This window comes from Actinomadura napierensis (genome assembly GCF_039529375.1).
Lineage (GTDB): Bacteria > Actinomycetota > Actinomycetes > Streptosporangiales > Streptosporangiaceae > Spirillospora > Spirillospora napierensis.
In genome coordinates this window covers 1-56,041 of the sequence record NZ_BAAAMR010000057.1, presented here as the reverse complement: position 1 = coordinate 56,041, position 56,041 = coordinate 1, and the positions used below count along the sequence as shown (strand labels likewise).

Sequence of the window (56,041 nt, the reverse complement as noted above, 5' to 3'; positions counted from 1 at the left end):
CTCCGGCGGCGCGTAGGGCCGCGACATCGCGTCCTTCCAGCACTTGTCGGCGGCGGCGCCCGCCTTGATGTCGGTCTCGACGGCGGCGGCGTCGAGGTCGTGGCAGCCCGCGCGGGTCAGCAGCGCGTGCACCTCCTTGGCGAGCGCCGCCGACCAGCCCGGGCGCCGGGACGTCTCGACGAGCACGCCGCCGAAGTCCAGCAGCAGCGCCCGCGGCCTGCGCATCGTCCGGTCGGAGAGGCGGTGGTCCGCGCTCACGAGGCGGCCCCGCTGACCGGTGCGGCGGCCTCGTCCCAGGCCGCGATCCGGATGCCGTCCTCGCCGAACAGGTGCAGGTGCTCGGGGCGCGCCCAGCAGCGCACCGCGTCGCCCGGCCCCGCGCCCGGGTCCTCGTGCGTGATCGCGAACAGCCGGGCGTCGTGCGCGCGCAGCCCGACGGTCCAGCTCGGTCCCGTCGGCAGGACGGTCTCGATGACGGCGTCCTCCGACCAGGCGGTGTCCGGTACCGCGCCGCCGGGCGGCGCCAGCCGCAGCACCTCGGGACGGACGCCGAAGCAGCCGACCGCGCCGAAGTCGCCGCGCTTCTCGGCGAACCGCTGCAGCGACGAGGCGAGCCCCGCCTGCTCGCCGGGCACCATGTTCATCGGCGGGCTCCCGACGAACTCGGCGACGAACCGGTTCGCGGGCCGCTCGTACATCTCCATCGGCGGCGCGACCTGCTGCAGCTCGCCGTCGCACATCACCGCGATGTGCGTGGCCATCGTCATGGCCTCCATCTGGTCGTGGGTGACGAACACGACGGTCGCGCCCGTCTCGTCGTGGATGCGCTTCAGCTCGGTGCGCATCTCCAGCCGCAGCCGCGCGTCCAGGTTCGACAGCGGCTCGTCCAGCAGCAGGACGTCGGGGTCGACGGCGAGCATGCGGGCGAGCGCGACGCGCTGCTGCTGCCCGCCGGACAGCTGCGAGGGGTAGCGGTCCGCGCACTCGGCCACCTGGACCTTCTCCAGGGCCTCCATCGCGCGGGCCTTGCGCCGCTCCGCCGGGACCTTGCGCATCCGCAGCCCGAACTCGGTGTTGCCGCGCACCGTGAGGTGCGGCCAGAGCGCGTAGTTCTGGAAGACGAGCCCCATGTCGCGCTTCTCCGGCGGGACGTAGACGCCCTTCTCCACCGAGTCGAGCACCCGCTTCCCCACGGTGATCTCACCGAGGGTCGGCTGCTCCAGCCCGGCGATCATCCGCAGCGTGGTCGTCTTCCCGCACCCGGACGGCCCGAGCAGGCAGGTGAACGAGCCGTCGGGGATGGTGAGGTCGAGGTCCTTCACCGCCGCGTGCCCGCTGACGTAGTTCTTGACCACTCCGCTGAGCGTGATGGTCGGCATTGATCAACCTCCGATGCCCGAGGCCAGGCTGCTCTTGGTGAGCCGCTGGGCCAGGTAGGTCATGGTGAACGAGACCAGCGCGATGACGAGCACGACGCCGTTGGCGAGCTGGGTGTAGCCGTAGTCGACCAGCCCGATCGACAGCGTGGTCAGCAGCTGGGTGCCCGAGGTGGTCAGCATGATCACGATGCTGAGCTCCTTCAGGCCGGAGATGAACGGCAGCACCACGCCGGTGACCAGCGCGCCGCGCTGGATCGGGATGATGATCCGCAGCATCCGGGTCGGCCACCGAGCGCCGCTGATCTGCGCCGCCTCCTCCGGTTCCCGGCCGAGCTGCATCATCGCCGCGATCCCCGACCGGGACGAGTACGGCAGGTGCGTGATCACCAGGACGAGGACGAGCAGCGTGATCGTCCCGTACAGGGCGGGGACCGGGCCGCGCCGCACCGCGAACAGCGACAGGCAGGCGGCGGCGAACGCGATGCCGGGCACGAGGTAGGGCAGGAACGACACCTGCCGCAGGAACGTCGAGACCCGGCTGCCGTCGCTGCGCACCACCACGTACCCGATCAGCAGGCCGAGCAGCCCGCAGACCAGGGACGCCAGGCCGACGATGCGCAGGCTGTTCCAGGCCGCCTCCCACAGCTCGCTGCCGCGCAGCACCCCGTGCGGGAACCCGACCGCGCCGGGGATGTCGGTGCCGAACCAGTACTTGAGCGTGAAGTTGTCCGCGCTGAACACGCCGGGCGTCTTGGTGATCGTGGACAGCAGCAGCGTCAGCACCGGGATGACGACGCTCGCCGCGAACACGGCCATGCCGATCGTGAAGGCCGGCCAGCGCCAGCCGCGCAGGTCGCCGCGCCGGTCCATGGCGCCCTTGCCGCCGACGGTGACGAACCGGCGCTGCTCGCGGACGAGCCGGGTGTCGATGAGCACCACCATCACGCCGACCAGGACGATCACGCCCGCGAGCGTGGACGCGACGCCCGTGCTGCGGTCGCGGATCGCGTGGTAGAGGCTGGTCGACAGCACGTTGTAGTCGCTGGGCAGCCCGAGGATGTACGGGGTGCCGAACGTGCCGAGGACGCGTCCGAGGACGAGCAGCACCGCCGACGACAGCGCCGGCATCATCAGCGGCAGCGTGATGCGGCGCATGACCGTCTTCCCGCCGGCGCCGAGGATGCGCGCCGAGTCCTCCAGCTGCGAGTCGATGCGGCGCAGCGCGTTACCGAACAGCAGCAGCACGAACGGGTAGTAGTGCAGGCCCAGCGTCACGATGATCGGCAACGGCCCGTACGCGAGCCAGTCGGGGGTGTGGATGCCGGCGCCCTGCAGGTAGCCGACCTGCCCGCCGGACCCCTCGTTCTTGAACAGCGTCAGCCACGCCAGCGCGAACGTCCAGGACGGCAGCATGTACGGCACGACGAGCGCGGCGGCCAGGAACTTGCGTCCCGGCACGTTCGTCCGCGTCACCAGCCACGCCATGGAGCCGCCGACCACCAGCGCGAACACGATGACGCCGACCGCGACGAACAGCGTGTGCCACAGCGGCTCCCAGAACAGCAGCTTGCTGACGGGCGAGCGGAACACCCGCCACAGGTAGTAGCTCGTCCAGGAGCCGGGGGCCTGGCCGGAGCGCTCCTCGTCCCCGTACTGGACGCGGCCCGCGTCGGAGATCACCGACACCAGCGGCGCGATGACCAGATACAGCAGGACGAGGCTCATCAGGATGCCGAGCAGCACGGTGGGATCGCGCAGCAGCACGCGGGCCCGGTAGAGCACGCGCCGGCCACGTGACGCCGGCCGTGCGGGGGCGGCGACCGCCATGGAAGGTTCCTCCGGGGTGAGGGGCCCGGCGGGCCGCCGCTCGCGGCCCGCCGGACAGGGGAATTAGTGGTGGTTCAGACGCCAGAAGTCCTTGATGTCCTGGCGCGCGCGGAAGTCGGCGATCAGCCGGCTCGCCGAGAACTGGTACAGCTGCGTGTTCCAGTCGCCGAGCCCGGGCGGGTTGTTCTTGCTGACGCCGACCTCGTCGTTACCGGACACCCCGCCGGCGTGGGCCTCCAGGTCGAAGCCCTCCTTCTCCATCGCGAAGTGCACGAAGAGCTTGGCGGCGTTCGGGTGCTTGGAGCCGGTCGCGATCGTGGCGAACTTGGGGTAGGCGAACCCGACCCACGGGTTCAGGCCCTCGCAGACCTTCATCTGGTAGCCCTTCTCCTCCACGTCGCGGAACTTGGCGATGGAGAGCAGGCCGATGCGCTGCTGGGTCTGGTTGGGCGCGGCGACCCCGGCCGCGACGTCCTCGTCCTCGGTGGTCAGCACCGGTGAGTTCTGCGCGAACCGCTTCACCCACTCGTGCGCCGGGTCGTCCTCCGACGGCTTGAGCTTGCCCTTGCCGAGCTGCTCGTAGGCGGCGGTGAGCTTGTCGCCGCCCTGCTGGGACATCTGCGTGAACCACTGGGTGAAGACCTCCTTGCCCAGCGGGTCCTGCAGCATCACCTTGCCCTTCCACTTGGGGTCGGTGAGGTCCCAGATGTTCTTCACCGGGCAGCCCTGCGGGCTCAGCTTCGGGCTGTAGGCGAACACGTACGCCTTGGAGATCATCATCAGCGGGTTGCGGTTCGCCTCGCCGATGTGGGACGCGAGGTCCGGCGGGATCCACGTCTTGACGATCTGCTGCGGGAGCAGCTGGCCGACCAGCATCGGGCCGTCCTCGAACAGGCTGACGTCGATCGTGACGTTCTTGGCCTGCGCCTCCCGGGTCATCTTCTCGGCGGTGTCGGCGGCCTTGGACTTCATGCCCTCGGCCTTGATGCCGTACTTCTTGGTGAACGCCTCCGCCATGTCCTTGACGTCGCCGCTGCCGTCGTAGGCGAGCACGCTGCCCTCCTTCTTGGCGGCGGCGACGAGCGCGTCCAGGTCGAACGACGCGGCGTCCTCCACGGTCACCGACGGCAGCGGCGTCCCCTTGGCGCCGGCCTCCCCGCTGGTGGACGGCGCGCAGGCGCTGAGCAGCGCGGTGACGACGGCGACCGCCGCCGCGGCACCGGCCCGGGCACGGCGCCCGGTGGGAATGGTGCGGATCATGTGAGCTCTCTCCTCGGTGTGCATCCGCGGGCCCCCGAGCCTGCGGCTCTCTCATGCGGTGACGCGGGGTCGTTCATGAAGCGGGGTCAGTGACTGCGTTTCAACATCGCGTCGGACAGGGCGTCCGCCGCCTCGCCGAGGCGCCGGCCGACCGCGTCCAGCCGGGCGAGCAGCTCCCGCCCGCGCAGGACGTCGATGCCGAGCGGGCCGGCGAACAGGCGGGCCAACTCGGCCTGCCTGGTCTCCCGGACCCGGTTGCGGGCCTTGCGCGCGCCCAGTGCCGCGATGGTGACGGCGGCGGGCTCGGCGAGGACCTTCCGGACGGCGCCGTCGAGGGCGGTCAGCCCGTCGAGCACCGCGTCCAGCGGAGCGAGGGTGAAGTCGAGTTCCGGCGGGCCGAACAGGTCGGCCTCCCGGACGAAGTCGCGCAGGTTGTCGAGGATGTCGTCGACGGACCGGGAGAGCCGGAACAGGTCCTCCCGGTCGATGGGGGTGGCCAGCACGTCGCCGAGCATCGCGGCGAGCGCGGCGCGCTCGGCGTCGCCCGCGTGCTCGATCTCGGCCATCCGGGCGCGCGCGCCGGCCGGGGCGAGGCGTCCGGCGGCCATCTCCCGGGCCAGCTCGGCGCCGTCGCGGACGGCGCGGATCTGCCGCCCGACCTGGTCGATCACCCGGTTCCCGGACCGGCCGCGCAGGTCGTCCCAGACGAGCCGGAAGCGGCGCGCGGGCCGCACGGCGGCGCTCACAGCGCCCTCGCCGCGAGGCCGCCGAGCCCGCCGGCGGCGAACGCCAGCGGCAGCGTGAACACCCACGCCGCGCCGATGCCGAGGACGTTCTGCCAGCGCACCCGGGACGCGCCCTCGCTGGCGGCGACGCCGACGACCCCGGCGGTCACCGACTGGGTCATGCTGACCGGCGCGCCCGCGAACGAGCTGGCCGTCACCGACGCGGCTGCCGCGGCCTCCGTGGACACCACGTGCAGCGGCCGGGCCAGGACCAGGCCGCGCCCGAGCCGCTCGCCGACGCGGTGCACCGCGCTGAGCGCGCCGGCGCAGAACACCACGGCGATCAGCAGCAGCATCAGCGGCGCGGGGTTGACGGGCCCGACCGCGCCGAGCCGCCGCGTCGCCACGACCTGGCGGGCGACGCTGACGACGGCGAGCATCTTCTGCCCGTCGTTGGCGGCGTAGGCGGCGCACTGGGCGCCGTAGGCGAGGACGTGGGCGGTGCGGACGGCGCGCGGCATGCCGGTGAAGGAGGGGACGCGCCGCGAGACGAGCCCGAGGCCGTAGCCGACGGCCGTCCCGACGAGCGGCGCCGCCGCGCCGATGAGCAGGACGGTCGCGAGGCCGCCCCAGGACACGTGCAGGCCCATGCCGAAGCAGGCGCCGCCGATGCCGCCGAGGATCGCCAGCGTCAGGCTGGTCGGCAGCCCCTTGCGGGACAGCAGCCCGACGACGGTGAGCGCGACGGTGATCCCGAGCAGGAACGCCACCGCGCCGCGCGGGTCGCCGAGGTCGGCGAGCCGCTCGGTGAAGGTGCGGGCGACGGCCGTCCCGACGAGCTGCGGGACCACGACGAGCGGCACCAGCACGAGCAGCATCAGCAGCGGCGCGGACGAGCGGGGGTAGCGGCCGCTCAGCCCGAGCAGCGCGGCGCCGTCGTTGACCCCGGTCACCCAGACGAAGGCCAGCGCGACGGCGGCGAACGCGACGGCCCAGATCATCGCAGCTCCGCGGGCCGGACGCGGCGTTCCTCGTGCAGCGACAGCGTGGCGGCCTCGGCGATGAGCAGCGCCTCCAGGGCCTCGTCGACGGTGCACGGGCTGTCCGCGTGCCCCCGCGCCACGTCTAGGAACGTTCCAATCTCGGCCGCGTAGGCGGGCTCGAACCGGTCCCAGAAGTTGCCCCACGCGTCCCCGGACGGCCAGTCGACGCCCGGCTCGGCCGACCGCAGCGCGGCCCGCTCGTCCAGCCCGACCACCCACGTCCCGGCGGTGCCGGACAGCTCCATCCGGACGTCGTAGCCCGCGCCGTTGTAGCGCGAGCCCTGCATCGTCGCGACGGTGCCGTCGTCCATCACCAGGACGGCCGCGCTGGTGTCGACGTCGCGGGCCGCCGCGAAGTAGTCGTCGCCCCGGTTGGCGCCGACCGCCGTGACCGACTCGACCTCGCGGCCGGTGACCCAGCGCAGGATGTCGAAGTCGTGGATGTGGCAGTCCCGGAAGATCCCGCCGGACGAGCGGACGTACTCGGCGGGCGGCGGCGCCGGGTCGGCGGTGACCAGGTGCACGCGGTGCAGGTCGCCGAGCCGGCCGTCCAGCACCGCCTGGCGGGCGGCGGCGTACCCGGCGTCGAAGCGGCGCTGGAAGCCGATGTGCACCGGCACGCCGGTCTTGGCGACGCGGTCCCGGACCTCCAGCGTCGTGCGCAGGTCGGGCGCGACGGGCTTTTCGCAGAACGCCGGCACGCCGGCCTCGCAGGCCCGGACGAGCAGGTCGGCGTGGGTCGAGGTGGGCGTCGCGATGAGCACCGCGTCCGGGCCGGCGGCGAGCACCGCGTCCGGGTCGGCGGCGCGGGCGCCGAGCGGGCCGGCGAGGGCCTCGGCCCGGCGCGCGTCGGCGTCGCCGATGACCAGCTCCTCCACCAGCGGGTGACCGCTCAGGAACCGGGCGTGCCAGGCCCCGATCCGTCCCGCGCCCAACAGTCCGACCCGCATGGTGTGCCTCCAATGGCCCGGTCGAGGAAGGACGACGTCACGTGTCGTTCAGAGGGCGTTCACCCTCTGTTCACCTGTTCGTCATCCATGTGTGGCTTGGGGCACATTTGTATCCGCAGCGCGGGAGCCAGTCAATACTTTGTTCTTACATATGGACGTACTGACTTGAGGTCATGACCCGCGCAATGGTCCGCTCCGGAGGGCTCCGGGGCGTCCCGCCCGGACCGCCACCAGGATCTTGACTGCGGTTGCGGAGAGGGTTACCGTCCGCGACGGGTTCACACGCCGACCCAGGCGGTGCGGAGGCCACGCGATGAAGCATGCGATCCGGCCGACCGGCGGAAACGTGGTGGGCATCGTCCCACCGGCACGTCCTCCGGCAACAGACGGGCAGGGGCCCCGCGACGTCCGCGGCGACGCGGCGCCGAGCCGCGCGGGCATGCTGGGCGAGGTGCGCAGGCACCTCGCCGGGGGCGGCGGCGCGCTGCTGGTCGGCCCCACCGGGATCGGGAAGTCCACGCTGGTCTCCGCGCTCGCCGACGAGTACGCCGCGGCCGGGCACCGGGTGTTCGCCTGCTGCCCCGCCGAGACCGAGCGGCACCTGCCGTTCCTCGGGCTCATCGACCTGGTCGCGCAGGGCGCCGACGAGGTCGTCGAGCGGCTGCCGGAGCCGGAGCGCCGCGCCCTGCGGTCCGCGCTGCTGCTGCACGACGTCCCGATCGGCGAGCGCGACCTGCTGTGCCTGCGGCTGGCCGTGCTGCACACGCTGCGGCTGCTGTGCGCCGACCGGCCCGGCCTCGTCCTGGTCGACGACGCGCAGTGGCTGGACAAGCCGACCGGGGAGCTGCTCGCCTTCGTCGCCCGGCGGGCCGGGCGGCTCGCGCCGCCGCTGCGGATGGTCGCCTCCGTCCGGGCGTCGTTCGGCGACCCGCGCGGCACCGGCGGGCAGTGGCGGGAGGCGGCCGGGCTGTGCCCGGCACCCGTGCTGACGGTGAAGGTGCCGCCGATGTCGGCGGCGGAGCTCGCGGCTTTACTCGCCGACCGGTTCGGCCGGTCCTGGCCACGCGCGCAGCTCGCGCGCATCCACCGGGTGAGCGGCGGGAACCCGTTCTTCGCCGTGGAGCTCGCGCGCAGCGTCGTCGAGAGCGGCGCGTGGGAAGAGGGCGGCCACCGGAGCGGCGCATGGGAGAAGGGCGGGCCCCGGGGCGGCGCGCTGCCGATCCCGCAGAGCCTGTCGGTGCTGATCCAGAAGCGGGTGAGCGCGCTGCCCCGCGGCACCCGCGAGACGCTGCTGATGGCGAGCGCGGCGAGCCGCCCGTCGGTCGAGCTGCTGCGCCGGGCGGGCGGCGCCGACCTCGCTGAGGCCGAGCGGCACGGCATCGTGGACGTGACCGCCGACGGCCAGATCCGGTTCACCCACCCGCTGCTGTCGGCCGTCATCTACGCCGAGGCGGAGGCCGCCGAGCGGAAGGCGGCGCACGCGGCGCTGTCGCAGGCCGTCCGCGATCCGGTCGAGCGGGCCCTGCACCTGGCGAAGCTGACGTCCGGGCGGGACCGGCGGATCGCCGGGACGCTGGAGGACGCCGCCGCCGTGGCGCGCCGCCGCGGCGGCCTGTCCACCGCGGCCCACCTGGGCGAGCTGGCCGCCGAGCACACCCCCGAGTCCGAGCGGGACGCCGAGGTCGGCCGGCGGCTGCGCGCCGCCGAGGACGCCGTCGCGGCGGGCGACTACGCGCTGGCCAGGCGGCTGGCCCATCTCGTCCTGGAGACCACGGCACGGCCGGCGGACCGGGTGCACGCGTGGATGGTCGTGATGGACTCCTCCGGCCAGGCGCTCGCCGAGGTGGAGGAGGTCTTCCCCCGGGCGATGGAGGACGCGCAGGGCGAGCCGGCGCTGCTCGCGCCGCTGCACTACCGGCTGAGCTGGCGGGCCTGGATGGTGCTCGGCTCGGCGGAGGCCGCGCTGGAGCACGCCCGCCGCTCCGCCGAGCTGGCCGCCCTCGCCGGGGACCGGGTGACGGAGCTGCTCGCGCTGACCAAGCAGGCGAACATCGAGTTCTTCCTCGGCCGGCCGGACGCCGAGCAGACGCTGCGCCGCGCGCTCGCCGACCCGCAGGAGCCGCAGGTGATGTGGCACCACAACGGGCCCATCTACCTCAAGCACCGGCACCACCTGCTGCACGACCGGCTGGAGGAGGCCCGCGCCGAGCTGCGCACGCTGATCTACGGCGTCCGCCAGCGCGGCGTCGTCGAGAGCCTGTGCCTCAGCCAGTTCTGCATGAGCCAGGTGGAGATCCACCGGGGCCGCTGCCGGCAGGCGCTCAGCCTGGCCCGGCAGAGCCTGGACCTGGCCGAGGACAGCGGGCTCAGCCAGGGTCCGTCCTGGTACGCGCTGGCGCTGGCGGAGGCCGCCGGCGGCGACCTCGACCGGGCGCTGGCCGCGGCGGAGCAGGCGCTCCAGCACAGCGAGAGCGACGGCGACCTGCTGTTCCTGCCGCGCGCGCTGCACGCCGAGGCGCAGGTGCGGCTCCAGTTCGGCGACGCCGCCGGCGCGGTGCGGATCCTGGACCGGGTCCGGCGGATGGAGAACGGGCAGGGCCTGGGCGATCCGGCGGTGCGCCGCTGGCACGCCGACCTCGCCGACGCGCTCGCCGGCGTCGGCCGCACACGGGAGGCGGCGGACGTGCTGGCCGAGGCGCGGGCGCAGGCGTCCCGGCTCGGGCGGCGCGGCGTGCTGGCCGTGCTGGAACGGTCGTCCGCGCTGGTCCGCGCGGCCGAGGGCGACCTCGGCGCGGGGCTGGACGGGCTCGTCCGCGCGGCCGAGCAGTTGCAGGCGCTCCCGTACCGGCTGGAGGAGGGCCGCGCCTGGCTGGAGCTGGGGGCGCTGCGCGCCCGCATGGGCGATGCGGGCGAGGCGCGCGCCGACCTGCTGCGCGCCCGCACGGTCTTCGCCCGGGCGCAGGCGCGCCCCTGGCTGAACCGGGTCCAGGCCGAGCTGCGGGCCCTCGACGACGGCGGGCCGGGCCGCGGCGAGTCCGGCGGGCGGCGCGCCGGCGCGGACCCGCTGGACGTCCTCACCGACATCGAGCGCAAAGTCGCCGTCCTGGTCGCCGAGGGCGCGACCAACCGGGAGATCGCGTCCCGGCTCTTCCTCAGCGTCAAGACCGTCGAGGCCGCCCTCACCCGGACGTTCCGCAAGCTGGGCGTCCGCTCCCGGGTGGACGTCGCGCGGGTCGCGGTGTCCGGCCGCTGACCTGCGACTTCCTCTCCTCTTTCGGGCCCGCTCCGGCGCCGTGCCGGGGGCATAGGGATATCCCTACGCGTGCGCCGTGAGGCTTCTGCAAACCCCCGTGTGTCCACAGACTCGCGCTTGTCCGTGATGCCCGTCTTGACGGAAATCGCACGGAAGGGAGCGCGCGCCCGACGGCGTCCGGACGTCCACCCCCGTCACCACGGGTTACCCGCTTCAGTGGTGAAAGGACGACCACCCCCATGTCCCAACGGACCATCGCGATCGTCTCATCGGCGGCCGCGCTGATCGCCCTCACCGGCGTCGCTGCCGCACCCGAGGCCGCCGCCGCCCCGCAGGCCAAGCCCGACCCCAAGGCTCAGCCCACCGGACCCGATTCCTTCTCCAAGGCCGGCTTCACGCTGAACCCCGCACCGCCCACGCGCGACAAGGCCGTCAAGAACGCGACGAAGGCCCTCGACGCCCACGGCAAGCGCGCGCACCGCGCGAGCGGGCAGAAGTTCAAGGTCCGGACGGTCGCCGTCAGCCGCGACGGCGCCGCCGACGTCCGCTTCGACCGGACCTACAAGGGACTCCCCGTCTACGGCGGGGACCTCATCGTCCACCTCGAACCGAACGGCTCCTACAAGACGCTGGAGACCGCGTCCGGAACCTCCGGCGCGATCCGCACCACGCCCGCCGTCAGTTCCCGCAACGCCGCCGCGCTCGCCCGCAAGCAGCTCAAGGGCACGGTGTCGGCGGTCTCCACGCCCAAGCTCGCGATCAGGATGGAAGGCCGCTCCGCCACGCTGGTCTGGGAGACCGTCGTGTCCGGCGTCAAGGCCGACCAGACGCCCAGCAAGCTGCACGTCATGGTCGACGCGCGCAAGGGCAGGGTCGTCCAGAGCAGCGACGAGATCGACACCATCGCTCCCGCCGGCACCCGGGCCGCCGCTCCCGCCGCGCCGACGACCGCGCTCACGACCGGCACCGGCCACGGCATCTACGTCGGGACGGTCAACCTCGACCTGACGCAGTCCGGCAGCACGTGGCAGATGAAGGACCCGTCGCACGGCAACGGGTACACCACCAACCTGAACCACGCCACGTCCGGCACCGGCACCATCTTCAGCAACACCACCGGCACGTTCGGCAACGGCTCCAACAGCGACCCCGCCTCCGCCGGCGTCGACGCCCACTACGGCGCCGCGATGACCTACGACTACTACAAGAACGTCCAGGGCCGCAGCGGCATCTTCGGTGACGGACGCGGCGTCCCGTCCCGCACCCACTACGGCAACGCCTACGTCAACGCGTTCTGGGACGGCACCCAGATGACCTACGGCGACGGCCAGGGCAACGCCCGGCCGCTGGTCGAGCTCGACGTCGCCGGCCACGAGATGAGCCACGGCGTCAGCGGCGCCCTCACCGGCTGGGAGGAGAACGGCGAGACCGGCGGGATGAACGAGGGCACCAGCGACATCTTCGGGACGATGGTGGAGTTCTACGCCGACAACCCGAACGACAAGCCCGACTACACCATGGGCGAGCTGATCAACATCAACGGCGACAACCAGCCGCTGCGCTGGATGTACCACCCGTCGCTCGACGGCAACTCGCCCGACTGCTACTCCAGCAGCAACGGCAGCCTGGACCCGCACTACTCGCTCGGCCCGCTCGCCCACTGGTTCTTCCTCGCCGCCGTCGGCAGCGGGGACCACGGGTACGGCAACAGCCCGACCTGCAACAACTCCACGGTCACGGGCATCGGCAACGACAAGGCCGGCAAGATCTGGTACAAGGCGCTGGCCTCGTACGCCAACAGCAACGAGAACTACGCGCAGGCCCGCACCGACTCGCTGAAGGCCGCGGCCGACCTGTACGGCACGCACTGCACCGAGTACAACACCGTCAACGCCGCGTGGGCGGCGGTCAGCGTCACCGGCTCCGACCCCGTCCCGGGCACCTGCCCCGGCCAGGGCGGCGGCCCCTCGGTCACCAGCCCCGGCGACCAGACCGGCACCGTCGGCCAGCCGGTCAGCGTGCAGGTCAAGGCCAGCGACCCCAACGGGCAGACGCTGTCCTACAGCGCGACCGGGCTGCCGGCCGGGCTGTCGATCAACGCGAGCAGCGGCGTGATCTCCGGCACCCCGACCACGGCGGGCACCAGCACCGTCACGGTCACCGCCAAGAACACCTCCGGCCAGACCGGCACGGCCACCTTCACCTGGACGGTCAACCCGCCCGGTGGCGGCAGCTGCTCCGCTCCCGGTGACAAGGTGTCCAACGGCGGGTTCGAGAGCGGCACCTCGCCCTGGACCACCACGTCCGGCGTCGTGTCCGCCAACGGCAGCGGCGAGAGCGCCCACTCCGGGACGCACTTCGCCTGGCTCAACGGCTACGGCCAGTCCCACACCGACTCGGCCACCCAGTCGGTGACGATCCCGGCCAACTGCAAGGCGACGCTCACGTTCTACCTGCACATCGACACCGACGAGTCGCCTGGCACCGCCTACGACAAGCTCACCGTCAAGGCCGGCGGCACCACCGTCGCGTCCTACTCCAACCTCGACGCCAACTCGGGCTACGCCCAGAAGAGCATCGACCTGTCCGCCTACGCGGGCAAGACCGTCACGCTCTCCTTCTCCGGCACGGAGGACGCCTACCTCCAGACCAGCTTCGTCATCGACGACGTGGCCGTGAACGCCGGCTGACGCCCCCTTCCCCGACCTGTCGCCGGTCCCCACCGCTGGGGGGCCGGCGACAGCCATGAGCAAGGAGCACCATGAACACCAGACTCCTGGCCGCCGCCGCCACCGCCGTGGCGACAGCGGCGGGCGGCCTCGTCGCGGCGGTCGCGCCCGCACAGGCCACCACGACCGACTGCTCCTCGGCCCAGGTCGTCTCGAACGGCGGGTTCGAGAGCGGCACCTCGCCGTGGACGACCTCGTCCGGCGTCGTATCCGCCAACGGCAGCGGCGAGAGCGCCCACTCCGGGACGCATTTCGCCTGGCTGGACGGCTACGGCTCGTCCCACACCGACACCGCGTCCCAGTCGGTGACGCTGCCCGCCGGCTGCAAGGCGACCCTGTCGTTCTACCTGCATGTCGACACCGACGAATCTCCGGGCACCGCCTACGACAAGCTCACCGCGAAGATGGGCGGCGACACCGTCGCCACCTACTCCAACCTCGACGCCAACTCCGGCTACGTGAAGAAGAGCTTCGACGCGTCGGCCTACGCGGGCAAGACCGTCACGCTGTCCTTCACCGGCGTCGAGGACTCCGGCGCCCAGACCAGCTTCGTTCTGGACGACGTCGCCCTCGACATCGCCGGCGGCGGCACGACGCCGCCACCCACCGGCGACGGCACGCGCACGCCCGACGCGCAGTCCTACACCGTCAACCTCACCAGCGACTCGTCCGGCGCGAACTGGCAGGGCCACGAGTCGGTCGCCTTCACCAACACCGACTCGGCCCCGCTATCGGAGGTCTACCTACGGCTGTGGGACAACGCCCACGGCAACTGCCCGTCCACCCCGATCACCGTCACCAACGTGACCGGCGGCACCGCCTCGTCCCTCACGGTCGACTGCACCGCCATGAAGATCACCCTGCCGAACCCGCTGCCGCAGGGGCAGAGCGCCACCGTCGCGTTCGACCTGGGCATCGCCGTCCCGTCCGGCGCCGACCGGTTCGGCCACGACGGGGCGTACAACTTCCTCGGCAACGCGCTGCCCGTCCTGGCCGTCCACGACGGCGACGGCTGGCACCTCGATCCGTACACCGACAACGGCGAGTCGTTCTACGGCCTGGCGAGCGACTACAAGGTGACGCTCGACCACCCCAGCTCCCTCGCCGTCCCCGCCACCGGCACCTCCGTCGACACCCCCGGCTCGTCCGGCCGGACGGTCACCACCGCGACCGCGACCCACGTCCGCGAGTTCGCCTGGGGCGCCGGCCCGTTCTCCAAGATCTCCGCCACCTCGCCGAACGGCGTCAAGGTGAACATGTACTGGGTGAGCGGCATCAGCCAGTCCAGCGCCCAGCAGATGCTGTCGCTCGCCACCGACGCGATCGACGCCCACTCCGGCCGCTTCGGCGCCTACCCGTACGGCGAGGTCGACGCCGTCCTCGACAACAACTTCTGGTTCGGCGGCATGGAGTACCCCGGCTTCGTCCTCGACCTCGTCAGCGACGTCGCCCTCCCCCATGAACTCGCCCACCAGTGGTGGTACGGCATCGTCGGCGACGACGAGTACAACCACCCCTGGCTGGACGAGGCGTTCGCCGACTACTCCACCGACCTCTACCGGGGCATCAGCGGCGCGGGCTGCTGGAACAGCGTCTCCTGGGCCTCCTCCGCAGAGAAGATCACCAACTCGATGGCCTACTGGGACGCGCACTCGTCCCGGTACTCCACCGTCGTCTACACCTACGGCAAGTGCGCCCTGCACGACCTGCAACGCCTGATCGGTGACTCCGCCATGGCGAACCTCCTCAAGACCTACGCCTCGAGCCACTGGTACGGCATCTCCACCACCGCCGAATTCAAAAAGGCCGCCCAGGCCGCCACCACGACCGACCTCACCTCGTTCTGGACCCAACACCGCATAGAAGGCTGACCCACCGACGAGGCGCACGGCGGGCCATGCCCCCGTGCGCCTCGTCACCGTCACTTGCACCCGTCCTTGGCATGCGCCTGCGCGGTGCACGAGGTCGTCCCGTGGCCCCGGTACTCGTGCTGCACCGGCGCCACAGGCGGATGCGCCTCCCGGTGCGCCGCCCACGCACCCCCCAGAAGCACGACGCCCAGCAGACCCTGCGTCACGGCGCTCACCCACCCGCGCCGCCCCCTGCCGAACCCCAGAAGCACCACGGCGACCGCCACACCGACGCCCGCGCACACCAGCGTCACGACCACGGCCTGATCCCACGCCGCCCCGTACGGGCTCTCATCGTCGTAGCCGCGCGCCCAGCCGTCCATGCCCGCCGAGAGCCACGCCCATCCGATCACCGGCACTTGAAGGACGATCAGCGAGACCGACACCAGCACGTCCGTCCCCCAGCCCGGCCCGCGCCGGAGCACGCCGCCACCGGCCGGTGTTCCCTGCGAAGCAGCCATACCGCCCAGTCTCGGCCGCCCCGCCCCCGCCCCCGCCCCACATGAGTACGACTACTCATTCACCGAGCCGACCAGCGCAGCTGACGCCCGGTCAGAGCGCGATGAGGCCCGCCATTGTCGGCTCGAACCCGCAGGCGTCCACGTAGAACGCCCGCAGGTCGTCCTCGAAGTCGACGTGCAACCACTCGCACCGCGCCGCCCGGGCGCCCCGGACAGCCGCGGCGACCAATCCGGCGCCGATCCCGAAACGGCGCAGGTCTCCCCTGACCACGGTGTCCAGGACGAAGGCATGAACCCCGCCGTCCCACGCGATGCTGACGAAGCCGACGAGTTCGCCTTCGCGCCGGGCACAGACCCAGCCGAGGCTGTGCCGGTGGACCTGCGCCAGCCAGTCGATGTCCAGGCCCCGATGACCGAAGCCCTCCGCGTGCAGCGCGTTGACGGCTGCGTTCTCGATCTCGCCCCGCCATTCATATGTAATCGCCATGAGGCGAGCGTAGGAATCGCGCCACCGGCGGGCCGGCCGCCTTCGGCCTTTCTGCCGGTCGGCGGCCCAATTCGTCTGGCGCAAGACCCACTTCGCTGCTTGAGTAAGACCCCCCCCCGTCGGGACGTGACGATCTGAGGAGTTCAAGGCATGACGACAGATGCCCTCGCCGAACCGGTTCCGGAGCCAGTCGGACGCGGGCAGCGAGTCCTTGATCTCCTGGACAAGGCCATCGACATCCAGAGCCCGCTGGTGCGCAAGAACATCGCCCGGGCCCGCCAGCGGAACCCCGATGCGACACCGGCACAGGTGATCCGCAATCTGGAGCGGATGTACGTCAGCACCCTGACCGGGTCGGGCGCCGCAGTCGGAGGAACCGCCGCCGCACCCGGCGTCGGCACGGGAGTCGCACTGGCGCTGACGGCGGGCGAGACCTTCTCATCTCTCGAGCTGAGCGTCCTCTTCGCGCTCTCGATCGCCGAGGTCCACGGTGTCCCCATCGACGAGATCGAGCGCCGCCGGACGATCGTCATGGGGATCATGCTCGGCGGGTCCGGCTCCGCCACCATCTCCAAGATCGCCGAGCGCACGGGGCAGCACTGGGGGCGTCAGGTCGTCGCCAAGGTGCCCGCCGAGACGTTGCGCCAGATCAACAAGGTCTTGGGGAGGCACTTCATCACGAAGTACGGGACCAAGCAGGGGATCATCGTTCTCGGCCGAGTGGCACCGTTCGGTATCGGCGCTGTGATCGGTGGTGGCGCCAACGCCGCCATGGCCGCTCTGACCGTGAAGGCCAGTCGTCGCGCTTTCGGCCCACCCCCGGAGTCATGGCCAGCCCAGACGGACAACATTCCGGCGACATCCGAGGCAGTCGCCGAGGAGCGCTAGTGTCCTGAGCACAGAGCGGTCGTGCGTCGCCCTTATCCGGCCGATCTGTCTGATGCCGAGTGGGACCTGATCGCCGGGTTGGTCCCGGCGGCCAAGCCGAGTGGCCGACCACCGGCGCACTCGCAGTAATAGATCATCAACGCGCTGATGTATTGGCTGCGGACGGGTTGCGCTGGGCGGCGGATCGAGGGCCGTGGGGACGGGTACTGGCCCACCCACGCGAATGCGATCGCGGTCTGCTCGGCCTTTGGCGGGGCCGGGAAGGTACCCGGGGTTCAATCGGCATCTGCGGGCTGACCAGGGCTACCGCGGCCAGGACCTCCGCCGGGGTAGCCGACCTGAAGGCAGAGGCAGGCTCCCCCTGCCTCTCCCTGCCGCGCCAACCCACAACACATCCACGTCCGCGTACTTGACCAACAAGTGTCCACAAAACAATTAATAAACTCGACCGCGCCAACCCGAGGTGTACCTAGCTATACCTATCCCCAGAGCAACATAATACGACCCCTTCCAAGTCGCGATCGTCGGCTACGCAGGGTATGCTTTACCTATGCAATCAGTGACGGTCGACTTTGAGGCGGCGTCCACCGCGCAATTGGTGGACGCGGTGTCGGCGATCGCCGCTGAACTCGCCCGGCGTGAAGCTCCGGAATCGGCGGCCGCGTGCCTGGAACTCACCGAGGCTCTGGCGGTCGCCTGCGATATTCAGGAAAGTGCACTGGCCGGTTTCATCCGCCGGGTTGATGTGACCGGGGAGCAGAAGCGGTGGGGGTTTCCGTCGACGCGGGCGTGGCTGCGGTCGCGGTTGGGGATGCGGGAGAACCGCACCACCGAACGCCTCATCCTCGCCCGGCAGCGGGATCGCCTCCCGCAGGTCGTCGAACGCCTCGCCGCCGGGGAGCTGTCGTACGGGTACGCCGCCACGGTCGCGCAGAGCGTGGCGCGGCTGGAGGACACCGACTGCGCTCAAGCCGAGACGACCCTGTTGCGTTTGGTCGATCAAGGCTTCTCGGCGGCGAAGGTGGGGGTGTTCGGGCGCCGTATCTGCGATGTGATCGCCGAGCGGGACGGCACCGAGGCTGCTCCTGGTGAGGACGTCAAGCGCGGGTACGCCAAGTCGTGGATCACCAGCACCGGTTCGTTGGACGGCGGCCGCTACATCAAGGGATGGCTGAACCCCGAGGACGCCGCCATCTGGGACGGAACCCTCGCCCCGCTGGCCAAGCCGGCCGGACCTGATGACCACCGCGATGTGGGAGAGCGGACAGCGGCGGCACTGTCGAGTGTGCTGTCGGGTGGGCACAAGGCCACCAAGGTCACCGTCATCTGCGACCTGGAGACTCTCACCGGTGGCAATGCTCCGGCCCGCCTCACCGACGGCACCCCGATCCCGGCTCCGCAGGCTCGCCGCATCGCGCTATCGGCCGGAGTGTCACCCCTGATCCTCGGACGCGGACACACGCCCCTGTACCTCGGCTACCGGGAACGGTTCGCCAGCGCCGCCCAACGGCAGGTACTCGAGACGCTGTACCCCACCTGCGCGGTCCGAGAGTGCGAGATCCCGGGGACGCTGTGCGAAGTCGACCACGTCAACGGCTGGGCCCTCGGCAACAGCCCCACCGACATCGACCAACTCGCCCTCACCTGCGGATGGCACAACCGCTTCAAACACACCACCCCACACCAGATCGGGATCACCAAAGACCCCGACGGGCAGTACATCTACCGGCTACTGCCACCACCGGGCGTCCGATCAAGAACCCGGACGGGTAGCGGGCCACCGGGCACGATCGGTCCACCCGACGCGGCCGACAACCGGGCCGCATAACCGCACCCCTACAACGCCGCTGCATCCCTCGACCGGTTCGCCCGAACCCATCCCGGATCTCGAGCGCACCCGGTGACCGCCGTTCGGCTCCTTCGAGTCCCGAACCCCGATGCCGCTCTCAACCCCTGGCGCATGTCGTCCCAGCTCAACGCAGTGCTGGTCGTCCGCTCCGCCGCTGTGGGTGCTCTTTGCGCCACTGCACGCTCATGCCTCGTGCTTGATCCGAGCGACGAGGCGCGTGAACTGCACGGATGTGAGGGTGAGGTGGCCGCCGTCCGGGTCCTTCGAGTCCCGAACCCCAATGCCGCCCCCTGGCGCAAGTCGTCCCAGCTCAACGCACTGTTCGTCGTTCGCGCCGCCGCTGTAGGAACTCTTGCGCCACTGGACAGTCATGTGTACCTCTCCAAGTACTGCCTGATGATCTCGCGAGAGGCTTCCTCGGAGGCAGCCTTCACGCCGATACGGTCGAACGTAATCGAAAGCTCCCGAACCTCGCCAGGCGTTTCGATCAAGCGACCGCCGTTCATCGCACCCGAGTATCCGACGTCCCGGTCCTCAAGGCCGATGATCTGCATCGAACCATCAACGCCCATGTACTCGCCCGACGTGAAGGGGACGATGCGGATGCTCACGTGCGGGAGGTCGGACAGCGCGAGGAGGTGCTCCAGCTGCTTCCTCATGACCTCCTTCCCTCCTGCTGGGCGCATCAGGACGGCCTCGTCGAGCACCGTCCAGCTGAGCAGCGCATCCCCCTTCTTCCAATAGGCCTGCTTCTTCGCGGTGCGGCGAGCCATGCTGGCATCGAGGTCCTTGAATTTGCTCGCCCTGACATACGCCCAGGTGTAGTCGTCCGTCTGGAACGCGAGGGGGATGACCTGGCCGTGGTAGCTCTTGATCGAGACGGCTTCCTCCTCGTACCTCTCGATCTGCTTTCCCCAGTCGGGGTCGTGGGCCATTCGGGCGAACCAGAGCAGAACCTGGAATAGGACGCCCGTTCCGTACGCATTGTCCAGCTTGCGCATTTGGTCGTCCTGGGGCCGTCGCCTTCCCGCCTCCATGTTGGAAACAGACGACCGGGCGAGCCCCATGATCTCCCCACACTGGGTGAGCGACAGCCCTTCCCGCTCGCGGAAGAACCGCATGCAGAAGGCCAGGAAGAACCACATAGAGATCTTGGGGTTGAGAGGCTTGCGGACCTTCGGCATCGCTTCTCCCTGTTTTCACTATGGGTGACTACAGGCAAACCATAAGTCAAGGGAGTGACCCTTGCCACAGGAAATCGGAAACCAAGGCAAGGACGGGGACGATGGTGATGACGGAGACGGGGGATTTGATCATTCCCCTGCTGGGGGCGCCGGCCACGGTGGGGCTCGCGCGCACTCTGGCGGACGCCTGGATACGCAAATGGGACTATTTTCATATTCTCGACGATGCACTTCTCATCGTCTCCGAACTCATCACGAACGCCGTCCACGAGACGCCCGCCCAGGAGATCCGCTTTCAGCTCAGCCGGGACGGGCACGGGATCATCATCGCCGTCTGGGACTCCGGCATCGGCACTCCTCATGCCAAGCCGCTGCGGCGGCTCACGCTCGAAGACCTCGATCTGTCCGAGGAGGCGTTCGACGACAACGGAGGCTGGGGGCTGCACATCGTCCAGGCGCTTTCGGTGCGGTGCGGTGCCACGGGGGACCCGGGCGGGGGCAAGTGGATCTGGGCTCGGATGGTCCCCTGACTTCCCCGTAGAGCGGCGCCCGGACGGGCGCCGCTCCTTCGGTGGGGGGTTGACGTGCGTTCGAGGGCGTGGGATAACGCTGTTACTATGGAAAAACAGCGTTATTGAGGACGGTATGGCTTCGAGTCCGTACGAGTTGGCCCAGCGGCAGGGGGACGCGGCGATCCGCACGTCGTTGCTGGACGCCGCCAGCCGGTTGCTGGCGGCCGAGGGGCCGGGGGCGCTGGCGCTGCGGCGGATCGCGGCCGAGGTCGGCTGCTCCACGACCGTCCTGTACCGGATGTTCGAGGGCAAGGCCGGGCTGGTCGAGGCGCTGTACGTGGAGGCCTTCCAGCGCTTCCGGCGGCGGCTGGCCGCGGTGCCGGAGCGGTCCGATCCGCTGGAGCACCTCGTCGAACTGGGACGCGCCTACCGCGAATACGCCCTGGCCGAACGCAACTACTACCGGCTGATGTTCGGCGAGCCCGTCCCGGGGTTCCGGCCGAGCGACGAGGCCCTGGTGCAGGCGGCGGCGACCTTCACCATCCTCGAGGACGCCGTTGCCGCGTTGGACGCCGCCGGGCTGCTCGCCGGCGGCGAACCGCGCCATGTCGCCGCGTCGCTGTGGGCCGCCATCCACGGCGTGGTCAGCCTCGAAATGGCCGGCCATCTGCCCGCCGACGCGGACGAGGTCTTCGAGGCCACGCTCGCCGCCATGGGAACCGGCCTGTTCCGGACCCCCTCGACCCGAGAGAAACGAGGCTGCTGATGTCCAACACGTTCCTGGAAGGGGTCCACACCCCCGTCACCGAGGAGACCACCGCCCACGACGTGCCCGTCACCGGACGCGTCCCCGCCGAGCTCAACGGCCGCTACCTGCGGATCGGCCCCAACCCGCTCGGGCTGGAGGACCCGGAGTCCTACCACTGGTTCATGGGGGACGGCATGGTCCACGGGGTGCGGCTGCGCGACGGCCGTGCGGAGTGGTACCGCAACCGCTGGGTGCGGTCCCGGCGGGTGGCCACCGAACTCGGCGAACCGTGGCCGGACGGTCCGGCCCTCGACGGCTTCGACATGGCCCCGAACACCAACGTGATCGGCCACGCCGGCCGCACGTTCGCGCTGATCGAGGGCGGGTTCCGGCCGTACGAGCTGAGCCACGACCTCGGCACCGTCGGCCCCTGCGACTTCGGCGGCACCCTCAAGGGCGGCTACACCGCGCACACCAAGAAGGACCCGGCCACCGGCGAGCTGCACGCCATCGCCTACTACTTCGGCTGGGAGCACCTCCAGTACACGGTGCTGAGCGCCTCCGGGGTCGTCACCCGCTCGGTGGAGATCCCGGTCTCCGACAGCCCGATGGTGCACGACCTGGCCCTCACGGAGAAGTACGTCATCGTCTACGACCTGCCCGTCACCTTCTCCATGCAGCTGGCCGCGGACGGCGCCGGCCTGCCGTACGCGTGGAACGACGCGCACCCGGCGCGGATCGGGCTGCTGCCGCGCACCGGCGACGCGTCCGAGGTGCGGTGGATCGGCATCGAGCCCTGCTGGGTCTTCCACACCATGAACGCCTACGACGACGGCGACCGGATCGTGCTGGACCTGGCGAAGTTCCCCAGCTTCCTGCGGGACGGCCGCCTGGAGGGCAACCCGCCGCCCGTCCTGGACCGCTGGACCATCGACCCGGCCGCCGGGACGCTCGTGCAGCAGACCCTCGACGACCGCTCCCAGGAGTTCCCCCGCGTGGACGAGCGGCTGACGTCCCTGCCGCACCGCTACGGCTACACCGTCACCTCGGAGTCGTCCCCCGGCGATCTCGTCGGCGAGGGGCTCCTCAAGCGCGACTACCGGACGGGACGCACCGACACCCGGCTCTTCCCGGCGGGCTCGGCGGTCGGCGAGGCCGTCTTCGTCCCGTCCGCGCCCGACGCCGCCGAGGACGACGGCTACCTGATGGCGCTGGCCTACGACACCGAGCGCGCCGCCACCGACCTCGTCATCATCTCCGCGCAGGACTTCACCGGCGACCCGGTCGCCGTCGTCCACCTCCCCGTCCGCGTTCCGTCCGGCTTCCACGGCAACTGGCTCCCCGACAACTGACCCCCCGGTTCGGCGGCTTAGCGCAGGTCACCCGAGTTTCTCGGCCAGCGCGACGATGACGTCCTGGGGGCCGCGAACGTAGCAGAGCAGGTAGACGTCCTCGTACCGCACGATCTCGCCGACGAGTTCGGCGCCGTGGGGGCGGAGGCGGGCGACGGTGCCCTCGATGTCGTCGACCTCGAACATGATGCTGCGGATGCCGAGCGTGTTCGACGGTGCGGGGTCCGGTTCGGCGCTGATCGCCGCCGGCGAGTGGAACTTCGTCAGCTCGAGCCTGCCGTGGTCGTCCGGGGTCCGCATCATCGCGATCTCGGCGCGGAGGTCGTCGAACCCGTTGACCCGCTCCGCCGCGCGGCCCTCGATCGGGGCCCTGCCCTCCAGTTCCATGCCGAGTTCGGTGAAGAAGGCGACGGCGGCCTCGAGGTCGGCGACGACGATGCTGACATGGTCCATCTGAAGTGTCATGATCCCTGCCCTCAGGACTCGGACGCCTGGCGTGCGGCCTGCTGCTGGAACAGTTCCTCGACGGCGCTCGGGAGGGTCGTCTCGAAGTCGATCAGCTTCGCCCAGGTCGGGGTGACGACGATGCGGACCATGCCCTCGTGGTAGAGCGAACGCACCCCGGCCTCCCACTCGACCCGCTGCTCGGGCGTCATCTGGTAGGTGGTGTTCATTTCGAGGTACTCGTCCGGGATGCCGTCGGTGACGTCGAGCTCGGCGAGGCCGCGGATGAGCAGGATCTTGGGCGGGTGTACCTCGGTGTCGATCGTCAGGGCGACCGCCGGGTTCCGGGTGAGGTGGGCGAGCTTCGGGGCGTTCCTCGCGGTGCACATGACGATCTCGGTGCCGTTCCAGCTGAACCCGATGGGAACGTTGCGGGGCGTGCCGTCCTCGGCGACGTACGCCAGGCGGGCGATGTCGCGGGCCAGCATCTCCTGGCTCAGCGGACGGTTCAGGATCTCGGTGGTCTCGTTCGGCGTGGTCATGTCGTGTCTCCTGTCAGCTCTGGACCGGAAGGTCGTAGAAGCGGCGGGCACTGGAGCCGATGCGGCTCAGGTCGGTGCCGTAGATGTGCAGCGAGACGGCGATCTCGTCGCCGATGTTGCGGACGCGGTGGATGTCGCCGGGCGGGGCGAAGCCGCTGACCTCACCGGTCAGGTTCGGGTTGCTGCCGGCCTCGATCAGGGACGTGCCGTCGTCGGAGAGGGTATAGAGATCCTCGTACTCCACGCCGGTCAGGACGCCGAAGACGCACCAGGTCACGTGGTCGTGGATGCGGGTCAGCGCGCCGGGCTGCCAGGCGATCGCCACCATCGAGAACGAGCCGTCCGGCTCCACGTGCAGGCGGTGGCTGCGGTACGTGCCGCGCTCGCCGCCGAACAGGTCCGCGGGAAGCAGGCCGGGCGAAGGCATGTGCTCGCGGAGCGCGTCCCCCACGTACGAGGCGGTCTCGCGCCAGCCGGCGTTGCGGGCGACCGCGCCGCGTACGGCGGTGACGAGTTCGTCCAGATCTGCGGCTGGGCGCGCGGTTAGGGTGTTCATGGTGTCCTCCCCTGTCGGGTGCCTCCAGCGTCGTCCCGGCAGGCGGGTGCGGGCATCCGTGCTGACCGCAGAACACCACGGACGCTGCCACGGAAAGGGGCCCAGGGTGGCGGAGCGGATCTCCGGGCGGGAGGCCGAGGTGCTGGCCGCACTGGGTGCGCGGCTGTCCAACGCCCAGATCGCGAACCGGCTGCACATCTCCGTGCGCACGGTGGAGAGCCACGTGTCGTCGCTGCTGCGCAAGTACGGCATGGCCGACCGGTGGGCGCTGGCCGAGCTGGCCCGCGCCGGGGAGCGGGAGCCGGGCCGGGTGGCCGGACTGCCGGTGTCCGGGACGACGTTCGTGGGCCGTGCGGCCGAGCGCGCCGCCGTCCTGGCCGCGGTCGGGCAGGCCCGGCTGGTGACGCTGCTGGGGCCGGGCGGGGTGGGCAAGACCCGGCTGGCCGCGGTGGCGGCCGAGGAGGCCGTGGCGCTGTTCCCGTCCGGCGGGGCGTTCGTGGACCTGGTGCCGGTGCGCGACGGGTTCGTGGCCCGCGCGGTCGCGACCGCGCTCGGGGTGACCGAGGGCTCGCACCAGCCGCTGGAGGAGGCGGTCGCGGCACGGCTGGGCGCCGGGCGGTCGCTGCTCGTGCTGGACAACTGCGAGCACGTGATCGACGAGGCCGCCGAGTTCGCCGAGCAGATATTGGCCGCCTGCCCGGGCACCCGCGTGCTGGTGACCAGCCGGGAACGCCTCGGCGTACCGGGCGAGCGCAGCGTGCCGATCGCTCCGCTGCCGCTGGGCTCGGACGCCGAGCGGCTGTTCCACGACCGGGCGATGGCCGCCGACCCCCAGTTCGTGGCCGAGCCCGCGGTGGTCGCGGAACTGTGCGCGCGGCTGGACGGCATGCCGCTGGCGATCGAGCTGGCCGCGGCCCGGGGCACGTCGCTCGGCCCCACGGGACTGCTCACGGCGCTCGACGACGCGCTGCGGCTACTGTCCGGCGTGCGCGGCGGCGACGAGCGGCACCGATCGCTGCGCGCGGTCCTGTCGTGGAGCTACGACCTGCTCGACGACGAGGAACAGACGCTGTTCCGGCGGCTCGGGGTGTTCGTCGGGGCCTTCGACATGGACGGCGCGGCCGCCGTCGGCGGGGACCGCGCGGGTGTCGCGGACCTGCTCGGCCGGCTGGTCGACAAGAGCCTCGTGGTGCACGTGCGCGGGCGGGTCAGCCGCTGGCGCCTGCTGGAGACCGTACGCGCGTTCGCGCTGGCGCAGATGACGGCCGCGGGCGAGGAGGACAAGACCCGGGCGCACCACCTTCGCTGGGCCGCCGGCGCGGCGTCCGCCACGGAGGGCAGGATCGGCGATCCCACCTGGCGCGAGGACTTCGACGCCATGGCCGCGGACCTGCGCGTCGCGCTCGCCGCGGCCGGCGGCCCGGGCGAGGTGACGCACCGGCTGGCGAGCGCGCTGGCGCACCTGACCTACGCCCGCCGCCACCTGCTGGAGTCCTATGCCCACCACCGGACCGCCGCCGCGGTCGCGACGAGCGCCGCGGCGGCAGCGCGCGACCTGCGCGCGGGCGCCGGGTGCGCGCACGTCGGCACCACCTCCAACCAGCACGTGTACGACCTGCTCCTGGAGGCGGCCGAACAGGCGGCACGGGCCGGCGACGACCGCGGCCGGGCGATCGACCTGGCCCGCGCGGTCGAGACGGCCTGCCGGTACCCCGAGGCGTTCGAGACCCCCGTCCCGTACGAGCACCTGCGCGGCTTCCTCGCCGACGCGGTCGCCGCCGCACCCGCCGGCGACCCCGAGGTCACGGCGCACCTGGCGCTGGCCCGCGCGTGGCTGGCCGGCCCGGGCAAGGGCGCGCCGGACCCGGAGCTGGCATCGGCCGCCCTCGCCGCCACCGGGGCGACCGCGGACCCGGTCCTGGTCAGCTCCGGCCTGTGCGCGGCCGGGACCGCGGCCGTGCACGCCGGACGGCTGCGCGAGGCCGACCGCATCACCCGCGAACGCCTGGCGCTGCTGCCGTCCATGGACCGCGACGACCCGTACTGCGCACCGGAGATCTGCAACACCTACGGCCGCGCCTGCATCTACGCGATCATGACCGGCGACCTGCCCGGCGCGATGGCCGCCGCCCGCGCCGGCATCGGCGACGACCTGCTGCGCGACACCCACATCACGGCCAGCCGCCTCGTCCAGCCCCTCGTGCTGACCGGCCGCTTCCACGACGCGATCGAACACGCCGAACGGATGCTCGACCAGTGGGAACGCGCCGGACGTCCCGCCCCGCTCTGGATGCTGCCGGCCGTGAGCCTGACGATGCTGGCCTGCGCGATGCTCGATGAGCCGGGGCCGGTGGCGCTGTGGCGGGAGCGTGCCGCGGAAATGGCCGGCGGCACGCTCGGCACTGCACCGGTCGCGGCGTTCGTCGAGGCCCGCCTCGCCCTTCACGACGAGCGGTACGACACCGCCGAACTCCTCGTACGCACGGCCTTCACCGTCAAGGCGCCGCTGGACCCGTACATGGCGTACGCGCGGGCGGCGGGCGCGGAACTGGCCGCGGCGGCACGCCTGCCCGACGCGGCGGACCTGCTGGCGGCGGCCGCCCCGCTCGCCGAAGAGAACACCTGGGCCGCGGCCTGCCTCGCCCGCGCCCGCGGGCGCCTCCACGACGACCGCGCCGAACTCGCCCGCGCCCTCGCGGCGTTCGAGCGCCTGGACGCGCAGGCCGAACGCGACCACACCCGAGCCTTGCTGGCACAGCTCTAGCGGCCGTCGATCAGCGTGCTGATCTCCTGGGCGAGGGGCTCGGCCAGGGGGTGGGCGGTGTAGCCGGCGGCGGCCCAGTCCCTGATGCCGTCGGCGACGAGCATCTGGGCGACGCGCGCGGTCCGCGCGACGTCCGCCTCCGCCGGGAGCCTGCCGTCGCGGTGCGCCTGCTGGAAGGGGTCGAGGAAGAGGAAGGCGAGGTCGGCGTCGGTCGCACCCCCGGCGAGGGCGCGCCGTTCGGAGCGGTAGGTCTCGATGACGGCTTCGAAGACCAGCTCCGGCGGGTAGCGGCGCATGTTGCGCTCCAGGACCTCGATGACGGCCTTGATCATGTCGGCGAGCGCGTAGGGGCGGGACGCGACGGCCTGCGCTGCGAGGTGCGCGTCGCGCATGGTGAACACCTCCATCTCCATGAGCACGTCTTCCTTGCGCGCGAAGTACACGTAGAACAGCGCCTTGGAGACGCCGGCGGCCTTGCAGATGTCGGTGACGGTGGTCTCGGCGAAGCCCTTGGTACGCCACAGGGCAAGCGCGCCCTGGACGATCGCGTCCCGGCTGGCGTGGGAACGCGCGCGCACCGGGACGGCCCTTTCCTGACTGTGGTCATCTTTCGAGCCGTGGGAAACGGGCGTCATAGCAGGGATCTTAGCGCATCGAGATTATTGACTACCGTCAGGAAGCCGGGCATGCTCCAGCTACGGCAGGCCCGCCTCCCTCTAGAGGAGAACCTGCTTTCCGGCTGAAGAGGAGAGGAAGCCTATGCAGGTCCTCACCGCGAAAGAGGAGTCGTCCTTCTCGGCTCTGCGGGCCCAGCAGGTGATCCTGTGGTCCGCGCCCGTGCTCGCGCTCGTCCTGCTGGTGCTGTTCGCCGCGTTCCCCGGCTTCTTCCCGCCCATGTCGCCGGACATGAGCGCGGCCGAGGTCGGGGCGTTCTACCGGGACCACACCGCGCTGATCCAGTTCAGCATGGTCGGCTTCAACCTGTTCGGCATCCTGATCGTCCCGTTCTTCGTGCTGATCATGGTGCAGATGCAGCGGATGCGCAGCGAGAGCCACATCTACGCCTTCTCCTACCTCACCGCCGTCGTGGCCGGGGCGACCCTGTTCGCGCTGTCGGACGTCCTCTTCGCCGTGGCCGCCTTCCGGCCCGACCGGGGAGACGACCTGATCCAGGTGCTCAACGACCTGGCCTGGATCTTCTTCATCGCACCGATCGGCATGCTGGTCGCCCAGTTCGTACTGCTCGCCCTGGCCGTCTACGCCGACGACCGCGGGGCGCCCATCTTCCCGCGATGGGTGGGGCACTACGCGCTGCTGACCGCGCTGGCCATGGCGCCCTCGGCGGGTGCGGCGGTGTACCGCGAGGGTCCCCTGGCATGGGACGGCCTGGTGTCGTTCTGGCTGCGCAACGGCGCCTTCGCGCTCTTCGCCGTGGTGATGTTCTTCGTCCTGCGCGCCGCCCTGCGCCATCAGGCCGAGCAGGAGGGGGCGCCGTCGTGACGGACACAGACGCCGCTCCCACCGAAGAGGGGGCCGACGAGCCTGCGAAGCCGAAGCGCGCGGGCAAGCGGGAGGTCTGGCTGGTCTACTGGGCGTTCACCGTCTTCTACACGGCCCTGTCGGTCGGGATATGCCTGCTGGGGCGCGCCACACCACCGCCCCGCCCCGACGTCACCGGGCTGCAGGCCGCGGCCTGGTTCGACAAGCACCACCTGGGCATCCAGGTCGGCTTCGTGTTCCTGCTGGTGATCGCCGGAGGCGCCGCGATCTCCAACGGCATCATCGGCTACTTCATGAAGCGGATGTCATCCGGCAAGATGCTCGCCTACACCTACATCGCCACCATGGGCGTCGGCGCCGTCCCGGGATTCCAGGTGCTGCTGGTCTGCTGGCTCACCGCGACGTTCCGCCCCGACCGCTCTCCCGACATCCTGTATCTGCTCTACGACCTGGGCATGCTGTCGTACAACGGGTCTCTCGGCTGCTTCACGGCCGCTTACACCGTCCTGGCCATCGCCGTCTTCTACGACAAGAACCGCATCTTCCCGAAATGGTTCGCCTACGTCACCGTCTGGCAGATCGTCACCGAGATCCTGGCCAGCCAGATGTGGCTGCACCATTCCGGCGCCTTCGCCTGGAACGGCATGATCACCCTCTACATCGCCATCGTCATCTTCGGCCTGTGGATCGCCTGCCTGCTGGTCCTCCTGCGCAAGGCCGCCGGCCGCGAGACCGCGCACACCCCCGCCCTCTACGGGGCGGAGGGCACCCGATGACCGCTCCCGGCACGACGACGCGAACTCAACCGCCGGCCCGTGAACGACGCCTGCCCGGCGATGTCGACATGTGGGTAATGGTTCTGGGCGACCTGTTCTTCTTCGGCTGCTACTTCGTCACCTACATGGTCTTCCGCGCCATGTCGACCGACGAGTTCACCGCTTCCCAACGGCACCTGAACGTCGATATCGGCGTCATCAACACCGTCGTCCTGCTCACCAGTTCGCTGTTCGCCGCCCTCGCCGTGCTCGCCGTCCGGGAAGGGGCGTTGCGGCACGCCCAGCGGCTGCTTCTGGCCACCGGCGCGTGCGGTGTCCTCTTCACCCTGATCAAGGTCTACGAGTGGCAGGCCGAGATCAGCCGGGGCCACACGATCCATGACGAGTTCTTCAGCTTCTACTTCGTTCTCACCGGCGTCCACCTCGTCCACCTGGCCCTCGGCCTGCTCGTCCTAGGCGTCGCGGTCCGCGAGCTGCGCAACCCCCGCAGGCGACGGCCCACGATCGTCGAGCAGAGCGTCCTGTTCTGGCACATGGTCGACCTGCTGTGGGTCGTCATCTTCGCCCTCCTCTACCTGATGAGGTGACCCGCGTGAGCGCACCCGACGACCGGCTCCTGAGGAAGGACAAGCGGACCGTCTTCATCGCCTGGGCCGCCCTGACGGCCGCGACCGTCCTCGCCTGGCTCCTCACCCCCGGCGAATCCCAGACCGCGACGACGCTGGGCAACGAACTCGTCGCCGCCATCGTCGTGCTCGGCCTCGTCAAATGCCGCCTGATCATCCGCTGCTTCATGGAGGTCCGCCACGCTCCGCGCTGGCTCCGGGCCGCGACGGACGGGTGGCTCGCCGTCCTCTGGCTGACCCTGCTGGTCATCTACCTCGTCTGACCTGTCTCCGGCTTGCCGGGTCGCCGCCGCGGGTCAGTCGTGCTCGCCGCGGTAGGCGGCGATGACGTCCGCGGCGGGGCCGTCCATGCGGACGCGGCCGTGGTCGAGCCAGATCGCCCGGTCGCAGGTCTCCTCGACGGTGCCGAGGCTGTGGCTGACCAGGACGACCGTGGCGGCCTGGTCGCGCATCTCCTTCAGCCGGTCCTCGCTGCGCCGCCGGAACCGGGCGTCGCCGGTGGCGAGCGCCTCGTCGATCATCAGGATCTCGCTGGCCTGCGCGGTGGCGATGGCGAACCGGAGCCGCTGCGCCATGCCCGTCGAGTACGTCCTCATCGGCATGTCGATGAACTTGCCGAGCCCGGAGAACTCCACGACGTCGTCGTACTTCTCGCGCACCTCGCGCAGCGGCATGCCCATCGCCAGGCAGCCGAGGACGATGTTCCGCTCGCCGGTCAGGTCGTTCATCAGCGCCGCGTTCACGCCGAGCAGGACGGGCTGCCCGCAGGTGAACACCTGGCCCCGGTCGCTCGGCAGCAGCCCGGCGATGCTGCGCAGCAGGGTCGTCTTGCCGGAGCCGTTCGAGCCGACCACGCCGACCGACTCGCCGCGGCGCAGGACGAACGAAACGCCGCGCAGAGCGTGCACCTCGCGCGGCCGCGGCCGGCCGCGGCGCAGCAGCCGGCGGGCTCCCCGGGAGCCGGTCTCGGCACCGAGCACCCGGTAGCTGACGTGCAGCCGGTCGACGACGACCATGGGATCGGTGCCGGGCCGCGCCGCGCCCTCGCCCGTCCCGGGGCCGTCCCGGGGCGGCGGGTCGGGATCTGACGGCATGGCGGGTCCTTTCCGCTCGCTCGGCACGGAACCGTCAGCGGCGAACCTCGGCCGGGGCTCGCCCGCGCAGGTCCTTCCCGCAGGCCGCACGGGTACTCATCGTGCGGCGGCGCGACCGCGCAATACGGCGAGCAGGACGAGCGCGGCGGCCTGGATCGCGGCGACCACGGCGACCAGCAAGGTGACCGACTGGTCATAGAGGGCGCCGGTGAGCGCTCCGCCCGCCAGCGCCGCGACGCCGAGCACACCGGCGAAGATCCCGTAGGCGGTGGCCCTGCGCCGGGACGGGACGAGGTCCGCGACGACCGCGCGCAGCGTGGACTCCTGGATCCCGACGGCCATGCCCCAGACCAGGGCGCCCGCGACCGCCAGTGCCACCGAGTTCGTGAACGCCAGAGCGGGGACGGCCGCCGAAAGCACGGGCAGGACGACGAGCGCGCGCGGGCCGACGCGGTCGTAGAGCCAGCCGGTGGCGAGCGCGGAGACGGCATCGGCGGCCATCGCCCCGGCGTACAGGACCGGCACGAGGTCGGCGGCCAGCAGATGACGGCGGACGAGGTGGAACGACAGGACCCCGAACGTCGCGAACCCCGTCATGGTGACGGCGGTGAAAGCCGCGTACACGAAGTAGGAGCGCGGCAGCGGCGGCGCGGCGTCCTGACCTCGCGGCCCGGCGTCCACGGCCGGTGGCGTGGGCTCGTACTCCGCCGGATTCGGCACGCGCGCGCGGAGCCAGAACAGCAGGGCCAGGGCGGCGACACCGGGGACGGCCAGCACGCCGAGCGCGGGCCCGTAGCCGCCAGCGGTGACCGCGAGGACGCCCGCCACCGTCAGCGGGCCGATCAGGGCGCCGATCTGGTCCATCGCCTCGTGGACGGCGAACCCGCGGCCCCGGCCGGTGGTGGCGGTGGCGTGGGAGAGCAGGGTGTCCTTGGCCGGGGACCGGACGGCCTTGCCGACCCGTTCGGCGACCACCAGCGCGCACGCGACCCACAGCACGCCGGTCAGCCCGAGCACGGGCACGGACACGGCGGTCAGGGCGTAGCCGGCGATGGTCAGCGCCCAGAACCGGCGGGTGCGGTCGGCGAGCGGGCCGGACACCAGCCGCAGGCCGAGCGCGGCGGCCTCGCCCGCCCCGGTGACGAGGCCCACCACCGTCGCCGACGCGCCGAGCGAGGCCAGCAGCGGCCCGGTGATCGACCGCGCCCCCTCGTAGACGAAGTCCATGAGCAGGGACACCACGCCGAACACGACGATGAAGCGCCACGGCGATAGCGCAGCGCCGCGGTCCCGGGTGGTCATCGGCGCCCGCCGGCTGCTCGCATAGGGGTCCTTCCGTCGCGCCGTGTGGACGTCCAGTGTGCGCGACGGCCCCGTCTCAGACGCGGAAGGCGCGCATCTGGAGGGCGAGGGTGGCGTAGTAGCCGACGAGGGTGGTGACCTCGAAGACGGTCTCGCGGTCGAGCGGCGGGACGCAGGCGGCCCACGTCGCGTCGTCCACGTCGCCCGCGGCGAGGGCCCGGGCAAGGCGCAGGACGGCCGCCTCGACGGGGTCGTCGAGGTCCAGCGGGGCGCCGGCGGCGATCGCGGCCAGCTCCGCCTCGGTGAGCCCGGCGGCCCGTCCGACGGCCTCGTGGGCGGTGCGTTCGAAAGCGCTGTCCCAGTGGGCGGCGACCACGAGGATCGCCATCTCGCGGGACCGTCCGCTGAGAGCGCCTTCGTAGCGGACGGCCGCGCCGAGCCGCTGCAGGGCGTCGCCGAGGGCGGGACGCAGCAGGAACTCGTTGAACGGCCCCTGCAAGACGCCGTCGTCCGAGACCAGGGCGAACAGGCGCGGACCCTTGGCGCGCGGCCCCTCGGTGATGGAGCGGTACAGCGCGAGGCGGTCGCCGTCGAGTTCGCCGGGCGTGAAAGCGTGCTGACGGGTCGTCGGGTCGGTCGTCATTGCGTCCTCAATCTGGTGGTGATGTCGGCGGCCGTGGCGCGGAGACGGTCGAGGATGTCCCGGCGCAGGTCGTCCAGGGGACGGCGCAGCGCGGACACGGCGACGTTCACCGCGGCCACCGGCGTGTCGCCGGAGCCGAACACGGGGGCCGACACCGACCGCAGTCCCTGCGCGAGCTCCTGGTCCTGGACGGCGTACCCGTCGCGGCGGATCTCCTCCAGCTGAGCGCGGAGTTCCGCCATGCCGGTGACGGCGTTGGGGCCGGCGCCGGGCGCGAAGGAGGGGGCGGTGATGCGGCGGTCCAGCTCGTCCGGCGGCAGGTGGGCGAGCAGGAGCTTGCCCATGGACGTGTAGGTGGCGGGCAGCGTCGAGCCGACGTGCACGTTGGCGGTGACGAGGTCGGCGTTGCGGAGCCGCGCGAGGTACAGGACGCGGTCCTCGACCAGGACGCCGAGGTTGACGGTCTCGCCGGTGGCGTCGGCGAGCAGCCGCAGCGGCCGGTCGCTGAGCTGCACCAAGCCGGAGCCGCGCATCGCCGCCGAGCCGAGGGTGAGCACCTTGACGCCGGGCTGCACGGTCCCGTCGTGCCGCCGCTCCAGGTAGCCGAGGTCTTCGAGGGTGCAGACGATCCGGAACGCGGTCGGCATCGGGATGCCGGTCAGCGCGCAGATGTCGCTGGTGCGCAGGGACAGCGTCGCGCCGTCGAACAGGCTCAGCACCTGCAGGCCCTTGGCCAGCGCGGCGATGTGGTACCGCGACCGGTCCGGCCCGGCGCCCGCGCCCTCGGGGCTCACGGCCCGCCGCCGGGGGCCCGCCTTGACGCCATGACCGGCGTCACACCATACTCGTGCTTAGTGAAAGTAGCTTTCATACAGTGAAAGCTAGCTCGGGAAGGCGAGGAACCGCAAGTGGCAGACGGGACGATTCGACCGGCGCCGGACACCGGCACCGCGTGGCTGGGCCTGCAGGGCGCCCGGGTGCTGGTGCTCGGCGTGGGCGGGATCGGCGCCGAGTGCGCCCGCGGCTACCTCGGCGCCGGCGCGGTCGTCACGGTGGTCGACCGGGACGAGGACCGGCTGGACGCGCTGGAGCCCGGCCCGGACGGGACCAAGGCGCACACCCTCGCCGCCGACCTCACCGAGAAGGGCGCGGGCCGGGCGGTCGTCGAGCAGGCCGTCGAGACGATGGGCGGCCTCGACGTCCTGCTGCACTGCGTCGGGATCAACGACCGGCGCCCGGTGCTGGAGTTCACCGAGGACGACTGGGACCGGATCCTGCGCACGAACCTGTCCACCGCGTTCGGCGCCGCGCAGGCCGCCGGGCGGCACATGGTGGAGGCGGGCGGCGGCCGCATCGTCCTCCTGTCGTCGGTGTCGGGGCTCCTGGCGCACCAGAAGCACGGGCCGTACGCGGCGTCCAAGGGCGGCATGAACCAGATGATGCGGGTCATGGCCGCCGAATGGGCCCGGCACGGCGTCACCGTGAACGCGATCGCGCCCGGCTACGTCGAGACGCCGCTGACCGCCGCGTACCTGGAGCAGCCGGGCGTCCGAGAGGATCTCGTACGGCTCGTGCCGGCGGGCCGCCTCGGCACCCCCGCCGAGGTCGTCGGCCCGATCCTGTTCCTGTCCTCACCGCACGCGGCGTTCATGACCGGACACGTCATGTACGTCGACGGCGGACGCACGCTCGTCTGACAAGGGAGAACCAGATGGCTCAGAAGATCTTCCCGCGGTTCGAGGGGAAGACGGTGCTGGTCACGGGGGCCGGCACCGGCTTCGGCGCCGAGATCGCCGTGCGCGCCGCGCAGGAGGGCGCCCGCGTCGGGGTGCACTACAACTCCTCCAAGCAGGGCGCCGAGCGCACCGCGGAGCGGGTCCGCGAGGCGGGCGCCGAGGCGTTCGTCGTGCAGGCCGACATCGGCTCGTGGGACGCGATCCGCGCCCTGGCCGACGAGGTGTTCCAGATCGCCGGCGAGCTGGACGTGCTGGTGAACAACGTCGGCGACGTCGCGACCGAGCAGATGTCGTGGAAGGAGCTGACGCAGGAGTCCCTCGACCGCGTCATCGACGTCGACGTCAAGGGCACGCTGCTGATGACCCACGAGTTCGGCGCGCGGATGCTGGAGCAGGGCCACGGCTCGATCGTGAACATCGGCTCGACCGTGGTGGTGCGCGGCAGCGCCCGCGCCCCGCAGTACGCCGCCGCCAAGTACGGGCTGCTCGGCATCACCAAGTCGTACGCGGCGGCGTTCGCGCCGGCCGTCCGCGTCAACACGTTCGCGCCCGGGTTCATGGAGACCGGCGCGACGCTGGAGCGCGAGGACTGGAAGTCGGGCCGCCGCGAGAAGCTGATCTCGCAGACCCCGATGGGCCAGATCCCGCCGCCCGAGGTCGTCGCGGGCACCGCGCTGTTCCTGGCGACCGAGGACGCCTCGCACATCACCGGCGCCTACATGCTCGCCGACGGCGGGTTCAACATGGTCGGGGCCTAAGGCCATGGCGGGGCAGCGCGAGGAGAACGCCGTGGCCGGGAGCGTCCGGGAGGCCTCGGGGGTTCAGGAGGCTCAGCGGCCGAGGGTGGCCGCCCGCGACCTCACCCTCGCCTACGGCGACACGACGGCGGCGACGGACCTGACGTTCGACGTGCGGCCGGGCGAGTTCGTCAGCCTGATCGGGCCGTCCGGGTGCGGGAAGAGCTCGGCCCTGCGCGCGGTGGGCGGCCTGCTCGCCCCGGTGTCCGGGGAACTGCTGGTGGACGGCACGCCGGTCGACGGCCCGCGTCCCCGGGACGTGGCGTTCGTCTTCCAGGACCTCGCGCTGTACCCGTGGCGCAGCGCCGTGCGCAACGTGGAGATCGCGCTCCAGTTCGCCGGGGTCGGCCGCGCGGAGCGGCGGGCGCGGGCGATGGACGCGCTGCGCGCGGTCGGGCTCGGCGACGTCCCGCACCGGTTCCCGCACCAGCTGTCGGGCGGGATGCGCCAGCGAGTCGCGATCGCGCGGGCGCTGGTGTCGGACGCGTCGATCCTGCTGCTGGACGAGCCGTTCGCGGCGCTGGACGAGCTGTCCCGACTCAAGATCGGCGAGCAGCTCGTCACGCTCCTGGAGGAGCACGGCAAGACGGTGCTGTTCGTGACGCACAGCCTCTCGGAGGCGGCGTACCTGTCGGACCGGATCATCGTGATGACGCCGCGCCCGGCGACCATCAAGGAGGTCATCGAGGTCCCGCTGCCGCGTCCGCGCGAGCCGCAGGTGCTGCGCACGCCGGAGTTCCACGCGCTCACCGACCGGCTGTCGGCGCTGCTGCTGGAGGACGACGCCGGGGACGTCCGGTGATCGCCCCGCGCCGCCTGCTCGTCTACGCGGGGACGGTCGCCGCCGTCCTCGCGGTGTGGGCGCTGCTCGCCGGGACGGGAGCGGTCGCGCCGCTGCTGCTGCCGCCGATCGGCGACGTGTGGCAGGCGCTCTCCGACCTGGCCTCCGAGCCGTCCAAGCTGCTGGAGCCGGTCGGCACCACGCTGGAGGAGACGGCGATCGCGTTCGGGATCGCGGCCGTGATCGCGCTGCCGATCGGCGTGCTCGTCGGCTCGTCGCCGCTGCTGCGCCGCGCCTACGAACCCGTCCTGACCGGCCTGAACGCGCTGCCGCTGGTGATCCTCTACCCGGTGCTGGCGGCGACGCTCGGGGTCGGCTCGCACTCCAAGATCGCCCTCGGCACGCTGTACGCGTTCTTCCCCATCGCGATCGCGGCGGCCCGCGCGACCGCGACCGTCGACGGCCGGCTCATCACCGCCGCGCAGACCATGGGCGCGTCCCGCGCGCAGTGGCTGACCGGCGTCGTCCTGCCGGCGGTGCTCGGCCCGGTGCTCGCCGCGATGCGGGTGTCGCTGGGCCTCGCGCTCGTCACCGTCATCGCGTCGGAGTTCATCGCCGGCGCCGCCGGCATCGGCTACCAGCTCGGCACCGCCAGCCAGAGCCTCGACAGTCCCGGCCTGTTCGCCTGGATCGTCGTCGCCTGCCTGGTCACGGTCGCCGTCAACCTCCTGTTCTCGCTCACCACCCACGTGCTGCAGAAAGGCGTCACCCGATGAAGGTCACCGCAAGGATCGCCGCGGTCGCGGCGCTGTGCGCCGCCGCGCTCACCGCGTGCGGTGGCGGCGGCTCGTCCGGTCCGTCCACCTCGATCAAGCTGGGGCTCGTCCAGGCGCAGGACTTCGTGCACGCGATGCCCGCGCGGGTCGCCGTCCAGCAGGGCTTCTTCAAGGACGCCGGGCTGGACGTCAAGGTCATCGACTTCAGCGCCGGGTCCGACCTCACCAAGGCGATGACCGGCGGGTCCGTCGACGTCGGCGCCGCGACCGGGCTGGACGCGGTGTCGGGCGCCGCGAAGAAGCTCGACACCCAGGCGTTCTACGGGGTCATGGGGCAGAGCCCGATGGCGCTGATCGTCCCGGAGAAGTCCAGCATCACCGGCTTCTCGGGCATCGCGGGCAAGAAGCTCGGCATCTCCAAGGCCGGCTCGCTCACCGACTACATCACCCGCGCGACCGCCGAAGCCTCCAGCGTGGACTTCGAGAAGGTCAAGGAGGTCCCGCTCGGCGACCCCGCCGCGACGATGTCGGCGATGAAGCGCGGCGACGTCGACGGCTTCGTCCTGCCGGTCAACTTCGGGTTCCTGCTCCAGGCCAAGCACGAGGGCAAGATCGCACAGAAGGCGTCGGACGTCCTCGGCCCGAACTCGCAGTTCGCGGTGCTGATGGCGAAGAAGTCCACCATCTCGGGCAACAAGGCGAACCTGAAGAAGCTCGCCGGCGCCTACACCAAGGCGCTGACCTGGATGAAGGCCAACAAGCAGCCCACCGTGGACCTCGCGGTGTCCAAGCTCGGCATGCCGAAGCCGATCGCCGAGCAGACCTACGACGCGCTGGTCGGCGGCTTCACCCCGGACGGCGCCATCAGCGCCGCGGGCATGGCCGGCTACGCCAAGGCGCTGCCGAAGCTCGGCATCGCGACGTCGTCGCCGGCGCAGGACGCCTACCTCAGCACCGAGATCGTCCCGGCGAAGTGACATGACGGCCATCACCGGAACCTCCCCCGCGGCCGCGCGGCGCACGGCGCGGCCGCGGGAGGCGGCGGCGGTCCAGCTCGTCCGCTGGGGCACCGTGGCCGCGCTGGTCGCGGTGTGGGAGGCGCTGACCCGGCTGACGGACGCGGGCGGCGACTACCTCACCTCGCCCAGCCGGATCGTCGCCGACGGCCTGCCGAAGGTGTTGGAAGGCGACTCGCTGACCCTGGTCGGCTACACCACGTACCGGTTCCTGATCGCCTTTGCGATCACCGCGGTGGCGGGCCCCGCGATCGGGCTGCTGCTCGGACGCCTCAACAAGCACGTCTACCTCGGCGGACGCGACGTCGTGTCGGTGCTGTACGCGCTGCCGATGGCGCCGCTGTACCCGCTGTTCGTGCTCTGGCTCGGCCTCGGCGACGGCTCGGAGATCGCGTTCGGCGTCATCCACGGGATCATCCCGGTGATCCTCATGACGATGACGGCGGGCGCGGCGGTCGAGCCCGCCGTGCTGGACTCCGGCCGCGCCATGGGCGCCGGGCGGCTGCGCCGGCTGCTGTTCCTGGTGGTGCCCGCCTGCCTGCCCGACATCATCGGCGCGCTGAAGATCGGCGCCGCGCTGTCGCTGCTCGGCGTGCTGCTGGCCGAGCTGATGATCTCGGTGGACGGCGTCGGCACGTTCATCTCCACCCAGATCACCAACCACGGCGCCGCCGCGCTGGACGCGATGGTGCTGGTCGTCTGCGTCGGCGCGCTCGCCGTCAACGCGGTGCTGTCGGCGATCGAGAAGCGCGCCTCCCGCGGCCGTCCGGACCGGCCCTGACCTGCTGACTCCCCCATTCACCGAGGAAACTGGAAGACATGAAACTGATCACCTTTGACGAGGGCCGGGTCGGGCGGCTCGACGGCGACGACGTCATCGAGCTGGACGTCCCGTCCACCCGCGCGTACTTCGAGCGCGACGGGAGGGTCGGCGAGACCGGCGAGCGGCTGAAGCTGGCGGACGTGCGGCTGCGCGCGCCGATCACGCCGAAGAAGTTCTTCCACACCGCCGGCAACTTCGCCGACCACCACGAGGAGCTCCAGGCCGTCAACTGGTCGCACCCGGTGCACAAGGGCATCGTGTTCTTCCAGAACGTCGACGCGATCATCGGCCCGGACGACCCGATCGTCTACCCCGAGCACCTCACCAAGGAGCTCGACTACGAGCTGGAGCTGGCCGTCATCATCGGCAAGCCCGGCAAGTTCTTCGGCCCGGACGAGGCGGTCGAGCACATCGCCGGGTTCACCGTCTTCAACGACATCACCGCGCGCGACATCCAGCGCCGCGAGATGGAGTCGGGCGTGTTCTCCTTCAGCAAGGCGATCGACACGTTCTGCCCGATCGGCCCGTACATCGTCACCGCCGACGAGATCGACGACATGCAGAACCTGGCGATGCAGCTGCGGGTGAACGGCGACGTCCGGCAGACCGGGCACACCAAGCAGATGCGCGTGTCGATCCCGCACCTGGTGGCCTACCACTCGCCGCAGATCTTCAGCGCCGGGGACATCCTCACCACTGGCACCGTCTCGGGCGTCGCGGCCGTCCAGCCGAACCCGTTCGACTTCTACCTGCGTCCCGGCGACGTGGTCGAGGCCGAGATCGAGGGCGTCGGCACGCTGCGCAACCACGTCGTGTCCTGGCAGGACGCCCACGGCGAGCCCGCTCCGGAGAAGGTCGACTGGTGAGGATCGCCAACCTCAAGGGCCGCCTGGTCGTGGTGGTGGACGACGCGGCGGTCGACGTCGCGGAGGCGAGCGGCGGGCGGTTCCCCGCCGACCCGCAGGCCGTGTTCGCCGACTGGGACGCCTTCCGCGACTGGGCCCCGCGGCTCGACGCCGCCCAGGGCGCGCCGTTCGCCGTCGAGGACCTCGGGGCGCCCGTCCCGCGCCCGTCGCAGGTGTTCGCGATCGGGATCAACTACGCCGAGCACGCCGCCGAGGCCGGGTACCCGCCGGACTCGGCGCCGGTGACGTTCACGAAGTTCCCGAGCTGCCTCGCCGGGCCCGTCTGCGACGTCGAGCTGCCGTCCGAGACCGTGGACTGGGAGGTCGAGGCCGTCGTCGCGATCTCCCGCGAGACGTACCGGATCGGCCGCGAGGACGCCTGGGACCACGTCGCGGGGATCACCCTCGGCCAGGACCTGTCCGAGCGGACCGCGCAGCTCGCGGGCGCGAAGCCGCAGTTCAGCCTGGCCAAGTCGCATGCGAACTTCGGGCCGACCGGCCCCTGGCTGGTCACCCCGGACGCGTTCGGCGACCCCTCCGACCTGGCGATCTCGTGCAGCCTGTCGGGCGAGACGGTGCAGAGCGCGCGCACCTCGTCGATGATCTACGACGTCCCGGAGCTGCTCGTCCGGCTGTCGCGGGTCTGCCGGCTGTTCCCCGGCGACCTGATCTTCACCGGGACGCCGCCGGGCGTCGGCAACGCGCGCACCCCGAAGCGGTTCGTCCGGCCGGGCGAGGTCCTGGTCAGCGAGCTGGAGGGGGTCGGGAGCATCACGCAGCGGTTCGTCGCCGCGGAGGACGCGCGGTGAGCGTCCGGGTCCTGAAAGGCGTCGAGTACGCCGCGGAGGTCGGGTACCGGCCGCTGCTCCTCGACCTTTACCTGCCGCCCGCGGACGGCGCGCCGGTCGTGCTGTTCCTGCACGGCGGCGGCTGGCAGCGCGGGACGCGGCGCGACTTCGGGCGCGAGTTCGCCGGCTGGCGGCCGTCCCCGTTCGAGCGGATCGCCGAAGCGGGGCTCGCGGTCGCGTCCGTGGACTACCGGTTGTCGGGCGAGGCGCGGTATCCGGCGCAGTTGGAGGATGTGCGGGCGGCGGTCGCGTGGCTGCGCGAGCACGGCGGCGAGCACGGGTTCGACGGGTCCCGGATCGTGGCGTGGGGCGAGTCGGCCGGGGCGCACCTGGCCGCGCTCGCCGCGCTCACCGGCCCCGGGATCGCGGCCGTGGTCGGCTGGTACGGCGTGTACGACCTGTCCGCGATGCCCGAGCCCGGCGATCCGTCGTCGCGGGAGGCGCGGCTGCTCGGTGCGCCGGCCGGCGACGTCCCGGATCTCGCTTCCGAGGCCAGCCCGGTCGCGCACGTCCACGCGGGCGCGCCGCCGTTCCAGCTCTGGCACGGCACGGCCGACCGGTTCGTGCCGATGGCGCAGAGCGAGCGGATGGCGGAGGCGCTGCGCGCGGCCGGGGTCCCGGTCGAGTTCCGGCAGGTCGAGGGCGCGGACCACATCTGGCGGGACGCGCCGGACGTCGGCGCCGTCTTCCGGGAATCGCTGGAGTTCGCCCGTGGCGTCCGGGCGTGACCTGGATTACGCTGGCACTACCACACTGAGAAAGTCACTTTCATTCACCGAAAGTTGAGGGGAGGCCCGCGATGGGCGAGATCGTGTTCACCGGCGGATCGGTGTTCGACGGGACCGGCCGGGAGCCGTTCCCCGGCGAGGTCGTCGTGCGGGGCGACCGGATCGCCGCCGTCCGTCCGGGCCACTCCCCCGCGCCCGAGGGCGCGACCGTGATCGACTGCGCGGGCGCGACCGTCATGCCGGGCCTGGTCGAGGGGCACGCGCACCTGACGTTCCCCTCGGCCGTCGGCCACCTGGAGCCCCGCTTCAACCCGCCGGTCGACGTGTCGTTCTTCGGCGCCCCGCCCACGGCGCAGGAGCACCTCGCGCTCGCCGAGCGCAACGCCCGGATCCTCCTCGACGCGGGCTTCACCAGTGCCTACTCGGCCGGCTCGCTGACCCCCGGCAACGTGGAGGTCCAGCTCCGCGACCGGATCGCGGCGGGCGAGGTGCCTGGACCGCGGCTGCGCGCCGCGAGCTTCGAACGCGACAACAACCCCGTCCGGCACGGCGCCGAGAACACCACCCCGACCGGCCTGGCTCGCTTCATCGCCGAGCAGGCCGCGCTCGGCTTCGACTCGGTGAAGCTGCTGCTCAGCAACGACGACGTCTTCGTCCCCGGCGGCTCGATGCAGACCCAGTACACCGCCGAGGAGGCCGCGGCGGCCGGCGCGGCGGCGCGGGAGGCGGGCGTGTGGCTCAACTGCCACGCGCAGAACCCCGAGTCGATCAAGCTCGCCGCCCGCAACGGCTTCCGCTCGGTGTACCACTGCTCGTACGCCGACGAGGAGGCCCTCGACCTGCTCGAAGAGCACAAGGACGAGCTGTTCACCGCACCCGCCGTCGGGATCATGTGGGCGAACGTCCACGAGGCCGAGGAGTTCGGCATCGACCGGGCCATGGCCGAGCGCATGGGGTCGGTCGCGCAGCTGGAGGCGCAGACCGCGCTCTACCCGGAGATGCGGCGGCGCGGCATCCGCGTCCTGCCCGGCGGCGACTACGGCTTCCCGCAGACCCCCATCGGCCGCAACGCCCGCGACCTGCAGCTCTTCGTGGACCTGTTCGGCTACACCCCCGCCGAGGCGCTCGTCGCCGCGACGAAGTGGGGCGGCGAGGTCATGGACATGGCCGACGAGCTGGGCCTGCTCGCGCCGAACTACCTCGCCGACCTCCTCGTCGTCCAGGGCGACCCGACGCGGGACGTCTCCGTCCTCCAGGACCCGGCCAACCTGAGCGTCATCATGCAGGGCGGCCGCCTCCACAAGGGCCGCCCTGCATGATCGGCTAGTTCCGTCCGGGCTCAGCCGACGCGCGCGGGAGCTGAGGCGGGTCAGCGGCCGCCGAGCAGCATCGTGATCTCCGCGCACGTGCCCTGGACGAGCGGCCGGATCTCCTCCAGCAGCCGCGCCGTGGACACCTCGGTCGCGGGCACCGCCACGTTCACCGCGGCGACCACCTTCCCGGACGCGTCCCGGACGGGCCCGGCCACCGACCGCAGCCCGTAGGCCAGCTCCTCGTCCTGCACCGCCCAGCCGCGCTCCCGGGTCTCCGCCAGTGCGGGGCGCAGCTCGTCCAGCGACGCGACCGCGTTCGGACCGGCCGGCCCGGCGAACGACCCGCCGGTCAGCACCCGCTCCAGCTCCTCGCCCTCCAGGTGGGCGAGAAGCATCTTGCCCATCGACGTCCGGACGGCCGGCAGCCGCGACCCCACCTGGATGTTGGCCGTCACCAGGTCGTTGTTGCGCAGCCTGACGAGGTACAGCACATGGTCGCCGGACAGCACGCCGAGGTTCACCGTCTGCCCGGTCGCCTCGACGAGGCGGCGCAGCGGCCCGTCCGCGAGCTGCACCATGTCGAGACTGCGCAGCGCCGAGAACCCGAGCGTGAGCACCTTCGGCGCGGGCCGGTACGCTCCGTCCGGCAGCTGCTCCAGGAACCCCTCGCTCACCAGCGTCGACGCCAACCGGAACGCCGTCGGCATGGGCAGGCCGGTCTCGGCGACGACGTCGGTCAGCTTCATGGCCGGGCGCTGCTCGGAGAACAGCCCGAGGATGCGCAGCCCCTTCGCGAGCGCCTCCACGTGGTAGGCGCCCTTCGGACGGGCCGCGCCGCCCGCCTGGCGGGACGTGGCCTGGTTACGCGGCGGCACTCGGACTCGCTTCCTGCGCACGGACACTGGCCGCCTCATGCTAGCCAGCCCCGCGCGGACGGCGCGCGGCTCAGCCGCCGCCGGTGATCCGGAACCGCCCCATCATTCCCATCGCCGAATGGTCGATGATGTGGCAGTGGTAGATGTAGTCGCCGCCGAACGCGGGGTCGAACGCCACCCGGACGCCGACGGACTCTCCCGGCCGCACCATCACGGTGTCCTTCAGCCCGTCCTCGGTCGGCATCGGCGGCCCGCCGTCGCGGTCCAGCACCCGGAAATCGGCCAGATGGACATGGAAATTGTGCTGGATCACCTGGTTCTCGTTGACGATCCGCCACGTCTCGGCGGCGCCGCGCTCGACGGTGAAGTCGATCCGGCGAGGGTCGAACGCCCTGCCGTTGATGAATCCCATGCCCGTCTTCTTGTCCATGGAGAGGCGGAATTCGCGGGCGGCGGTGGCCGGACGCAGCGCGGGCAGGGTCGCGAGGCGTTCGGGGACACGGCTGCCGTCCCGGACGCGTCCGCACACGTCGAAGCGGAGAATGCCGTTCGTGGACGGCCGGGTGGAGAACCCGTCGCGGAGCACGACCCGCGCGCCGGGTGCGTACCTGGAGAAGTCCACGACGATGTCGGCGCGCTCGCCGGGTGACAGCGGAACGGAGGTCGTGGTCAGCGGCGCCGGCAAAAGCCCGCGGTCGGTGGCGATCTGCTGGAATGCGTCGCCGGTCGACAACTCCGCCTTGAAGAACCGCATGTTCGCCGCGTTCAGCAGCCGGAACCGGTACTTGCGCGCCGCCACGCGGAAATACGGCTGAGGACGCCCGTTGGCGAGAATCGTGTTGCGGCCGGCGAAATCCTCGGGAATGTAGACGAGAGAGCCGTCCTCGCCAAAACGGGCGTCCCTGAGCACGATCGGCACGTCGAAGCGCCCGCTCGGCAGCCCAAGCCCCGCCTCGCATTCGTCATGCAGCAGATAGGCCCCGGCCAGCCCCCGGTACACGTGCTCGGATTCCAGATGGTGCGCATGGTCGTGATACCAGAGCGTCGCCGCGCGCTGCCCGTTCGGATAGCGGTACCGCCTGGCCCTCCCGGGCTCGACGAGATCCATCGGCCCGCCGTCGTCCTCCGGCCGGACCGCGCCTCCGTGCAGGTGCACCGTCGTCGGCTCGTCCAGGCGGTTCACATGCTCGACCACCACGCGCCGTCCGGCCCGCGCCCGGATGGTGGGGCCGGGGAACGCCCCGTTATAGGCCAGTACGGGCGTCCGCGTCCCGGGAAGGATCTCGGCCAGCGCCGATGCCGCGGCGAGCCGGTAGTAGTCGGCGTCGCGCGTCGAGCGCACCGGCCGCGCCTCGACCGGCACGGGCATCGGCACCGAGAACGGCGGCGGAACGCGAGCCCACCGAACGCCCGCCGCCCCACCGACGACCCGCCCTGCGAGCCCGCCCGCGGACAGCTTGAGCAGCGCCCGCCGATCCAGAGTTCCCACGTCCCCCGCCGTCACCCCGCCGCACCGCGCTCCGCCCACCAACTGCCCTCCCCGCGCCCTCCCCGCCGAAACAGCGTCCGCGGGCCGCCGCGTCACCGCGCGGTGAAGTCAGGGTGCCGGTCCGCCCGGGGTCAGCGGGGGGCTGCGCCGGGTTGGAGTGGCGTCGTGGAGATGTGGCCGTTGCCGCAGACCACGCCCTGGTTCCAGTTGACGGCGAGGTGGGAGCGCTCGTCCGGCGGGGTGACCCAGGCGAGCCCCGGCGTGGGCGCGCAGGCTCCGTGCTCCGGTTCGCGGGGGCCCGGCACGACGGTCCATTGGAGCCGCGCGTGGGCGCTTCCGCCGGGCTGGAGCCTGACGGTCTGCGGGCCTGGTGGGGAGAGCCGTTCGACGCGGGTGGGGATCGGGTGGTCGGACGCGGTGAGCAGCAGCATCCCGACATAGCCGTAGACGTGGCAGGCCGAGCCGGAGGTGTTCGTGAGGGTGAGGAAGGCGTAGCGCTGCCCGGCCGCGGGTCCGGCGGTGCTGATGCGCGCCTCCAGGTCGTCAGAGCGGCAACGTCCCGAGGCATGGGACGGGCTGCCGGACGACGCGCTCGGGGTCGGGGCGAAGTCCCTCGTGATCGTCGGGGACGGCGGCGTGCCGGGGGCGGCGGTCGTCCTGCTGGGGGTGGGCGAGGCGCCCGAATCGCCGCCGCCGCCGCAGGCGCACAGCACGGCGGCAGCGGAGGCGAGGACGATCGCGAACGGCGGCTTGCTGATCCCTGACGGTCGCACGCGCCCCTCCTCACGCCGGCATGAGCCGTATATGCCCGATGCCGGTCCGCTCAAGGGGCCCGGCATCGGCCATATGAGGCCCGGAGCGCGCTACCGGGAGGTGATCGTCTCGTCCGCCGGGCTCGCCGCCGTGGTCACGTCGAACTGGAGGCCGCCGGACGTCGCCGACACCTCCACGTGCCGCCCGTGCTCCAGGTCGCCGGCCAGCAGCAGGTCCGACAGCTGGTCGTCCACCTCGCGCTGAATGGTGCGGCGCAGCGGTCGGGCGCCGAACTCGGGCTGGTGGCCGCGCTCGGCGATCCAGTCGACGGCCTCCGGCGTGAACGACACGGTGACGTCCTGGGCGCGGAGCCGGCGGCGCGTCTCGTCCAGCAGCAGGTCGGTGATCTGCCGGAGCTGGTTCGCCTCCAGCCGCTTGAACACGATGATCTCGTCGATCCGGTTGAGGAACTCGGGCCGGAACGACTCGCGCAGCCGCCGCATGATCCGGTCGCGCAGCGCGGTGTCCTCGCCCTCACGGCCGCCGAACCCGATCTCGGTCCGGCCGGTGATCAGGTCGGAGCCGAGGTTGCTCGTCATGATCACCACGGTGTTGCGGAAGTCGACGGTGCGGCCCTGCGCGTCGGTGAGCCGCCCGTCGTCCAGCAGCTGGAGCAGGACGTTGAACACGTCCTGGTGCGCCTTCTCGATCTCGTCCAGCAGGATCACCGAGTACGGCTGCCGCCGCACCGCGTCGGTGAGCTGCCCGGCCTCCTCGTAGCCGACGTATCCGGGCGGCGCGCCCATCAGCCGGCTGACGGTGTGCCGCTCCTGGAACTCGCTCATGTCGAACCGGATCATCCGGTCCCGGCTGCCGAACAGCGCCTCCGCGAGCGCCTTGGCCAGCTCGGTCTTGCCGACGCCCGTCGGGCCGAGGAACAGGAACCCGCCGATCGGACGGTCCGGGTCGCCCATCCCGGCACGGGACCGCCGGACGGCCCGCGAGACCGCCGCGACCGCGTCCTCCTGGCCGATGACGCGCCCGTGCAGATGCTCCTCGAGCTTCGACAGCCGCTCGCGTTCCGCCTGCGTCAGCTGCGTCACCGGGACGCCGGAGATCCGCGACACGACCTCGGCGATGTCCTCGGTGGTCACCTCCGGGACGCCGACCGGCTCGTGGTCGTCGCGCATCCCCGCCAGGTCGTCCTGCAGCCGGTTGATCTCGTCGCGCAGCTCCTTGGCCTTCTCGTAGTCCTCGTCGGCGACGGCCTGGTCCTTCTCGCGGCGCCGCCGGTCGAGCCGGTCCTCCAGCTCGCGGCGCCCGCCGTCGCGCGTCCCGGACCGCAGCCGCACCCGCGCGCCCGCCTGGTCGATCAGGTCGATCGCCTTGTCCGGCAGGAACCGGTCGGTGAGGTAGCGGGTGGACAGGTCGACGGCCGCGACCAGCGACTCGTCGGTGTAGCGGACCTGGTGGTGCGCCTCGTACCGGTCGCGCAGCCCGCGCAGGATCTCGACGCTGTCGTCGGCGGACGGCTCCGGCACCATGATCGGCTGGAAGCGGCGCTCCAGCGCGGCGTCCTTCTCGATGTTGCGGCGGTACTCGTCCACGGTCGTCGCGCCGACCACGTGCAGCTCGCCGCGCGCCAGCGCCGGCTTCAGCATGTTCCCGGCGGTCATCGCGCCCTCGGCGCCGCCCGCCCCGACGAGGGTGTGGATCTCGTCGATGAACACCACCAGCTCGTCGGCGTGCGCGCGGATCTCGTCCACGACCTTCTTCAGCCGCTCCTCGAAGTCGCCCCGGTACCGGGTGCCCGCGACGACGCCGGACAGGTCCAGCTGGACGATCCGCTTGCCGCGCAGCGTCTCGGGGATGTCGTCGTCGACGATCCGCTGCGCGAGGCCCTCCGCGATCGCGGTCTTGCCGACGCCGGGGTCGCCGATCAGCACCGGGTTGTTCTTCGTGCGCCGCGACAGGACCTCGACGGTCTCCTCGATCTCCTCGTCCCGGCCGATCACCGGGTCGATCCGGCCCTCGCGGGCCAGGGCCGTCAGGTCGCGGCCGAACTCGTCCAGCGTCGGGGTCTCGGAGTGGCCGTTCCCGCCGTTCTTCGGCGGCTGCCCGCCGCCGCCCGCGGCCGCCGACTGCAGCGTGTCCGGGGTGACGTGCGCCGCGTCGAGGATGCGTCCCGCGCTGGAACCGCGGTCCAGCGCCAGCGCGAACAGCAGGTGCTCGGGCCCGATATAGGACGACCCGAGCGCGCGCGAGACCTGGTGCGAGTCCAGCAGCGCGCGCTTGGCGGCCGGGGTCAGCTCGGGCTGGGCCTCGCGCGGCTCCCCCCGGTACGCGTGGTTCTCGATCTCGTGCTGGATCGCGTCGGGGTCGGCGCCCGCGCGCTCCAGCCAGTGCCGGGTGCCCTGCTGCCGCGTCGCCGCCCACAGCAGGTGGTCGGCGTCCAGGTCGCGGCTGCCCCACTGCGCCGCCCGCGTCGCCGCGTCCCGGACGAGTTCGCGCGCGGGCTCGCTCATCAGCCGGGCGAGGTTGATCCGCTCGGTCGGCCGCCGATGCGCCCGGGTCCCGAAGAACCGGGCGAGCATCTCCTCGAACGGGTCCATCCCGCCGGATCCGTACCACGCCGTCATTGAGAACCTCCCGTCCCCGTGCTTCGGTCCCGCGAATCGCAGGTCCCACGAATTGCTCGGGTCCCACGATGTGCTTCGGTCCCACGATGGCAACGGTCTGGACCGTGCCCACGCGGCTGCGCCGGAAACACCAGGTGAGCGGCCTGCCGGGGCCCGCGGTCAGAGCCGGGTGCCGGGATGGATCAGGTTGACCGACAGCAGCAGGGCGCGGTCGCCGAGGATCTCCTCCGGGGCGCCCTCGGCGACGATCCGGTGCTCCTCGGAGAAGACCACGCAGCGGTCGGCGATGCGGGGCAGCGCCTCCAGGTCGTGGGTCGCGTTCACGATCGTCTTCCCGGCGGCGCCGAGCTGCTCGATCAGATCGGTCAGCCAGTACTGCGAGCGGGGGTCCAGCGCCGCCGTCGGCTCGTCGAACAGCAGCACCTCGGGGTTCGTGGCCAGCACGGACGCGATCGCGACCCGCTTCTTCTGGCCGCCCGACAGCTGGAACGGCGCCCGGTCGGCGAGCGCCTCGATACCGAGCATCGCGATCACCTCGTCGACCCGGGCGGACGCCTCGTCCGCGCTCAGGCCGAGCTGCAGCGGCCCGAACGCGATCTCCTCGCGGACGTTCGGCGAGAACACCTGCGCGTCGGAGTTCTGGAACACGAACCCGACCCGGGACCGGAACGCCTGCGAGAACTGCTCGTCCTCCAGGGTGTCCTCGGTGACCGGCTGGCCGAACGCGGTGAACTCGCCCGAACTCGGGAAGACCAGCCCGTCCAGCAGCTTGAGCAGGGTGGACTTGCCGCAGCCGTTGGCGCCGAGCAGCGCGACCCGCTCCCCGGCGCGGACCGTCAGCGACACCCCGTCCAGCGCGGGATAGCGGTCGAGGTAGGAGTAGCCGACCTCGCGGCACTCGAACGTGACGCCGGCCGCGCCGGTCGCGCCGGTCGCGGGCGCGACCGTCTCCGGGTTAGTTGCCAAGGAAGTGATCCCCGATGAGTATCGCCGCGGCCAGCGCGGCGCAGCAGAGGGCCGCGGCGATGTCGAAGCCGGTCAGCCGGAACGCCTGGAGCGTCCGGGCGTCGCCGCGGTAGCCGCGCGCCGTCATCGCCTGGTGCACCTCTTCCGACAGCTGGTTGGCCTTGCCGAACAGCGCGCCGCCGCTGGCGCCGAGGAAGGCGCGGGCGCCCCCGTCGTGCTTGGCCGCCCCGATCGTACGGGACGTGCGCGCCTGGTACATGTCGGTGACGGTGTTGAGCAGCAGGAAGATGTACCGGTACGCCATGCCGATGATCAGGATGAAGATCCGCGGGACGCCGACCGAGCGCAGCGCCGCCAGCAGCCGCACCCACGGCGTGGTCAGGGTCAGCAGGACCACCAGCGAGATCGACACCGCGACCCGGCTGACGACCAGGCCCGCGGACGTCAGGCCCTGGCTGGTGAACCCCTCGGCGCGGCCGTGCCAGTGCCACAGGGTCAGCACCACGTCCCCGTGCGTGACCACGGACAGCGTCGCGGGCAGCACGACGATCCCCGTGAAGATCGGCACGAACAGCCAGACCCGCTTGATGAAGAACCCGACCGGCAGCCTGGACGCGGCGGCCAGCGCCAGCGTCACCGCGTAGACGGCGACGAGCGTCGGGATGTTGCGGGCCAGCCCCGCGGCGACCAGCAGCACGATCATCGAGAGGAACTTCACCCGCGGGTCGACGCGCTGCAGCAGTCCGCGCTGCCGCGCCGTGTCGTCGCTGAACATCACCTGGCGGAGCAGCCCCGCGCCGCCGTTCAGCGTCTTGCGCAGGTAGCCGCCCTTCTTGCGCTTGCCGATGCACCCGCACGGGCACATCGCCAGCTCCTTCTGGAGCAGCCACTGCGGCACCTGGACCCGCTCGTCGACGGCCTGCTCGCTCACGACCGCAGCTCCCGCGGACGCCGCGCTCACGACTGCTCCGCCGTCTCGTGGCGGCGGGTCGCGCCGCGCCGGGCCGCCGCCCAGCGGACGGCCGCGGTGATCAGGAAGATCGCGGCGCCCACGATCGCGATGCCGACGACCGCGGAGACGATGTAGCCGATCGTCGGATGCGCGTCCGAGGTGAAGTCGTAGCCGTCGAACAGCGCGTGGTGCCAGAAGCCGTTGTACTTGTTCAGCCCGCTCGGCACCGCCGACAGGCCGTACTTGTGCAGGTCGAGGTCCTCCGGGGCGTCCTCACCGAACGCGCCGCCGGGCGCCAGCAGGCCGAGCGGCGTGAGGACGGCCATCACCGCCACCGCGCCGAGCGCGACGCGCAGCGGCCGGCCCCGCCGCGGCGCGGCCGCCTTCTCGCCGTCCGCCGCGACGCCCGCGTGGTTGACGCGCAGCAGCGGGAGGTTGGCGCGCTGCAGGTAGGCCACGACGCCGCCGGTGAGGATCCCCTCGGCGATGCCCGCGATGGTCAAGTGCGCCAGCATCATCGCCGGGATCGTCTGGTCCAGGTGGTACGGCGCGTACAGGGGCGCGCCGGCGGCGTTGTGGAACAGGTCGGGCTGGAGGCCGAACTCGATCGCCGCCGCGAACGCCGCCGCATTGATCCCCGCGTAGCCGCCGACGGCCGCCGCGAGGGCCCGGCGCGGGGCGGTCAGCTCGGACCGCCCGGCGATCAGCTTGTACACCCCGTACCCGACGAACGGGGCGAGGACGGCCATGTTCGCGCAGTTGAAGCCGAACGCCAGCACGCCGCCGTCCCCGAACAGCAGGGCCTGAAAGCCCAGCGCCACGCTGACCGCGAGCACCGCCGCCCACGGCCCCAGCAGGATCGCGATGATCGTCGCGCCGATCGCGTGCGCGGTGGTGCCGTCCGGGATGGGGATGTTGAACATCATCACCAGGAAGCTGACGGCGGCCAGCACGGCCAGCGTCGGCACGTGCCGGTTGCGGACCACGCGCTGCACGCGGCGGACCGCGACCGCCCAGGCCGGCACGGTGATGGCGTACCCCACCGCACAGGTCTGCGGACTCAGGTATCCGTCGGGAATGTGCATGCCCACCCACTCACGTTCAACGACGCACAGATGCCGCAGTTGCGACCTTCTCGCAATAAGTTAGTCGAACCGAGCACACCCGACCACAACCGCCCCGCCAGGTAAGGCCACTGCGACCCTCCGGCCACTCAGGGTCCCGGACGCTCACGCGGGCTGGCAGTGCCCGCACCACACCGTCATCCGCCCGGAGACGCGGCGCCGGGACAGCCGCGTGCCGCAGCGCGGGCAGGCGCCCTCCGGGTCGTCGCGCGCCCCGGTCAGCCAGGTCCGGCGGGGCGGCACCCGCTCCGCCTCGACCGACCGGCGCAGGACGTCCCGCATCGCCCTGTGCAGGGCCTTCACCTCGTCGCCGTCCAGGTCCCGGGCCCGGCGCAGCGGGTTGATCCGGGCGCGCCAGCAGATCTCGTCGGCCAGCAGGTTGCCGAGCCCGGCGATCACCGACTGGTCCGTCAGCGCGCTCTTGAGCCGGCCCCGCCGGTCTCGCAGCCGGTCGGCGAGGCCGTCCCGCGACAGGTCGAGCGCGTCAGGGCCGAGGTCGGCGAGCCGCCGGTCCGCCTCGTCGCCGTCCTCCGCGAGCCGGACGCCCTGCAGCTTGCGCATGTCGCGGTAGCGCAGCTCGCCGTCCCCGAAGCGCCAGATCACGCGGTCGTGCGGGTGGACCGGCTCGTCGCCGGCATGCCACGACAGCGACCCGGTCATCCCGAAATGCAGCATCAGCACCGGCCCCTGCACCGGCGCGACCAGCCATTTCCCGCGCCTGCGCGGCTCCTCGAACCGGTGCCCGCGCAGCGCGCGGCCCAGCCGCCCCGCGCTCACCCCGCGCAGGACGCCGGCGTCGCGCACCTCCACCGACCGGATGCGGTCGCCGGTGTGCGCGGCGAGCACGCGGCGGAAACCCTCGACGTCGGGAAGCTCCGGCATGCCCTCCCCCTACCCGCTGTGCGGTTTCCGCGCCCCGGTTTGTCACCGTTGGCCATGGTGCGGCGCGGCCCCCGGAGTTACCTTCCGGTAGGCCGAATCGGAAACGCTCGCTATTCGATTCGGTGTCGCATGCCCGACCACCCCACCCCGGGAGCCCCCATGCGCCGCAGACCCGCCGCGTTCGCCCTGGCCACCGCCCTCACCCTCGGCCTCACCGCCGCGCCCGCCTTCGCCTCGCCCGCTCCGCCCGGCCCGCCGGTCGCGCCGTCCACCGCGTCCGCGCTCGCGGCGGCGCAACTGCCGAACTTCGACCCGCTCACACCGTCCGCGAACCCGGTCGAACTGACCAGCGACCCGCACGACCTCGGCAAGGTCACCTACACCTACAACGGCCAGACGCACACGGTGCAGGACTACCTGAACCGCGCCGCGCAGGGCTTCGTCGTCCTCGACGGCAGCAAGATCCTGGACGAGTGGTACGCGGCCGGCTACTCCAAGGACTCGCTGTTCCAGTCCTGGTCGATGGCCAAGTCCTACACCGCCGACGCGATCGGCGTCGCCCTCGGCGAGGGAAAGATCCACTCCATCGACGACACGGCCGGCGCCTACGTCCCCGAACTAGCGAACACCGCCTACGGGGCCGTGACGATCCGGAACCTCCTCCGCATGGCGTCCGGAATCGGGTGGAACGAGACCGTCGACGACGTCCCGCTGCACGTCGGCGTCAGCCTCGGCCTCTACAGCACCCTGCAGTTCGCCGCCACCCGCACCAAGGCCGTCGAGCAGGGCACCCAGTTCAACTACACGAGCCTCAACACCGCCGTGCTCGCCCTCGTCCTGCAGAAGGCCACCGGCGAGCCCTACTACCGGTACCTCCAGGAGAAGATCTGGGGCCCCGGCGGCATGGCCGCCACCGCCTACGTCGGCAACGACTCCCACGGCGACGCCCTCGGCTACTGCTGCATCTACGCCACCGACCGCGACTTCGCCCGCTTCGGCAAGCTGATGCTGGACGGCGGACGCGGCGTCGTCCCGGCCTCGTGGGTCGCCCAAGTCGGCACGCCCTCGGGCGTCAGCCCGTCCTACGGGCTCGGCTGGTGGATCGACGGCACCGACGGTTACTACGCCAGCGGTCTCGGCGGACAGCTCATCTACGTCTCGACGAAGTACCACGTCGTGATCGTCAAGAGCACGTTCCTCAACCCCGACGAGGCCGAGACGCTCCCGGCCTTCCGCGCCGTCGCCGCCGAGGTCGCCCGCAACCGCTGAACCCGGAGTGACCCGCGCCTCCGCGCGCGGGTCACTCCTCCATGTGCGGGTTGACGAACACGTCCTTGATCTCCGCGGCCGTCAGGTCGGTGCGCCCCGTCAGGTCGTTGCGGGGGTCGGCGAACCGGAACCGGTAACCGCCGGGCGGCAGGTGGCCGATCTCCCACCAGTTCCCGTCGAGGTCCTTGAGGTAGAACGAGTACACGCCGTGCTGCCGCACCGGCTTGTTCAGTTCCTTGACCCCGTACTCGTCCTGGACCGCGCTGATGTCGCGGTACGCCTCGTCCACTTCCTCATCGCTACCCACGTCCAGCCCATTGTGATAGAGCAGCGGCATATCCGGCCGATCCGGTTTCGATTCCACGCAGACATACGTGTGATCGCCACCGAGACGAATGTAGAGCGCCGCCTTCATCGGCTGGACGACCTCCAGTCCGAGGACCTCCTCGTAGAACCGGCGGGTGGCCGCGACATCGGTGATCTTGAGCGTCCCGTGGGACAGGAACCGCGTCTTCACCACGGGTTCCCTCGTCGACCGCTGCGTGATCCCCGGCATAGCGCTTCCCTTCACCTCGACGGCGATGGCCACCATTCCATAAGGGCCTTTTGCCCACAATGCCGGAAGAGTGAGTATTTGCACGGCCGGCGCGTCACCCAGCGTCGTCCGAGCCCCGTCCCCATTCGCGCTGCGCGCCCGCGCGACCTGCTCAAGCGCCGCCTTGAAGCCGAGAAAGACCTCATCGCCCGGAGCCGCCGATGAATGCCGGCCAGGATCACACGCGCCTTGGCGATCTCGTCCCGCCCACGATGGTGCCGACGATCTGCTTGTGCTGTCCCGACAGCCGCACCAACTCGCTCGGGCGCGCCCCCACCTCCCCGAGCACAGCCAGCACCGACGGTTTCGCCTACACCCTCACCCGCACACTCGGCGCCCCGGTCGCCGAGGCCTGGTCCGCCTGCACGGACGCCGCCCAGTACGACCGCTGGGCGGGCGCCGAGGACGTCGTCCCGAACGTCCGCCCCGGCGGCGACCGCGTCCCCCTGACCGGCGTCTACACCGAGGTCGTCGAGCACGAGCGCCTCGTGATGGGCATGCACGTCCCCGGCCGCGCCGAACCCGTCCTGATGACCGCCGAGTTCACCCCATCGGCGACCGCACCCAGATCAGCCTGTCCCAGTTCTTCGACACCGCCCCCGACCGCGACCAGGCAGAAGTCGGCACCTGACCGAGACCGCTCCTCTGGGAGCCCGCGCCATAAGGGGCTCCCAAGAACGAACCGACGGGGCAGACCGTCACGGGCGGGAATGGTGTTCGGGACCAGGTCGAAGGGTGTTCGTGCGGTGGGGTGGCGCTGGCGTACGGGGCCGCCCCTCCAAAGTCAAGGGCGCCTTCGGCGTCGCTTCGCGATGGACTTCGTCCACCCTTGACTTTGGAGCCTCTGCGGCCCCTGAGGCAGCGCAAAGGGGCAGGCTCCGCCTGCCCCGCCCCGGGTCGCGCCACCCCACCGCCCCCGAACCAGCGGACGAAGAGTCGGGCGGGCGGAACGCCGAGGGGCTGACGATGGCACGAGTCGGCTGCGGCGTGCGGGCGTGCTGACCTCGCCGAAGGGGATGGTCGGTGCCGATCCCGATCCCGGTACGGATGGAGCGGTAGGGGGCCGGGGTGACGTGGGCATGCCGGTTCGCCCGAGATCCGGATTGGATTCGGGCGAACCGGTGCCGTGGAGGTTGGGGCGGGTTATGCAGCCCAGTTGGCGGTGGTGTCGGGTGGGCCGAACGGCCCCGGCGGCCCACTACCCGTCCGGGTTCTTGATCGGGCACCCGGTGGTGGTAGCAGCCGGTAGACGTACTGCCCGTCGGGATCTTTGGTGATCCCGATCTGGTTTGGGCTGGTGTGTTTGAAGCGGTTGTGCCATCCGCAGGTGAGGGCGAGTTGGTCGATGTCGGTGGGGCTGTTGCCCAGGGCCCAGCCGTTGACGTGGTCGACTTCGCACAGCGTCCCGGGGATCTCGCATTCCCGCACCGCGCAGGTCGGATACTGCGTCTCCAGTACCTGCCGTTGGGCGGCGCTGGCGAACCGCTCCCGGTACCCGAGATACAAGGGCGTGTGGCCGCGTCCGAGCAGGAGCGGCGATACACCGGCCGCTAGGGCGATGCGGCGGGCTTGGGCGGCGGGGATCGGTGTGCCGTCGGTGAGGCGGGCCGGAGCATTGCCGCCGGTCAGTGTCTCCAGGTCGCAGATGACCGTGACCTTGGTGGCCTTGTGCCCACCCGACAGGACACTCGACAGGGCGGCCGCCGTCCGCTCTCCTGCATCGCGGTGGTCATCAGGTCCGGCCGGCTTGACCAGCGGGCCCAGGGTGCCGTCCCAAATGGCGGCGTCCTCGGCGTTCAGCCAGCCCTTGATGTAGCGGCCGCCGTCCAGCGAACCGGTACTGGTGATCCACGACTTGGCGTACCCGCGCTTGACGTCTTGGCCGGGGGCGGCTTCGGTGCCGTCGCGTTCGGCGATCACGTCACAGATGCGGCGGCCGAACACCCCCACCTTCGCCGCCGAGAACCCTT

At 71.7% G+C, this 56,041-nt stretch carries 54 protein-coding genes and 1 pseudogene (1 of these 55 cut by a window edge); 25 read left to right on the top strand and 30 right to left on the bottom strand.

All coding sequences use genetic code 11. The annotated features are described in order from the left end of the window. The 7 genes from ABD296_RS28345 to ABD296_RS28315 all read right to left on the bottom strand — a co-directional run. Window positions 1–258: the beginning of an HAD family hydrolase gene (locus ABD296_RS28345; RefSeq protein WP_344273603.1), read on the bottom strand. It extends 549 nt beyond the left edge of the window; the window shows 258 of its 807 coding nt (coding positions 1–258); it begins with the start codon at window positions 256–258; the stop codon falls past the left edge of the window. Beyond that, window positions 255–1,379 (bottom strand): ABC transporter ATP-binding protein, encoded by a 1,125-nt coding sequence (locus ABD296_RS28340; RefSeq protein WP_344273600.1) that lies wholly within the window; start codon window positions 1,377–1,379, stop codon window positions 255–257. Before ABD296_RS28340 ends, ABD296_RS28345 begins: the two co-directional genes overlap by 4 nt. Window positions 1,380–1,382: 3 nt before the next feature. Continuing rightward, window positions 1,383–3,206 (bottom strand): ABC transporter permease, encoded by a 1,824-nt coding sequence (locus tag ABD296_RS28335; protein WP_344273597.1) that lies wholly within the window; start codon window positions 3,204–3,206, stop codon window positions 1,383–1,385. Window positions 3,207–3,269: 63 nt separating this feature from the next. Beyond that, window positions 3,270–4,466, bottom strand: coding sequence for an ABC transporter substrate-binding protein (locus ABD296_RS28330; protein WP_344273594.1), 1,197 nt, complete (start codon window positions 4,464–4,466; stop codon window positions 3,270–3,272). 86 nt (window positions 4,467–4,552) lie between these two features. Next, window positions 4,553–5,212: a DUF47 domain-containing protein gene (locus ABD296_RS28325; RefSeq protein WP_344273591.1), complete on the bottom strand. Its 660-nt coding sequence runs from the start codon at window positions 5,210–5,212 to the stop codon at window positions 4,553–4,555. After that, window positions 5,209–6,192 (bottom strand): inorganic phosphate transporter, encoded by a 984-nt coding sequence (locus ABD296_RS28320; protein ID WP_344273588.1) that lies wholly within the window; start codon window positions 6,190–6,192, stop codon window positions 5,209–5,211. The genes ABD296_RS28325 and ABD296_RS28320 overlap by 4 nt, the downstream gene beginning before the upstream one ends. Further along, window positions 6,189–7,184 carry a Gfo/Idh/MocA family protein gene (locus ABD296_RS28315; protein WP_344273585.1) on the bottom strand — a complete coding sequence of 332 codons (996 nt, stop codon included), beginning with the start codon at window positions 7,182–7,184 and terminating at the stop codon, window positions 6,189–6,191. The genes ABD296_RS28320 and ABD296_RS28315 overlap by 4 nt, the downstream gene beginning before the upstream one ends. A 313-nt stretch (window positions 7,185–7,497) precedes the next feature. Here ABD296_RS28315 and ABD296_RS28310 point away from each other — a divergent pair, with 313 nt between their 5' ends. From ABD296_RS28310 to ABD296_RS28300, 3 genes are all read left to right on the top strand, one after another. Further along, window positions 7,498–10,437, top strand: coding sequence for an AAA family ATPase (locus ABD296_RS28310; RefSeq protein ID WP_344273582.1), 2,940 nt, complete (start codon window positions 7,498–7,500; stop codon window positions 10,435–10,437). 239 nt (window positions 10,438–10,676) lie between these two features. Next, entirely contained in the window at window positions 10,677–13,127 is a 2,451-nt protein-coding gene (locus tag ABD296_RS28305) for a M4 family metallopeptidase (RefSeq protein ID WP_344273579.1), read from the top strand. A 71-nt stretch (window positions 13,128–13,198) separates the two neighbouring features. Further along, window positions 13,199–15,037: a M1 family aminopeptidase gene (locus tag ABD296_RS28300; protein ID WP_344273576.1), complete on the top strand. Its 1,839-nt coding sequence runs from the start codon at window positions 13,199–13,201 to the stop codon at window positions 15,035–15,037. 50 nt (window positions 15,038–15,087) lie between these two features. Here ABD296_RS28300 and ABD296_RS28295 read toward each other — a convergent pair whose 3' ends face one another. Together ABD296_RS28295 and ABD296_RS28290 are read right to left on the bottom strand one after the other, a co-directional pair. After that, window positions 15,088–15,537: a DUF6234 family protein gene (locus tag ABD296_RS28295; RefSeq protein WP_344273573.1), complete on the bottom strand. Its 450-nt coding sequence runs from the start codon at window positions 15,535–15,537 to the stop codon at window positions 15,088–15,090. A 91-nt stretch (window positions 15,538–15,628) separates the two neighbouring features. After that, window positions 15,629–16,024, bottom strand: a complete 396-nt coding sequence (locus ABD296_RS28290) for a GNAT family N-acetyltransferase (protein WP_344273570.1) — start codon at window positions 16,022–16,024, stop codon at window positions 15,629–15,631. A 150-nt stretch (window positions 16,025–16,174) separates the two neighbouring features. Here ABD296_RS28290 and ABD296_RS28285 point away from each other — a divergent pair, with 150 nt between their 5' ends. Together ABD296_RS28285 and ABD296_RS28280 are read left to right on the top strand one after the other, a co-directional pair. Further along, window positions 16,175–16,912, top strand: coding sequence for a hypothetical protein (locus tag ABD296_RS28285; RefSeq protein ID WP_344273568.1), 738 nt, complete (start codon window positions 16,175–16,177; stop codon window positions 16,910–16,912). A 550-nt stretch (window positions 16,913–17,462) separates the two neighbouring features. Beyond that, window positions 17,463–18,740, top strand: a complete 1,278-nt coding sequence (locus ABD296_RS28280) for an HNH endonuclease signature motif containing protein (RefSeq protein ID WP_344273566.1) — start codon at window positions 17,463–17,465, stop codon at window positions 18,738–18,740. Here the strand turns inward: ABD296_RS28280 and ABD296_RS28275 are convergent. The 3 genes and pseudogenes from ABD296_RS28275 to ABD296_RS28265 form a co-directional block, all read right to left on the bottom strand. Then, window positions 18,666–18,917, bottom strand: a pseudogene (locus ABD296_RS28275) (DUF397 domain-containing protein); the annotation flags it as partial. The gene ABD296_RS28280 and the pseudogene ABD296_RS28275 overlap by 75 nt on opposite strands. Window positions 18,918–18,944: 27 nt before the next feature. Next, a complete protein-coding gene (locus tag ABD296_RS28270) occupies window positions 18,945–19,133 on the bottom strand; it encodes a DUF397 domain-containing protein (RefSeq protein WP_344273564.1) in 189 nt (62 codons plus the stop codon). Next, window positions 19,130–19,945, bottom strand: coding sequence for a helix-turn-helix domain-containing protein (locus ABD296_RS28265; protein WP_344273561.1), 816 nt, complete (start codon window positions 19,943–19,945; stop codon window positions 19,130–19,132). Before ABD296_RS28265 ends, ABD296_RS28270 begins: the two co-directional genes overlap by 4 nt. Window positions 19,946–20,046: 101 nt before the next feature. Between ABD296_RS28265 and ABD296_RS28260 the strand changes: the two genes are divergently transcribed. The 3 genes from ABD296_RS28260 to ABD296_RS28250 all read left to right on the top strand — a co-directional run bounded on the left by ABD296_RS28260 (window position 20,047) and on the right by ABD296_RS28250 (window position 22,557). Then, the gene (locus ABD296_RS28260) at window positions 20,047–20,475 is read left to right on the top strand and encodes an ATP-binding protein (RefSeq protein WP_344273558.1); all 429 of its coding nucleotides are present in this window, start codon (window positions 20,047–20,049) and stop codon (window positions 20,473–20,475) included. A 115-nt stretch (window positions 20,476–20,590) separates the two neighbouring features. Continuing rightward, window positions 20,591–21,223 carry a TetR/AcrR family transcriptional regulator gene (locus ABD296_RS28255; protein ID WP_344273555.1) on the top strand — a complete coding sequence of 211 codons (633 nt, stop codon included), beginning with the start codon at window positions 20,591–20,593 and terminating at the stop codon, window positions 21,221–21,223. After that, the gene (locus ABD296_RS28250) at window positions 21,223–22,557 is read left to right on the top strand and encodes a carotenoid oxygenase family protein (protein ID WP_344273552.1); all 1,335 of its coding nucleotides are present in this window, start codon (window positions 21,223–21,225) and stop codon (window positions 22,555–22,557) included. The genes ABD296_RS28255 and ABD296_RS28250 overlap by 1 nt, the downstream gene beginning before the upstream one ends. Before the next feature lie 27 nt (window positions 22,558–22,584). On the opposite strand, the gene ABD296_RS28245 is transcribed toward ABD296_RS28250, so the two are convergent. Genes ABD296_RS28245 through ABD296_RS28235 form a run of 3 tightly spaced genes read right to left on the bottom strand, consistent with a single transcriptional unit; the run spans window position 22,585 to window position 24,099 of the window. After that, the gene (locus ABD296_RS28245; protein ID WP_407061519.1) at window positions 22,585–23,010 is read right to left on the bottom strand and encodes a VOC family protein; all 426 of its coding nucleotides are present in this window, start codon (window positions 23,008–23,010) and stop codon (window positions 22,585–22,587) included. Between the two features lie 23 nt (window positions 23,011–23,033). Next, window positions 23,034–23,543: a pyridoxamine 5'-phosphate oxidase family protein gene (locus tag ABD296_RS28240; protein WP_344273546.1), complete on the bottom strand. Its 510-nt coding sequence runs from the start codon at window positions 23,541–23,543 to the stop codon at window positions 23,034–23,036. Window positions 23,544–23,556: 13 nt separating this feature from the next. Next, window positions 23,557–24,099 (bottom strand): cysteine dioxygenase family protein, encoded by a 543-nt coding sequence (locus ABD296_RS28235; RefSeq protein ID WP_344273543.1) that lies wholly within the window; start codon window positions 24,097–24,099, stop codon window positions 23,557–23,559. Window positions 24,100–24,205: 106 nt separating this feature from the next. Between ABD296_RS28235 and ABD296_RS28230 the strand changes: the two genes are divergently transcribed. Beyond that, the gene (locus tag ABD296_RS28230; RefSeq protein ID WP_344273540.1) at window positions 24,206–26,863 is read left to right on the top strand and encodes an ATP-binding protein; all 2,658 of its coding nucleotides are present in this window, start codon (window positions 24,206–24,208) and stop codon (window positions 26,861–26,863) included. On the opposite strand, the gene ABD296_RS28225 is transcribed toward ABD296_RS28230, so the two are convergent. Next, window positions 26,860–27,441, bottom strand: a complete 582-nt coding sequence (locus ABD296_RS28225) for a TetR/AcrR family transcriptional regulator (protein ID WP_344273537.1) — start codon at window positions 27,439–27,441, stop codon at window positions 26,860–26,862. The genes ABD296_RS28230 and ABD296_RS28225 overlap by 4 nt on opposite strands. A gap of 181 nt (window positions 27,442–27,622) precedes the next feature. Here ABD296_RS28225 and ABD296_RS28220 point away from each other — a divergent pair, with 181 nt between their 5' ends. The 4 genes from ABD296_RS28220 to ABD296_RS28205 all read left to right on the top strand — a co-directional run bounded on the left by ABD296_RS28220 (window position 27,623) and on the right by ABD296_RS28205 (window position 30,028). Continuing rightward, complete coding sequence (locus ABD296_RS28220) at window positions 27,623–28,363, top strand: hypothetical protein (protein ID WP_344273534.1); 741 nt, start codon at window positions 27,623–27,625, stop codon at window positions 28,361–28,363. After that, window positions 28,360–29,139, top strand: a complete 780-nt coding sequence (locus tag ABD296_RS28215; protein WP_344273532.1) for a hypothetical protein — start codon at window positions 28,360–28,362, stop codon at window positions 29,137–29,139. The genes ABD296_RS28220 and ABD296_RS28215 overlap by 4 nt, the downstream gene beginning before the upstream one ends. Before the next feature lie 68 nt (window positions 29,140–29,207). After that, window positions 29,208–29,726: a cytochrome c oxidase subunit 3 gene (locus ABD296_RS28210; RefSeq protein WP_344273530.1), complete on the top strand. Its 519-nt coding sequence runs from the start codon at window positions 29,208–29,210 to the stop codon at window positions 29,724–29,726. A gap of 5 nt (window positions 29,727–29,731) precedes the next feature. Then, complete coding sequence (locus ABD296_RS28205; protein ID WP_344273527.1) at window positions 29,732–30,028, top strand: cytochrome C oxidase subunit IV family protein; 297 nt, start codon at window positions 29,732–29,734, stop codon at window positions 30,026–30,028. Between the two features lie 33 nt (window positions 30,029–30,061). Here the strand turns inward: ABD296_RS28205 and ABD296_RS28200 are convergent, their stop codons facing one another. The 4 genes from ABD296_RS28200 to ABD296_RS28185 form a co-directional block, all read right to left on the bottom strand. After that, entirely contained in the window at window positions 30,062–30,859 is a 798-nt protein-coding gene (locus tag ABD296_RS28200) for an ABC transporter ATP-binding protein (RefSeq protein WP_344273524.1), read from the bottom strand. A 96-nt stretch (window positions 30,860–30,955) separates the two neighbouring features. Then, complete coding sequence (locus ABD296_RS28195) at window positions 30,956–32,161, bottom strand: MFS transporter (protein WP_344273521.1); 1,206 nt, start codon at window positions 32,159–32,161, stop codon at window positions 30,956–30,958. Between the two features lie 76 nt (window positions 32,162–32,237). Then, window positions 32,238–32,804, bottom strand: a complete 567-nt coding sequence (locus tag ABD296_RS28190; protein ID WP_344273518.1) for a carboxymuconolactone decarboxylase family protein — start codon at window positions 32,802–32,804, stop codon at window positions 32,238–32,240. Continuing rightward, window positions 32,801–33,598 (bottom strand): IclR family transcriptional regulator, encoded by a 798-nt coding sequence (locus ABD296_RS28185; protein ID WP_344273515.1) that lies wholly within the window; start codon window positions 33,596–33,598, stop codon window positions 32,801–32,803. Before ABD296_RS28185 ends, ABD296_RS28190 begins: the two co-directional genes overlap by 4 nt. Window positions 33,599–33,712: 114 nt before the next feature. Here ABD296_RS28185 and ABD296_RS28180 point away from each other — a divergent pair, with 114 nt between their 5' ends. From ABD296_RS28180 to ABD296_RS28135, 10 genes are all read left to right on the top strand, one after another. Further along, the gene (locus tag ABD296_RS28180) at window positions 33,713–34,501 is read left to right on the top strand and encodes an SDR family NAD(P)-dependent oxidoreductase (protein ID WP_344273512.1); all 789 of its coding nucleotides are present in this window, start codon (window positions 33,713–33,715) and stop codon (window positions 34,499–34,501) included. 14 nt (window positions 34,502–34,515) lie between these two features. Beyond that, on the top strand, window positions 34,516–35,298 hold the full coding sequence (locus ABD296_RS28175; protein ID WP_344273509.1) for an SDR family NAD(P)-dependent oxidoreductase: 783 nt from the start codon (window positions 34,516–34,518) through the stop codon (window positions 35,296–35,298). A 31-nt stretch (window positions 35,299–35,329) separates the two neighbouring features. Beyond that, complete coding sequence (locus ABD296_RS28170; protein WP_344273506.1) at window positions 35,330–36,139, top strand: ABC transporter ATP-binding protein; 810 nt, start codon at window positions 35,330–35,332, stop codon at window positions 36,137–36,139. After that, window positions 36,136–36,894 (top strand): ABC transporter permease, encoded by a 759-nt coding sequence (locus tag ABD296_RS28165; protein ID WP_344273503.1) that lies wholly within the window; start codon window positions 36,136–36,138, stop codon window positions 36,892–36,894. The genes ABD296_RS28170 and ABD296_RS28165 overlap by 4 nt, the downstream gene beginning before the upstream one ends. Then, the gene (locus tag ABD296_RS28160) at window positions 36,891–37,871 is read left to right on the top strand and encodes an ABC transporter substrate-binding protein (RefSeq protein ID WP_344273500.1); all 981 of its coding nucleotides are present in this window, start codon (window positions 36,891–36,893) and stop codon (window positions 37,869–37,871) included. Before ABD296_RS28165 ends, ABD296_RS28160 begins: the two co-directional genes overlap by 4 nt. Window position 37,872: 1 nt before the next feature. Further along, window positions 37,873–38,691 (top strand): ABC transporter permease, encoded by an 819-nt coding sequence (locus tag ABD296_RS28155; protein WP_344273497.1) that lies wholly within the window; start codon window positions 37,873–37,875, stop codon window positions 38,689–38,691. A 38-nt stretch (window positions 38,692–38,729) separates the two neighbouring features. Then, window positions 38,730–39,599, top strand: coding sequence for a fumarylacetoacetate hydrolase family protein (locus ABD296_RS28150; protein WP_344273494.1), 870 nt, complete (start codon window positions 38,730–38,732; stop codon window positions 39,597–39,599). Further along, window positions 39,596–40,447 (top strand): fumarylacetoacetate hydrolase family protein, encoded by an 852-nt coding sequence (locus ABD296_RS28145; protein ID WP_344273491.1) that lies wholly within the window; start codon window positions 39,596–39,598, stop codon window positions 40,445–40,447. Before ABD296_RS28150 ends, ABD296_RS28145 begins: the two co-directional genes overlap by 4 nt. Beyond that, a complete protein-coding gene (locus ABD296_RS28140; protein WP_344273488.1) occupies window positions 40,444–41,214 on the top strand; it encodes an alpha/beta hydrolase in 771 nt (256 codons plus the stop codon). The genes ABD296_RS28145 and ABD296_RS28140 overlap by 4 nt, the downstream gene beginning before the upstream one ends. 71 nt (window positions 41,215–41,285) lie before the next feature. Beyond that, the gene (locus ABD296_RS28135) at window positions 41,286–42,533 is read left to right on the top strand and encodes an amidohydrolase family protein (protein WP_344273485.1); all 1,248 of its coding nucleotides are present in this window, start codon (window positions 41,286–41,288) and stop codon (window positions 42,531–42,533) included. Window positions 42,534–42,583: 50 nt separating this feature from the next. On the opposite strand, the gene ABD296_RS28130 is transcribed toward ABD296_RS28135, so the two are convergent. From ABD296_RS28130 to ABD296_RS28095, 8 genes are all read right to left on the bottom strand, one after another. Beyond that, entirely contained in the window at window positions 42,584–43,402 is an 819-nt protein-coding gene (locus tag ABD296_RS28130; RefSeq protein ID WP_344273482.1) for an IclR family transcriptional regulator, read from the bottom strand. Window positions 43,403–43,472: 70 nt separating this feature from the next. Continuing rightward, the gene (locus tag ABD296_RS28125; protein WP_344273479.1) at window positions 43,473–44,891 is read right to left on the bottom strand and encodes a multicopper oxidase family protein; all 1,419 of its coding nucleotides are present in this window, start codon (window positions 44,889–44,891) and stop codon (window positions 43,473–43,475) included. Between the two features lie 131 nt (window positions 44,892–45,022). Beyond that, entirely contained in the window at window positions 45,023–45,664 is a 642-nt protein-coding gene (locus ABD296_RS28120; protein ID WP_344273476.1) for a DUF4232 domain-containing protein, read from the bottom strand. A 90-nt stretch (window positions 45,665–45,754) separates the two neighbouring features. Then, complete coding sequence (locus tag ABD296_RS28115; RefSeq protein ID WP_344273473.1) at window positions 45,755–48,283, bottom strand: ATP-dependent Clp protease ATP-binding subunit; 2,529 nt, start codon at window positions 48,281–48,283, stop codon at window positions 45,755–45,757. A 159-nt stretch (window positions 48,284–48,442) separates the two neighbouring features. Next, the gene (locus ABD296_RS28110) at window positions 48,443–49,249 is read right to left on the bottom strand and encodes an energy-coupling factor ABC transporter ATP-binding protein (RefSeq protein ID WP_344273470.1); all 807 of its coding nucleotides are present in this window, start codon (window positions 49,247–49,249) and stop codon (window positions 48,443–48,445) included. Further along, window positions 49,239–50,180 carry a cobalt ECF transporter T component CbiQ gene (gene cbiQ / locus ABD296_RS28105; RefSeq protein WP_344273467.1) on the bottom strand — a complete coding sequence of 314 codons (942 nt, stop codon included), beginning with the start codon at window positions 50,178–50,180 and terminating at the stop codon, window positions 49,239–49,241. The genes ABD296_RS28110 and cbiQ overlap by 11 nt, the downstream gene beginning before the upstream one ends. A 26-nt stretch (window positions 50,181–50,206) precedes the next feature. Then, window positions 50,207–51,286, bottom strand: coding sequence for a cobalt transporter CbiM (gene cbiM / locus ABD296_RS28100; protein WP_344273640.1), 1,080 nt, complete (start codon window positions 51,284–51,286; stop codon window positions 50,207–50,209). 144 nt (window positions 51,287–51,430) lie between these two features. Next, window positions 51,431–52,207 carry an Fpg/Nei family DNA glycosylase gene (locus tag ABD296_RS28095; RefSeq protein ID WP_344273465.1) on the bottom strand — a complete coding sequence of 259 codons (777 nt, stop codon included), beginning with the start codon at window positions 52,205–52,207 and terminating at the stop codon, window positions 51,431–51,433. Between the two features lie 159 nt (window positions 52,208–52,366). Here ABD296_RS28095 and ABD296_RS28090 point away from each other — a divergent pair, with 159 nt between their 5' ends. Next, window positions 52,367–53,476 carry a serine hydrolase domain-containing protein gene (locus ABD296_RS28090; protein ID WP_344273462.1) on the top strand — a complete coding sequence of 370 codons (1,110 nt, stop codon included), beginning with the start codon at window positions 52,367–52,369 and terminating at the stop codon, window positions 53,474–53,476. A 31-nt stretch (window positions 53,477–53,507) separates the two neighbouring features. Here ABD296_RS28090 and ABD296_RS28085 read toward each other — a convergent pair whose 3' ends face one another. Continuing rightward, a complete protein-coding gene (locus ABD296_RS28085; protein WP_344273460.1) occupies window positions 53,508–54,032 on the bottom strand; it encodes a VOC family protein in 525 nt (174 codons plus the stop codon). Window positions 54,033–54,232: 200 nt separating this feature from the next. On the opposite strand from ABD296_RS28085, the gene ABD296_RS50660 reads away from it, so the two are divergent. After that, on the top strand, window positions 54,233–54,904 hold the full coding sequence (locus tag ABD296_RS50660; protein ID WP_407061518.1) for an SRPBCC family protein: 672 nt from the start codon (window positions 54,233–54,235) through the stop codon (window positions 54,902–54,904). Window positions 54,905–55,214: 310 nt separating this feature from the next. Here ABD296_RS50660 and ABD296_RS28080 read toward each other — a convergent pair. Continuing rightward, the coding region (locus tag ABD296_RS28080; protein WP_344273457.1) for an HNH endonuclease signature motif containing protein at window positions 55,215–56,041 on the bottom strand (827 nt) is incomplete at its 5' end.

What these genes read in the sequence shown, in the direction of transcription:
- ABD296_RS28095 (WP_344273465.1), bottom strand. Translation starts at nt 52,207, where the DNA reads ATGCCGGAGCTTCCCGACGTCGAGGGTTTCCGCCGCGTGCTCGCCGCG.
- ABD296_RS28335 (WP_344273597.1), bottom strand. Translation starts at nt 3,206, where the DNA reads ATGGCGGTCGCCGCCCCCGCACGGCCGGCGTCACGTGGCCGGCGCGTG.
- ABD296_RS28090 (WP_344273462.1), top strand. Translation starts at nt 52,367, where the DNA reads ATGCGCCGCAGACCCGCCGCGTTCGCCCTGGCCACCGCCCTCACCCTC.
- ABD296_RS28245 (WP_407061519.1), bottom strand. Translation starts at nt 23,010, where the DNA reads ATGGACCATGTCAGCATCGTCGTCGCCGACCTCGAGGCCGCCGTCGCC.
- ABD296_RS28250 (WP_344273552.1), top strand. Translation starts at nt 21,223, where the DNA reads ATGTCCAACACGTTCCTGGAAGGGGTCCACACCCCCGTCACCGAGGAG.
- ABD296_RS28240 (WP_344273546.1), bottom strand. Translation starts at nt 23,543, where the DNA reads ATGACCACGCCGAACGAGACCACCGAGATCCTGAACCGTCCGCTGAGC.
- ABD296_RS28155 (WP_344273497.1), top strand. Translation starts at nt 37,873, where the DNA reads ATGACGGCCATCACCGGAACCTCCCCCGCGGCCGCGCGGCGCACGGCG.
- ABD296_RS28330 (WP_344273594.1), bottom strand. Translation starts at nt 4,466, where the DNA reads ATGATCCGCACCATTCCCACCGGGCGCCGTGCCCGGGCCGGTGCCGCG.
- ABD296_RS28300 (WP_344273576.1), top strand. Translation starts at nt 13,199, where the DNA reads ATGAACACCAGACTCCTGGCCGCCGCCGCCACCGCCGTGGCGACAGCG.
- ABD296_RS28295 (WP_344273573.1), bottom strand. Translation starts at nt 15,537, where the DNA reads ATGGCTGCTTCGCAGGGAACACCGGCCGGTGGCGGCGTGCTCCGGCGC.
- ABD296_RS28175 (WP_344273509.1), top strand. Translation starts at nt 34,516, where the DNA reads ATGGCTCAGAAGATCTTCCCGCGGTTCGAGGGGAAGACGGTGCTGGTC.
- ABD296_RS28320 (WP_344273588.1), bottom strand. Translation starts at nt 6,192, where the DNA reads ATGATCTGGGCCGTCGCGTTCGCCGCCGTCGCGCTGGCCTTCGTCTGG.
- ABD296_RS28195 (WP_344273521.1), bottom strand. Translation starts at nt 32,161, where the DNA reads ATGACCACCCGGGACCGCGGCGCTGCGCTATCGCCGTGGCGCTTCATC.
- ABD296_RS28220 (WP_344273534.1), top strand. Translation starts at nt 27,623, where the DNA reads ATGCAGGTCCTCACCGCGAAAGAGGAGTCGTCCTTCTCGGCTCTGCGG.
- ABD296_RS28150 (WP_344273494.1), top strand. Translation starts at nt 38,730, where the DNA reads ATGAAACTGATCACCTTTGACGAGGGCCGGGTCGGGCGGCTCGACGGC.
- ABD296_RS28115 (WP_344273473.1), bottom strand. Translation starts at nt 48,283, where the DNA reads ATGACGGCGTGGTACGGATCCGGCGGGATGGACCCGTTCGAGGAGATG.
- ABD296_RS28340 (WP_344273600.1), bottom strand. Translation starts at nt 1,379, where the DNA reads ATGCCGACCATCACGCTCAGCGGAGTGGTCAAGAACTACGTCAGCGGG.
- ABD296_RS28305 (WP_344273579.1), top strand. Translation starts at nt 10,677, where the DNA reads ATGTCCCAACGGACCATCGCGATCGTCTCATCGGCGGCCGCGCTGATC.
- ABD296_RS28270 (WP_344273564.1), bottom strand. Translation starts at nt 19,133, where the DNA reads ATGACTGTCCAGTGGCGCAAGAGTTCCTACAGCGGCGGCGCGAACGAC.
- ABD296_RS28260 (WP_344273558.1), top strand. Translation starts at nt 20,047, where the DNA reads ATGGTGATGACGGAGACGGGGGATTTGATCATTCCCCTGCTGGGGGCG.
- ABD296_RS28265 (WP_344273561.1), bottom strand. Translation starts at nt 19,945, where the DNA reads ATGCCGAAGGTCCGCAAGCCTCTCAACCCCAAGATCTCTATGTGGTTC.
- ABD296_RS28290 (WP_344273570.1), bottom strand. Translation starts at nt 16,024, where the DNA reads ATGGCGATTACATATGAATGGCGGGGCGAGATCGAGAACGCAGCCGTC.
- ABD296_RS28255 (WP_344273555.1), top strand. Translation starts at nt 20,591, where the DNA reads ATGGCTTCGAGTCCGTACGAGTTGGCCCAGCGGCAGGGGGACGCGGCG.
- ABD296_RS50660 (WP_407061518.1), top strand. Translation starts at nt 54,233, where the DNA reads ATGAATGCCGGCCAGGATCACACGCGCCTTGGCGATCTCGTCCCGCCC.
- ABD296_RS28190 (WP_344273518.1), bottom strand. Translation starts at nt 32,804, where the DNA reads ATGACGACCGACCCGACGACCCGTCAGCACGCTTTCACGCCCGGCGAA.
- ABD296_RS28280 (WP_344273566.1), top strand. Translation starts at nt 17,463, where the DNA reads ATGCAATCAGTGACGGTCGACTTTGAGGCGGCGTCCACCGCGCAATTG.
- ABD296_RS28210 (WP_344273530.1), top strand. Translation starts at nt 29,208, where the DNA reads ATGTGGGTAATGGTTCTGGGCGACCTGTTCTTCTTCGGCTGCTACTTC.
- ABD296_RS28285 (WP_344273568.1), top strand. Translation starts at nt 16,175, where the DNA reads ATGACGACAGATGCCCTCGCCGAACCGGTTCCGGAGCCAGTCGGACGC.
- ABD296_RS28315 (WP_344273585.1), bottom strand. Translation starts at nt 7,184, where the DNA reads ATGCGGGTCGGACTGTTGGGCGCGGGACGGATCGGGGCCTGGCACGCC.
- ABD296_RS28235 (WP_344273543.1), bottom strand. Translation starts at nt 24,099, where the DNA reads ATGAACACCCTAACCGCGCGCCCAGCCGCAGATCTGGACGAACTCGTC.
- ABD296_RS28200 (WP_344273524.1), bottom strand. Translation starts at nt 30,859, where the DNA reads ATGCCGTCAGATCCCGACCCGCCGCCCCGGGACGGCCCCGGGACGGGC.
- ABD296_RS28085 (WP_344273460.1), bottom strand. Translation starts at nt 54,032, where the DNA reads ATGCCGGGGATCACGCAGCGGTCGACGAGGGAACCCGTGGTGAAGACG.
- ABD296_RS28310 (WP_344273582.1), top strand. Translation starts at nt 7,498, where the DNA reads ATGAAGCATGCGATCCGGCCGACCGGCGGAAACGTGGTGGGCATCGTC.
- ABD296_RS28135 (WP_344273485.1), top strand. Translation starts at nt 41,286, where the DNA reads ATGGGCGAGATCGTGTTCACCGGCGGATCGGTGTTCGACGGGACCGGC.
- ABD296_RS28160 (WP_344273500.1), top strand. Translation starts at nt 36,891, where the DNA reads ATGAAGGTCACCGCAAGGATCGCCGCGGTCGCGGCGCTGTGCGCCGCC.
- cbiM (WP_344273640.1), bottom strand. Translation starts at nt 51,286, where the DNA reads ATGCACATTCCCGACGGATACCTGAGTCCGCAGACCTGTGCGGTGGGG.